Below are 55,931 nucleotides of genomic sequence, written 5' to 3'. Positions count from 1 at the left end.
GCCCTCCCTGATCAATGCCGACGACAAAGTCATGACCATCAGGGAAAACCGTGGGAGGGACAATAGGAGACCGCGAAACCGGAGCGGTCCTACCTGCTCCGGTAAAATTTCCTACGATGCTGGCGTGCTTGCCGTCACTTCAATAGGTGTCTTCCGGCAAACTGGCGATGATCGAGCGGTAGCTGTTCATTCGCTGTTGCGTGACGCTGCCGTCTTCCAGGGCCTTGAGCAGCGCACAGCCAGGCTCGCGGTCATGCTTGCAGTCGCGGAAGCGGCAGTTGCCGATCAGTTCGCGGAATTCGATGAATCCATCCTCGACATCATCACGGCTGACATGGCCCAGGCCGAATTCGCGGATGCCCGGCGAGTCGATCAGGTCACCGCCATTGGGGAAGTGGTAGAGGCGCGCGGTGGTAGTGGTGTGAGTGCCCTGGCCGGACCATTCCGATAGGTCGCCGACACGGGTGCCTGCATCAGGCAGCAGGCTGTTGACCAGCGAGGACTTGCCCACGCCCGACTGTCCGACGAACACGCTGATATGACCATCGAGCGTCTGCTGCAAGCGCTGCATGCCATCGCCCTGGTGCGCCGAGACTTCCAGCAGCGGGTAGCCCAGGCCGCGGTAGACCTCGAGCATGGCATTGAGAGTCGGGGCGTTCTCGTCGTTGATCAGGTCGGCCTTGTTCAGCAGTAGCAGTGGGTGGATGCCGGCATGCTCGGCGGCGACCAGGTACCGGTCGATCAGGTTGGGGTGCGGTTCGGGCGCAGGGGCGAAGACAATGACGATCAGGTCGACGTTGGCTGCCACCGGCTTGAGCTGGCCATGATTGTTTGGCCGGCACAGCTCGGTGCTGCGCGGCATCTGCGCGACGATCACGCCGATGCCCTGGTTGCCCGCGCGCCAGACCACACGGTCGCCGGTGACCAGCGCCGGCAGATTGGCCCGCAGGTGGCAACGGAAGACCTGGCCGGCGGCCTCGCCGTCCTGGGCCTCGACCTCGACCTGCACACCGAAGTGGGCGATCACCAGGCCCAGTTGTTCCGGCCCTAGATCGCCACCCTCCAGTTCCTGCAGCACGTGCTGCTCGCGTTTGGCGGCGCGGGCGGCGCGCTCGCCCTGGATCTTTTCGATGCGCCAGTTCTGGCGGCGATTGAGCTGGCGTTTGGCCATGAGGGTTCCGTGTCGGCGGGGCAGAAAGAAAACGGCGGGCAGTTTAGCACGGCACGCCCACGAGCCGCCCCGCTAGGCTAATATGACGGGCTATTCGAGGAGCCTTTTCATGCAGAACCCACAGAATCTGATCTGGATTGATCTGGAGATGACCGGCCTGGATCCGGACAACGACGTCATCATCGAGATGGCCACCATCGTCACCGACAGCGAGCTGAACACCCTGGCTGAAGGCCCGGTGATCGCCATTCACCACAGTGATGAGGTGTTGGCGCGCATGGACGAGTGGAACACCCGCACCCACGGCGCCTCGGGCCTGACCCAGCGCGTGCGGGAGAGCAAGGTGAGCATGGCCGAGGCCGAGGCGCAGACCATCGCTTTCCTCGAACAGTGGGTGCCGAAGGGCAAGTCGCCGATCTGTGGCAACAGTATCTGCCAGGACCGTCGTTTCCTGTATCGCCACATGCGCGAGTTGGAAAACTACTTCCACTATCGCAACCTCGATGTGTCCACGCTCAAGGAGCTGGCCGCGCGCTGGGCGCCGGAAGTGCGTGACAGCTTCAAGAAGGGCAGCACCCACCTGGCGCTGGACGATATTCGCGAGTCGATTGGCGAGCTGCGCCACTATCGCGAGCACTTCATCAAGGTCTGACCTTGTCGTGCGCCGACGATCGTCGGCGCGCCCCCTTTTGGTGCCCCGCGCGACTGGGTAGACTGCGCGCCTTTCCCGCACGGACCTGCACCATGTTGCTGATGCTCTACCTCATCGCGATCACCGCCGAAGCCATGACCGGCGCCCTGTCCGCCGGCCGCCGCGGCATGGACTGGTTCGGCGTGGTGCTGATCGCCTGCGTCACCGCGCTCGGTGGTGGCTCGGTGCGTGACGTGCTGCTTGGGCACTACCCGCTGACCTGGGTGAAGCACCCGGAGTACCTGGTGCTGACCAGCTTCGCGGCGCTGCTGACGATTTTCATCGCGCCCTTGATGCGTCACCTGCGGTCGCTGTTCCTGGTGCTCGACGCGCTGGGGTTGGTGGCGTTTACCCTGATCGGCTGCATGACCGCGCTGGAGATGGGGCAGGGGTTCCTGGTTGCTTCGATCAGCGGGGTGATTACCGGGGTGTTTGGCGGCATCCTGCGGGATATCTTCTGCAACGATATTCCGCTGGTGTTTCGGCGTGAGCTCTATGCCAGTGTGTCGTTCGCGGCGGCTTGGTTCTACCTGGGGTGCGTTTACTTCAAGGTACCGGCGGAGCAGGCCATGTTGCTGACATTGTTTGGTGGTTTTCTGGTGCGGTTGTTGGCGATTCGGTTTCATTGGGAGATGCCGAAGTTTCATTACAACGATCAACAGTAAACTAGCGCTGCGCTTTGAGGGGTTCAGTTATCCCTGTGGGAGACGGCTAGCCGCCGAGAGCCTATAACTTAGCTACACTGCCAGTGGTCCAATAGTTGGTTCATGTCTGTTGATCTTGATCTTGATCTTGATCTTGCTTCTAAGCGCGCGATAGTTCAGGCAACGCCAATTGCGACTTCAGGAGGCCGAGCGGAGTTCTTGCGGAGGGAGGTGACGGGCATGGATGCCCGTCAAGCGCTGCGCCCCAGGATGGGGCGTTCAGCGCGGTCCTCCCGGGAGCAAGAACGGAGCGATGGAACCCCGGAGCGAAGCGTAGGGGCCGGATGAATGGAGCGAGGATTTTTTGGTGACTTTTTGATCCTTCAAAAAGTTACCCGCCGTAAGGGCGGAAAGGTGACTTCGCGTCACCATCGCGAATGAATGCGCATATAGCTTTCAAAACACATGCTCTAAAAGTCAAAGTCAAAGTCGGTCGGCGCTGGTTTTAATGGTTGTAAGTGCATTCGTTTGCGATGTCGACGCATAGTCACCTTTTCGCCCTTACGGCGAGTTCCTTTTTGAAGGATCAAAAAGGAACCAAAAAATCCTCGCTCCATTCATCCGGCCCTCCGCTTCGCTCCGGGTTCCCTCACTCCGGCCTTGCTCCCGGGAGGACCGCGCTGTACGCCCCATCCTGGGGCGCAGCGCTTGACGGGCATCCATGCCCGTCACCTCCCTCCGCAAGACCTCCGTTCGGCCTCCTGAAGTCGCGAAGTTACGGGCGGCGCCTGGACTGGTGCAGCTGTCGCTAGTGGGCTGCAGGGGTTAATCTTCTGATCGCCAAGGCCGGCAGGCGTCAAAGGGCGTCGTGGCGAGCCAGCGCCCACTCCACGTGCTCGCGTACCAGCTCCGAAGGATCATCCCGCCGCGCGTTGAGCGCCTCCAGCACGGGAATGGTCGATGGCGCATTCCCCAGTCCCACCGCTAGGTTACGCAAAAACCGCTCATACCCCGCCCGCCGCAAGGGCGAGCCCTCGGTGCAACCGAGAAAACGCTTTTCATCCCACAGGAACAGCTCGGCCAGCTCGATATTGTCCAGCCCCCGGCGGGGCATGAAGTCGTCTTCGGTCGTGGTCTTGGCGAAACGGTTCCAAGGGCAGACGATCTGGCAATCGTCGCAGCCGAACACCCGGTTACCGATCAGTGGGCGCAGTTCCAGTGGAATGGCACCGCGTAATTCGATGGTCAGATAGGAGATGCAGCGTCGGGCATCAAGCTGGTAGGCCCCGACGAATGCCTGGGTCGGGCAGATGTCCAGGCACGCCTGGCAGCGCCCGCAATGATCGCTGCCCTGCACGCCGTCGATCGGCAGCGGGAGGTCGACGAACAGCTCGGCCAGGAAGAAATAGCTGCCAGCCTTGCGGTTCAGCAGCAGGGTGTTCTTGCCGATCCAGCCCAGGCCGGCTTCCTGCGCCAGGGCCTTTTCCAGCACCGGGGCGCTGTCGACGAAGGCGCGGTAGCCAAAGGGACCGATGGCCGCCTGGATGCGGTCGGCGAAGTGCTGCACGCGCTTGCGCACCAGCTTGTGATAATCGCGGCCCAAGGCGTAGCGCGAGATATAGGCCTTTTCCGGCTCCGCCAGGCGCTTGGCCATCTGCGTGTCGCCGGGCAGGTAGTCCATGCGCAGCGAAACCACCCGTAGCGTGCCGGGGATCAGCTCGGCCGGGCGCGAGCGCTTGTGGCCATGGTCGCCCATGTACTCCATCTCGCCGTTGTAGCCAGCGGCCAGCCAGCGCTGCAGGTGCTGTTCGTGCTCGCCAAGATCGACGCCGGCGATGCCGACATGGGCAAAACCGAGTTCGCGGCCCCAATCCTTGATCGATTGGGCCAGTGTGGCGATGTCTGGAGTCGTGGCGGGCATGGATGGATAAGGCATTACAGGCACAGGTGCGTATAATTCTGCCAGACATCGGAGCCTTTGACCCCATGCCTCAGACCAAACACCCCCCATTGTTGCTGAGCAGCCTGACCTTGGCCGGGCTGGCACCCCGTGCCGCCGATGCCCACAAGGGCGATTTCGGCCATGTGCTGGTGATCGGCGGTGACCTGGGCACCGGCGGCGCGGTCTTGCTCAGCAGCGAGGCGGCGCTGCGTTGCGGCGCCGGCCTGGTCAGCGTGGCGACCCGTGCCGAGCACGTCGCCGCCGGGCTGGCACGCCTGCCGGAGGTGATGTGGCTGGGCGTGAGCTCGGCCAACCAGTTGCTCGGCCCGCTCGCACGGGCCACGGTGCTGGTGGTCGGCCCCGGGCTGGGCCAGGCGGCCTGGGGCCGCAGCCTGCTGTCGGCGGTGACCCATGCGCATCTGCCGCAGGTATGGGACGCCGATGCTCTCAACCTGCTGGCCGCTGCGCCACTGGCGTTGCCCAGCGGCAGCATCCTCACCCCGCACCCGGGCGAGGCTGCGCGGCTGCTGGGCATCTCCACCGAGGCGGTGCAGGCCGACCGGCCGGGCGCCGCGCGCAAGCTGGCGCGGCGTTACGCCAGCGTCTGCGTGCTCAAGGGCGCGGGCACGCTGGTGGCCGATCCGGCGGGGCAGTTGGCGCAGTGCGGGCGAGGGCATCCGGCCATGGCCGGTGCCGGGCTGGGCGACGTGCTTACCGGCGTGTTGGCGGCGTTGTTGGCCCAGGGGCTGGACGCCTGGCAGGCCGCGTGCCTGGGGGTATGGTTGCATGCCTGCGCGGGCGAGCGCCTAGGTGTCAAAGGTAGAGGGCTGGCGGCCAGCGATCTGGTCCCGGTCATTAGAGCGTTATTGGAGGAGCATTCAGCGTGTCAGGTTTAACCCTGTTTCTGGCCGACGAGCCAGCCACCGTCGCCTTTGGCGCCAAGCTGGCCGAAGTGACCAAAGGTCATGGTGTGATCTTTCTCGAAGGCGACCTGGGCGCCGGCAAGACCACGCTGTCCCGTGGACTGATCCGTGGCCTGGGTCATGAAGGTCCGGTGAAAAGTCCGACATTCACCGTGGTCGAACCCTACGAAATCGGCGACATCCGCGCCTTCCATTTCGACCTCTATCGCCTGGTCGATCCGGAGGAACTGGAGTTCATGGGCATTCGTGACTATTTCGAGGGCGATGCGCTGTGCCTGTTCGAATGGCCCGACAAAGGCGCGGGCGTTTTGCCAAAGCCCGACCTGACCATTACCATAAGCCCGCAAGCGGGCGGACGTTCGCTGAACCTGTCGCCGCAGGGGGCACGCGGCGAAGCCTGGTGTGCCGTTCTGGCCAAAGAATTCAAACAGTAAGTGGGGAAAGGTATGCGCATACGCGCACTGGTCGCCGTCGTTGGGCTGCTGCTGACCGCGGTGACCGTTGACGCGCTGGCCGTCACTCAAGTCAAGAGCATGCGCCTGTGGCGCGCTCCAGACAACACGCGGCTGGTCTTCGACCTGTCCGGGCCTGTGCAGCACAGCGTCTTCACCCTGACCGCACCCGATCGCCTGGTGATCGACATCAACGGCGCCACCCTGGGTGCGCCGCTGAATGTCTCCACCTCGAATACGCCGATCACCAGCGTGCGCTCGGCCCAGCGCACGCCCACCGACCTGCGGGTGGTGGTCGACCTGAAAAAGGCCGTCTCCCCCAAGAGCTTCACCCTGGCGCCAAACGCCCAGTACGGCAACCGCCTGGTGGTCGACCTGTACGATCAGGAGGCCGATGCCATCGCCGCCAGCAACCCGACCCCGCCACCGACGCCGCAGCCCCCGGCCACGACGCCAGCGGTGCCGGTCACCCCGGCGCAACCGGCGATCAAGCTGCCGCCAGCTCCGAGCGGCAAGCGTGACATCGTGGTCGCCATCGACGCCGGTCACGGTGGCGAAGACCCTGGCGCGTCCGGCTCGCGCGGCCAACACGAGAAAGACATCGTGCTGGATATCGCCAAGGAGCTGCAGCGTCAGATCAACGCCGAGAAGGGCTACCGCGCCGAGCTGACCCGTACCGGCGACTACTTCATCCCGTTGCGCAAGCGCACCGAGATCGCCCGCAAGAAGGGCGCCGACCTGTTCGTTTCGATTCACGCCGACGCCGCGCCGTCGAAGGCCGCGTTTGGCGCCTCGGTGTTCGCCCTGTCCGACCGTGGCGCCACCTCCGAGACCGCCCGTTGGCTGGCCGACACGGAAAACCGTTCCGACCTGATCGGCGGTGCCGGCAACGTCAGCCTCGACGACAAGGACCGCATGCTGGCCGGCGTGCTGCTCGACCTGTCGATGACCGCCACCCTCAGCTCCAGCCTCAACGTTGGGCAGAAGGTGCTGGGCAACATGGGACGGGTCACGCCGCTGCACAAGCAGCGTGTGGAGCAGGCCGGGTTCATGGTGCTGAAATCGCCGGACATTCCGTCGATCCTGGTCGAGACCGGGTTCATCTCCAACGCCAACGAGGCCGCCAAGCTGGCGACCCGCAGCCACCAGCAGGCGCTGGCGCGCTCGATCCACACCGGCGTGCGCCAGTTCTTCCAGCAGAACCCGCCACCGGGCACCTACATCGCCTGGCTGCGCGACAGCGGCAAGATCGCCCAGGGGCCGCGTGAGCACACCGTGCGCCCCGGCGAGACACTGGCGATGATCGCGGTGCGCTACCAGGTCAGCGTTGCCAGCCTGCGCAGCAGCAACAGCCTGAAAACCGACGAGCTGAAGGTCGGCCAGCACCTGGACATCCCCACCACCGCCCTGGCGTCCCAGCAATGAGTGGCGGCTCGCGCATACAGCTGCTCAGCCCGCGGCTGGCCAACCAGATCGCCGCCGGCGAGGTGGTCGAGCGCCCCGCGTCGGTGGCCAAGGAACTGCTGGAAAACAGCCTCGACTCCGGTGCCCGGCGCATCGAGGTCGAGGTCGAGCAGGGTGGCGTGAAGCTGCTGCGGGTGCGCGACAACGGCAGCGGCATCGCCCCGGATGACCTGCCGCTGGCCCTGGCGCGTCACGCCACCAGCAAGATCCGCGAACTGGAGGACCTCGAAGGCGTACTCAGCCTCGGCTTTCGCGGAGAAGCCCTGGCCTCGATCAGTTCGGTGGCACGCCTGACCCTGACCTCGCGCACCGTCGACGCCAGCGAAGCCTGGCAGGTGGAAACCGAAGGGCGCGAGATGACGCCTCGGGTGCAGCCCGCCGCGCATCCGGTCGGCACCTCGGTCGAAGTGCGCGACCTATTCTTCAATACCCCGGCCCGGCGCAAGTTCCTCAAGGCCGAGAAGACCGAGTTCGATCACCTGCAGGAAGTGATCCGGCGCCTGGCACTGGCGCGCTTCGACGTCGGCTTCCACCTGCGCCATAACGGCAAGACCATCTTCAGCCTGCACGAAGCCGCCGACGAGATGGCCCGGGCGCGGCGCGTGGGCGCCATCTGCGGCCCGGGCTTCCTCGAGCAGGCGCTGCCGATCGATGTCGAGCGCAATGGCCTGCGCCTGTGGGGCTGGGTCGGCTTGCCGACCTTCTCGCGCAGCCAGGCCGACCTGCAGTACTTCTTCGTCAATGGCCGCGCCGTGCGCGACAAGCTGGTCGCCCACGCGGTGCGCCAGGCCTATCGCGACGTGCTGTTCAATGGCCGCCACCCGACCTTCGTGCTGTTCCTCGAGTGCGACCCGACCGGAGTGGACGTCAACGTGCACCCGACCAAGCACGAAGTGCGCTTCCGCGAAGGGCGCATGGTCCACGACTTCCTTTATGGCACCTTGCACCGCGCCCTGGCCGACGTGCGCCCGGAAGACCAGCTCGCCGCGCCTGCCGCGACCAGCGAGATGCTCCGCCCGAGTGGTCTGCAGGCCGGCGAGTTCGGCCCGCAGGGCGAGATGCGCCTGGCCTCGCCGGTGCTCGAGCAGCCCCAGGGCGAGGCGCGCCCTGCCTTCTCCTCCGGCGGTTCTGGCGCTGGCTATCAGTATCAGTACACCCCGCGCCCCGCGCAGCCGGTCCACGTCGGCGAGGCCCAGGCGGTCTACCGCGAGTTCTACGCGCCGCTGGACAACACCGCCGCCACGTCGAGCGCGCTGCCGGAAAGCCAGGGCGACATTCCGCCGTTGGGCTACGCCCTGGCACAGCTCAAGGGTATCTATATCCTCGCCGAAAACGCTGTCGGCCTGGTGCTGGTGGACATGCACGCCGCCCATGAGCGGATCATGTACGAGCGTCTGAAGGTGGCCATGGCCAGCGAAGGCCTGAGCGGCCAACCGCTGCTGGTGCCCGAGTCGCTGGCGCTGAGCCAGCGCGAGGCCGATTGTGCCGAGGAACACGCTCAGTGGTTCCAGCGTCTGGGCTTCGAGCTGCAGCGCCTGGGCCCGGAAACCCTGGCGATCCGCCAGATCCCGGCGTTGCTCAAGCAGGCCGAGGCCAACCGTCTGGTGCAGGATGTGCTTGCCGACCTTATGGAGTACGGCACCAGCGACCGGATCCAGGCGCACCTGAACGAACTGCTCGGAACCATGGCCTGCCACGGCGCGGTGCGCGCCAACCGACGCCTGGCCATCCCGGAGATGAACGCGCTGCTGCGCGACATGGAAAACACTGAGCGCAGCGGCCAGTGCAACCATGGCCGGCCGACCTGGACCCAGATGGGCCTGGACGACCTGGACAAGCTGTTCCTGCGGGGCCGATGAGATGAGTGCGAAACCCCCGGCGATCTTCCTCATGGGACCGACTGCAGCCGGCAAGACCGATCTTGCCATCGAGCTGACCAAGGTGCTGCCCTGCGAGCTGATCAGCGTCGATTCGGCGCTGGTCTATCGCGGCATGGACATCGGCACCGCGAAGCCCTCCAAGGAGGTGCTGGCCGCCCACCCGCACCGCTTGATCGACATCCTCGATCCCGCCGAAAGCTACTCGGCCAAGCGGTTCTGCACCGATGCCCTCGAGGCCATGGCCGAGATCACCGCGCGCGGCAAGATCCCGCTGCTGGTCGGCGGCACCATGCTCTATTACAAGGCACTGATCGAGGGCCTGGCCGACATGCCGGAGGCTGACCCGGCGGTGCGCGCCGAACTCGAGGCCCAGGCCGCCACGCTGGGCCTGGGCGAGCTGCACCGGCAACTGGCCGAGGTGGATCCCGAATCGGCGGGGCGCATCCACCCGAATGACCCGCAGCGGTTGATCCGTGCGCTCGAAGTGTATCGGGTCAGCGGCAAGACCATGACCGCCCACCGCCAACGTCAATTCGCGGAAAGTAGCGCTGCAGACGCAGGCGCGGGCGGGCATTTGCCCTATACTGTCGCGAGTTTGGCGATTGCTCCTACAGATCGTCACATTTTGCATCAGCGAATTGCGTTACGATTTTCACAGATGCTGGAACAGGGCTTCGTCGACGAGGTCCGAACGCTGCGAGCCAGAAGTGACTTGCACGCGGAACTGCCGTCTATACGGGCAGTGGGCTATCGACAGGTCTGGGATCATCTCGACGGCAAGCTGACTGAGAATGAGATGCGTGAACGCGGTATCATCGCCACACGCCAGCTGGCCAAGCGGCAGTTCACCTGGTTGCGCGGTTGGGAAGGCGTGCACTGGCTGGATAGCCTGGCCTGCGACAATCTGTCCCGCACCTTGAAATACCTGGGGACCGTCTCCATATTGAGCTGAGTCCCTGCCAAATGCCGTCTATCCTTGCGGACGGGCGTCATAATTTATCGATTTTCTTGATTTTCTACTATTGATCCTTACAGGAGTGCGGCATATGTCAAAAGGGCATTCGCTACAAGACCCTTACTTGAACACCTTGAGAAAAGAAAAAGTCCCGGTTTCGATCTATCTGGTCAACGGGATCAAGCTGCAGGGCCAGATCGAATCCTTCGACCAGTTTGTTGTGCTGCTGAAGAACACTGTCAGCCAGATGGTCTACAAGCACGCCATTTCGACTGTCGTACCTGCCCGTCCGGTTCGCCTGCCAAGCCCGTCCGATGCCGATCACGGCGACAGCGAGCAAGGCAACGCTTGAAAAAAGTAGGAGCCTGCATTGTTCTTTGAGCGCCACGGTGGTGGTGAGCGAGCGCTGCTCGTTCACTTGGAAGGTCAGAACCCTGAGGCGCGCGAAGACCCGCAGGAGTTTCAGGAGCTGGCGCTGTCGGCCGGCGCCGATATCGTCTCGCTGGTAACAGTGGCGCGGCATCAGCCCACCGCCAAGTTTCTGATCGGCAGCGGCAAGGTCGACGAATTGCGCGACCTGGTCCAATCAGCCGAAGCCGACCTGGTGATTTTCAATCACACCCTTACGCCCAGCCAGGAACGCAACCTCGAGCGCGTCTTCGAGTGTCGCGTGCTGGACCGCACCGGGCTGATTCTCGACATCTTCGCCCAGCGGGCGCGCACTCATGAAGGCAAGCTGCAGGTCGAACTGGCCCAGCTCGAGCACATGAGCACGCGGCTGGTGCGCGGCTGGACCCACCTTGAGCGGCAGAAAGGCGGTATCGGCCTGCGCGGCCCGGGCGAGACCCAGCTGGAAACCGACCGCCGCCTGCTGCGGGTGCGCCTGCGTCAGATCAAGGCACGCCTGGAGAAGGTGCGCAGTCAGCGCGAGCAGGCCCGTCGCGGGCGCAAGCGCGCGGACATCCCGTCGGTGTCGCTGGTGGGCTACACCAACGCCGGCAAGTCGACCTTGTTCAACGCCCTGACGCAATCCGAGGTGTATGCCGCGGACCAGTTGTTCGCCACCCTCGACCCGACCTTGCGCCGGCTCGAACTGGCCGACCTGGGGCCGATCGTGCTGGCCGACACCGTGGGCTTTATCCGCCACCTGCCGCACAAGCTGGTCGAGGCATTTCGGGCTACGCTCGAAGAGTCGAGCAACTCCGACCTGCTGCTGCACGTGATCGACGCCCATGAGCCCGAGCGCATGGAGCAGATCGAACAGGTGCTGGCGGTGCTGGGCGAGATCGGGGCCGAGAGCTTGCCGATCCTCGAGGTCTATAACAAACTCGACCTGCTTGAAGATGTCGAGCCGCAGATTCAACGCGATGCCGATGGCAAGCCGCAGCGGGTCTGGGTATCGGCACGTGATGGACGCGGCCTGGAGCTGGTTGGCCAGGCGATTGCCGAGCTGCTGGGGGACGATCTGTACGTCGGAACCCTGTGCCTGGAGCAACGGTTTGCCCGCCTGCGCGCGCAATTCTTTGCCCTGGGTGCCGTGCAGAGTGAAGAGCATGATGAAGAAGGGCGCAGCCTGCTGAGCGTGCGACTGCCCAGGGTCGAGTTGAATCGCCTGGTCAGCCGCGAAGGCATGGAGCCGCAAGTGTTTGTCGAGCAACACACTTTGCAATAAATGCCCGTCGAGGTCGGCGGGCAGCGGTGACAGGCATTCTGTAGCATTGGACGGCGCGCCGTGGGCGCGTCTTTGCTTTATCAGATGGAGAGCGCTATGGCTTGGAACGAGCCGGGTGGCAACTCGAACAATCAGGATCCCTGGGGCGGTCGCCGTAACGGCGGTGGCGGTGGTGGCGACAAGAAAGGTCCACCGGATCTCGACGAGGCCTTCCGCAAGCTGCAGGACAGCCTGAACGGCATGTTCGGCAGTGGCAAGAAACGCGGTGGCAGTGGCGACCGCAATATCGGCAAGGGTGGCGGCTATGGGCTGCTGGGCATTGGCCTGGCGGTGCTGGCTGCCATCTGGCTGTACAGCGCCGTATACGTGGTGGACGAGCAGGAGCAGGCCGTGGTGCTGCGCTTCGGCAAGTACTACGAGACCGTCGGTCCCGGCCTGAACATCTACTTCCCGCCGATCGACCGCAAGTACATGGAAAACGTGACTCGCGAGCGGGCCTACACCAAGCAGGGCCAGATGCTCACCGAAGACGAGAACATCGTCGAGGTGCCGCTGACCGTGCAGTACCGCATCAGCAACCTGCAGGACTTCGTGCTCAACGTCGACCAGCCGGAAGTCAGCCTGCAGCATGCCACCGACAGCGCCCTGCGCCACGTGGTGGGTTCCACCTCGATGGACCAGGTGCTGACCGAAGGCCGCGAGCAGATGGCCGTGGATATCCGCGAGCGTCTGCAGCGTTTCCTCGACACCTACCGCACCGGTATCACCGTCACCCAGGTCAACGTGCAGAGCGCGGCAGCCCCGCGTGAAGTGCAGGAAGCCTTCGACGACGTGATCCGCGCCCGGGAAGACGAGCAGCGTGCGCGCAACCAGGCCGAGTCCTACGCCAATGGCGTGGTGCCCGAGGCACGTGGCCAGGCGCAGCGTATCATCGAGGACGCCAATGGCTACCGCGATGAAGTCATTGCCCGCGCCAAGGGTGAGGCCGACCGCTTCAGCAAGATGGTCGTCGAGTACCGCAAGGCGCCGGAGGTCACTCGCCAGCGTCTGTACATCGATACCATGCAGGAGGTGTACAGCAACTCCAGCAAGGTCATGGTGGCCACCAAGGACGGGCAGAGCAACCTGCTCTACCTGCCACTGGACAAGATGGTCGAAGGCAGCCGCAACAGCGCGTCGGCGCCGGTCAGCAGCGTTTCGCCGTCGGTCAACGACGCCGCCGCGCGCGCCGCGCAGGACCTGCAACAACAACCGCCGCTGCGTTCCAGGGAGAGCCGCTGATGAGCAATAAATCGCTGTTCGCCCTGATTGGTGCCGTGGTCGTGGCGATCGCCGCCTGGAACTGCTTCTACATCGTCTCGCAGACCGAGCGCGCGGTATTGCTGCAGTTCGGCCGCGTGGTCAAGGCTGATGTCCAGCCCGGCCTGCACGTGAAGGTGCCGTACGTGAACCAGGTGCGCAAGTTCGACGCCCGCCTGATGACCCTCGACGCCCCGACCCAGCGTTTCCTGACGCTGGAGAAGAAAGCGGTGATGGTCGATGCCTACGCCAAGTGGCGGGTCAAGGATGCCGAGCGCTTCTACACCGCGACCTCGGGCATGAAGCAGATCGCCGACGAGCGCCTGTCGCGGCGTCTGGAAAGCGGCCTGCGTGACCAGTTCGGTAAACGCACCCTGCACGAAGTGGTGTCCGGTGAACGTGATGCGCTGATGGCCGACATCACCGCCTCGCTGAACCGCATGGCCAGCAAGGAACTGGGTATCGAAGTGGTCGACGTTCGCGTCAAGGCCATCGACCTGCCGAAGGAAGTCAACCGCAGCGTGTTCGACCGCATGAGCACCGAGCGTGAGCGTGAGGCCCGCGAGCACCGCGCCAAGGGTAACGAGCTGGCCGAAGGTATTCGTGCCGACGCCGACCGTCAGCGCCGCGTGCTGCTGGCCGAGGCGTATCGTGAAGCTGAAGAGACCCGTGGTGATGGTGACGCCCAGGCGGCTGCCATCTATGCCAAGGCCTACACCCAGGACGCCGATTTCTACGCGTTCTACCGTAGCCTGCAGGCCTACCGCGAGAGCTTCTCCAGCAAGAGCGACGTAATGGTCCTGGATCCGAAGAACGAGTTCTTCCGCTACCTGGACAAGAGCAAGCCCTGAGGTTGCTCTCATGACGGGGCACCCCGTCTGGCAGCTAAAATGCCAGGCGGGGTGCATCCTGAATGAAAAGGGGTGTATGATGCGGCAGCCGGGAAATTCCCGGCTTTTTTGCGTCTGCAAGGTTGATCGGCCCATGGCTTGTTGACGGTTTGGTCAGGACGCAAGGCAATTCGAGGGTATTGGGTACGGTGGTTGCGCTGGGATCAGTGCTGCCCGCTATTGTGCGCCAATGCCTGCTTCACTCACGGCTCGCCTGCGGGCAGGCCGCCCGGACCAGAGGGGAAATGGCGTAATGGCAACGGTAGACCGCTGGCTGCTGCCAGATGGCATCGAGGAAGTACTGCCACCTGAGGCGGCGCGCATCGAGATCGCGCGGCGTCAGGTGTTGGACCTGTTCCAGAGTTGGGGTTACGAACTGGTCGTCACGCCGCATATCGAGTACCTGGAGTCGCTGCTCACCGGCGCCGGCCAGGACCTGGACCAGCGCACCTTCAAGGTCGTCGACCCGCAGTCCGGCCGCCTGATGGGCTTCCGTGCCGATTTCACCCCGCAGGTGGCGCGCATCGACGCCCACACCCTGCGCCGTGAGGGCCCGAGCCGCCTGTGCTACGCCGGCAGCGTGCTGCACGCGCAACCGCGTGCCCTGTCCACCTCGCGCAGCCCGATCCAGCTGGGCGCCGAGCTGTACGGCGATGCCAGCCCTACCAGCGATGTCGAGGTCATCAGCCTGATGCTCGCCACGCTGCAGCTGACCGATGTGCCGGATGTGCACATGGACCTTGGCCATGTCGGTATCTACCGCGGCCTGGCCCGTGCCGCCAACCTGTCCGGTGATGTGGAGCAGCAGCTGTTCGACGCCCTGCAGCGCAAGGCGGTCGACGAAGTGCAGGCGCTCACCGCCGACCTGCCGAAGGACCTGGGCAACATGCTGCGTGCCCTGGTCGAGCTGTGCGGCGGCCGTGAAGTGCTGGCCGAAGCCCGCGTGCGCCTGGGTCGTGCCCCGGCCAGCGTGCTGGCGGCGCTGGACGACCTGCTGGCGATCGCTGATCGCCTGGCGGCACGTTACCCGGATTTGCCGCTGTACTTCGACCTTGGCGAGCTGCGCGGCTACCACTATCACACCGGCGTGGTGTTCGCGGTGTTCGTGCCGGGCGAAGGTCAGTCGATCGCTCAGGGCGGTCGCTACGACGACATCGGCGCCGATTTCGGCCGGGCGCGCCCGGCCACCGGATTCTCCACGGATTTGAAGACCCTGGTCACACTGGGGCGAGCGGAGGTCGTATTGCCTGCTGGTGGCATCTGGATGCCCGACAGCAGCGATGCGGCCCTCTGGCAGCAAGTCTGCCAGTTGCGCAACGAAGGCCAGCGTGTGGTCCAGGCCCTGCCTGGCCAGCCGTTGAGTGCTGCCTTCGAAGCGGATTGTGATCGGCAATTGATTCAGCAAGACGGGCGCTGGCAGGTTCTGCCGCTCACCCATTGAGATTCTTCGCCGGCAGTGGGCCGGCAACCAAGTTGCGTGAATGAGGACAAGTGTTATGGGTAAGAATGTCGTCGTCCTGGGCACCCAGTGGGGTGATGAGGGCAAAGGCAAGATCGTCGATCTGCTGACCGAACATGCTGCCGCCGTAGTGCGCTACCAAGGTGGCCACAACGCGGGCCACACCCTGGTGATCAACGGTGAGAAGACCGTTCTGCACCTGATTCCCTCGGGCATCCTGCGTGAAGGCGTGCAGTGCCTGATCGGCAACGGCGTGGTCGTTGCTCCCGACGCCCTGATGCGTGAAATCACCAAGCTGGAAGAGAAGGGCGTGCCAGTGCGCGAGCGCCTGCGCATCAGCCCGGCCGCCCCGCTGATCCTGTCCTACCACGTGGCCCTCGACCAGGCCCGTGAGAAGGCCCGTGGCGAAGCCAAGATCGGCACCACCGGTCGCGGCATTGGCCCAGCCTACGAAGACAAGGTGGCCCGTCGCGGCCTGCGCGTGGGCGACCTGTTCCACCGCGAGCGTTTCGCCGCCAAGCTCGGTGAGCTGCTGGACTACCACAACTTCCAGCTGGTGAACTACTACAAAGAACCGGCCATCGACTTCCAGCAGACCCTGGACGAGTGCATGGCCTACGCCGAGCAGCTCAAGCCGATGATGCTCGACGTCACCGCCGAACTGCACAACCTGCGCCGCGCCGGCAAGGACATCATGTTCGAAGGCGCCCAGGGCTCGCTGCTGGACATCGACCACGGTACCTACCCGTACGTCACCAGCTCCAACACCACTGCCGGCGGCATCTCCACCGGTTCCGGCGTTGGCCCGATGTACCTGGACTACATCCTGGGCATCACCAAGGCCTACACCACTCGCGTCGGTTCCGGTCCGTTCCCGACCGAACTGTTCGATGAGACCGGTGCCACCCTGGCCAAGCGTGGCCACGAGTTCGGCTCGACCACCGGCCGTGCCCGTCGTTGCGGCTGGTTCGATGCCGTCATCCTGCGTCGTGCCATCGACGTCAACAGCATCTCGGGCATCTGCCTGACCAAGCTGGACGTGCTGGACGGCCTGGAAACCATCAACATCTGCGTTGGCTACAAGAACGAGAACGGTGCCGTTATCGACGCGCCGTCCGATGCCGACAGTTACATCGGCCTGGAGCCGGTGTACGAAGAGATGCCGGGCTGGAGCGAGTCGACCTTGGGCGTGAAAACCCTGGAAGAGCTGCCGCAAGCCGCGCGCAACTACATCAAGCGCATCGAGGAACTGGTCGGCGCGCCGATCGACATCATCTCGACTGGCCCGGACCGCAACGAGACCATCGTGCTGCGTCATCCGTTCGCCTGATCGGCCACTTCGGTAGCTGCTTGAATGCCGCGCTCTCGCAAGGGAGCGCGGCGTTTTCATTTGCGAGCAAGGGTGGCTTTGCACAAATGCCTTACCCCCTTCTACTCATTGGCGTTTATACCTGCTGCCTCAGGCACAACCCTTGCTGTAAGAAGTTTCTGTAGATGCCATCAAAGTAATGGCGCCAGAAACACGAGGGTTACAACGTGTCTGCCATCCTTTCACTGTTACGAAGCCGCCTCTTGCGGCCTGTGTTTGTTGCGCTTGGTATCGCTCTTCTGGTGCAGGTGCTGGTCGCCGTTGCACTGACACGGAGCACGGTCACCGCCCTGGAGGCCGATTTGGGCGCGCGCCTGGGTAACGACAGCCAGAAGCTGGCCGCCGAACTGGAGCAGGCCGGACAGGATGTCCGCGCCGGGCTCGACAGCCTGTCGGCCAGTACCCGCCAGCGCCTCAGCGCCGGCCTCTCCGAGCGTCTGCAGGGCGAACAGCAGCAGCTGCGCGCCACCCTGGAGAAGAATCTCAAGGACTCGGCCAATGACATGGCCGAGCTGCTGGCCTCGGTCGCGCCGCGGGCGATCTGGGACAACGATGTGCCGACGCTGTCGGACTTTGCCCGTCGTGCCCAGCGCAACCCCAATGTGCTGTTCGTGATCTATGACGACGCCCAGGGCCAGCACCTGACCCGCTACCTCAACCGACAGAACCCGATCAACCAGGCGTTGATGGACAAGGGGCAGGGTGAGCGTGCGCTGGACAAGGTACTGGACGCCGCGCGCAAGGATCCGTCGGTGTACTACGTCGAGGCCTCGATCAACCCCAACGGTGCCGAGATCGGCAAGGTGCTGATGGGGGTCTCCACCGTGGGCGTCGAGCAGGAGCTCAAGGCCCTCGACCAGCGCTTCGCCGCCCTGATCGCCAGCGGCGAACAACTGGTCGGCGACAGCCTGGTGGCCGCCGCTGCCGACAGCGGCAAGGCCCTGCGCGCGCGGTTGGAAACGGCGCAGAACAGCGCCACGGCGATGCAGGCCAACACCGCGCAGACCGTGCGCGATGCCGCCGCCGAGCTGCGCTGGCGCATCGGCCTGGGCCTGGTGCTGGTGGGCCTGGGCGTGCTGTTGGTGGTGGCCGTGGTGCTTGGGCGTCGGGTGCTTAGCAAGCTCGGCCTGCTGATCGCCGCGCTGAACGACCTGGCCGCGGGAGAGGGCGACCTGACCAAGCGAGTCAAGCTCGACAGCCGTGACGAGATCGGCGACATGGCCTCGGCGGTCAACCGCTTCGTCGACAAGCTCCAACCCATCGTCCGCGAGGCCGGCGAGGTGGCGCAGCGCACCGGTGTCGAGATCGACAGCATGGCCCAGCGCAACGCGGGGGCCGATGCCGCCGCCGCGCTACAGCGTGATGAGGTGGCGGCCAGCCTGCGCGACCTGTCGAGCATGGCCGACGAGGCCCAGGCAGAGAGCCATGCGATGCAGGCGGCGTTGCAGCAGGTGGTGGACATTCGTCAGGCCACCGACGAGAACAGCCGCGCCTCCACCCAGCTGGCACGGTTGATCGAGAACCTGGCCGGCGAGGTGCAGACCGGCTCCCAGGTGATCGAGCGGCTTGCCAAGCAGAGCGAGCAGATCGAGGTGGTGCTGACGGTGATTCATGGCATCGCCGAGCAGACCAACTTGCTGGCGCTGAACGCCGCCATCGAGGCGGCGCGGGCCGGGGAAACCGGGCGCGGCTTCGCCGTGGTGGCCGACGAGGTGCGGGCGCTGGCGAGCAAGACCCAGAGCTCGACCGGTGATATCCAGTCGCATATTGCCGCCCTGCAGCAGGGGGCCAAGGAGGCGGTGGCGACCATCAGCCAGGCCGGACGCCAGGCCAGCGAGGGTCTGCTGGTGTTGCGTGATAACGAGCGTCGCCAGCAGTCGGTGCAGGCGGCGGTGGAGCAGGTGCATGCGGCGATCGGCCTGGCCACCCGCGCGGCGGAGCAGCAGGCCAATGGCGCCCAGGCCGTGCGCGGTCGGGTGGAGAACATTCATGCCCAGGCCGAGCGCTCGGCCGAGGTGGTGATGCAGACCACGGCCAGCAGCAAGGTACTGGATGACCTGGCGGCGCAGTTGCGCGCCAGCCTGGGGCAGTTCCGGGCCTGACTCGGGCGAGGGCTGAGCCCTCGCATCGCGACACAAGGCCGCTCCCACAGGTTCGGCGCTCGGTGCAGTGCCTGTGGGAGCGGCCTTGTGTCGCGATTGGGCCGCAAAGCGGCCCCAGTGGGTGTCACGCCTTGTTCAGATACATCCGCGTCGTCAGCAGGTACACCGGCAATCCCGACACCACGATCAGCAACGCCGCATAAGGCGCCGCCGCCGCGAACTCGACGTTGGCGGTGTGCGCCCACACCTCGGTGGCCAGGGTGGTCATGCCGGTCGGGCTGAGCAGCAGGGTTGCGGTCAGTTCCTTCATCGCATCCAGGAACACCAGGGCGAACGCCGCCGCCATCGCCGGGAAGATGATCGGCAGGGTGACCCGGCAGAACGCCGCGAAACTGCTCGCACCCAGGGTGCGTGCGGCCTCTTCGAGCGTCGGTGAGGCCTTGTTCAGCGCCGTGCGCACCGGCGACTGCGCCAGTGGCAGGAACAGCAGGGCATAGGCCAGGATCAGCAGCGCCGTTGTCTGGTACAGCACCGGCACATAGTGCAGGGCGAAGAACACCAGGGTCAGGGCGATCACCAGCCCGGGCAGGGCGTGCAGCAGGTATGGCAGGCGCTCGGCCCAGATCGCCAGGCGCCCTTTGTAGCGCACCACCAGGAAACTGATCGGCAGGGCCAGCAGCACGCAGAAGCCGGCGCCGCCCAGGGAGACCGACAGCGAAGTGGCCAGGGCCTTGCCGATGGCCGCAACCGGGAACGCCGCGGACGAACCGACGCTCAGCCAGTAGCCAAGCATGGCCAGCGGAATGCCGCTGCCCAATACCGCCAGGGCCAGGCAGAACAGCTGCCCCAGCGGCATCCAGGCACGCAGGCGCAGCGGTTGCGCGCGGCGCGCCACGCCCTGGCCGATGCGCACATGGCGGGCCTTGCCGCGCACCCGCAGCTCCAGCCAGAGCATCGCCAGGCACAGCACCAGCAGCACCGCCGAGAGCATGGCCGCGTTGGCGTTGCTGAACTCCAGCTCGAACTGCTGGTAGATCGCCGTGGTGAAGGTCTGCAGGCCGAGGATCGACAGGGCGCCGAACTCCACCAGCATATGCAAGGCGATCAGCAGCGCGCCACCGAGCATCGAGGGCCACAGCAGCGGCAGGGTGATCCTGTGGAACACGCCCCAGCGCCCGCAGCCCAGGGTGCGCGCCGACTCCTCCAGCGAGGTGTCGAGGTTGCGCAGGGTGGCGGCCACCGGCAGGAACACCAACGGGTATTTCGACAGTGCCATCACCAGAATGGCCCCGCCCAGGCCCTCGAAGTCAGAACTCAGTGACACCCAGGTGAAGCTGCTGACGAACGACGGCACGGCGAACGGCAGGCACAGCACCACGCCCCACAGGCGCCGCCCCGGCAGGTCGCTACGCTCCAGCAGCCAGGCCAGGGCCACGCCAACCAGCAGGCAAAGCACGGTGACGCCGACCATCAGCAGCAAAGTGTTGCGCAGCAGGCCCCAGACAAACGGGCGCCAGAGCAGGCGCAGGGCTTCGTGCCAGCCGGCTTCCCAGGCCTTGAGTCCGACGTACAGCAACGGCAGCAGGCTCATCGCCACCAGGAACAACACGGGCAACACCACCCAGACGGAGGGTCGCTTGCGCTTCGGTACGAAGCGCGACAAGGCGGGCGAGGGCAGGGCGGCGGTCATCAGAGCAGGCCAACCTCACGTTCGAGTTCGATGGCTTCCTCGGCATTGCCAAGGTCCGCCGGCGAGATCTTCGGCGGGCGCAGATCCTCGAACGGTTTCAGGCCACGGTCCGAGACCATGCCCTTGTGCAGCGGGTACTCGGCGGTGGTCTGGGTGATCACCCGCTGGCCTTCTTCGCTGGCCATCCAGTTGAGCAGGGCCTGGGCTTCCTTGGGGTGCTTGCTGGCCTTGACTACCGCGGCGCCGGAAATGGTGACCAGGTTGCCGGCATCGCCATCAGCCAGGTAGTACAGCTTGGAATCCAGCTTGCCGCGCTCGCGCTCAAGCGCATACCAGTAGTAGTTGTTCACCAGAACCGCGGCGACTTCGCCTTTTTCCACGGCCTTGAGGGCCACCATGTTGTTGGTGTAGGTCTTGCCGAAGGCTTTCAGGCCGGTCAGCCATTCTTCGGTGGCCTCGCGGCCATGCATCTTCAGGATGGCCACGGCCTGTTCCTGGAAGGCGCCGCTGGTGGGGACGTAGCCGACGCGCCCTTCCCACTCGGGGTTGGCAAAGTCCATGACCGTGGTCGGCAGGTCTTTCTCATCGATCTTCTTCGGGTTGAACACCACGATGCGGGTGCGGGCGGTGATGCCCATCCAGGTGCCGTTGGCGCCTACGTATTCCCTGGGCATCATGTTCGCGGTGGCGTCGTCGATCTTCGCCAGCAGGCCCAGCTCGCCCAAGTTGTTCAGGGGCGGGGATTCCTCGGTGTAGATGATGTCGGCCGGCGAGCGTGCGCCTTCCTCGATGATCTGGCTGGCCAGCTGGTTGCTGCTGCCCTTGCGGATATTGATATGGATGCCGGTCTTGGCCTCGTAGGCCTTGGCGATGGCGTCGCCGATTTCCTTGTGCTGGCCGTTGTACATCGTCAACGTGACCGGTTCGTCTGCCAGGGCGGCCGGAGCGCCGATCACCAGGCTCAGAACTGCGGCGGCCAGGGTGCGCATCAGCGGTTGCGGGCGGATCGTCATGCGGGTACTTCCTCGCTTACGGCTACATATTTGGAAACAATGGTAAACGAAATTGTTTCTCAAATGGGCGCATGACGGGAAATTCATGGGTCGACCATGGGATAGGGCTTGCCCCGCGATACAAAATCGCAGGCAAGAAAAAACCCACTAGCAAGCTAGTGGGTTTTTGTATGGTGCCCAGGAGAAGACTCGAACTTCCACGACCGTTAAGTCACTGATACCTGAAACCAGCGCGTCTACCAATTCCGCCACCTGGGCAAAGCTTTGCATCATCTGGTGAAGGCGACTATCGTTCGCTTTCACACAGTAGTAACAGATCCTTGGTCATCTGTTACTTGAAAAATTTGGTGCCCAGGAGAAGACTCGAACTTCCACGGCCGTTAAGCCACTGATACCTGAAACCAGCGCGTCTACCAATTCCGCCACCTGGGCACACATTCGAGATTACAAGATGCTTTACAGCGTCGTTCATCTCTACTACAACTTCGGGGTTGTCCGTCGTTGTGGTGCGCACTATACGGACGCCCCTGATGCCTGTAAACCCCCCGAACGAAAAAAAATTCAAAAAATTCAACTTGTTGATTCCGCAGGCCTATTGCCGCATGACGGACACGCTGCCGGGGCTGTCCAAGGCTGACATTTCCGGTTTCAATACGCCTATGCCAGAATTCCATTCTATATACCCCAAGGTGAACCCTTTCTGATGGCCGATTGGCAATCCCTCGATCCCGAGGCCGCTCGCGAAGCGGAAAAATACGACAACCCCATCCCCAGCCGTGAGCTGATCCTGCAGCGCCTCGCCGACCGTGGCGAACCGGCTGCCCGTGAACAGCTGGCCGAAGAGTTCGGTCTTTATGAAGAAGACCAGATCGAAGCCCTGCGCCGCCGCCTGCGTGCCATGGAGCGCGATGGTCAGCTTATCTATACCCGGCGCGGCACCTATGCCCCGGTGGACAAGCTCGACCTGATCTGCGGCCGCGTATCCGGCCACCGTGATGGTTTCGGCTTCCTGATCCCCGATGACGGCAGCGAGGACCTGTTCCTCAGCCCGGCGCAGATGCGCCTGGTGTTCGACGGCGACCGCGGCCTGGCCCGGGTGTCCGGCGTCGACCGCCGTGGCCGGCGCGAAGGCGTGCTGGTCGAAGTCATCTCCCGCGCCCATGAAAGCGTGGTCGGCCGCTACTTCGAAGAAGGCGGCATCGGCTACGTGACCCCGGACAACCCCAAGATCCAGCAGGAAGTGCTGGTCACCGCCGGGCGCAACGGCGGCGCCAAGATCGGTCAGTTCGTGTCGATCAAGATCACCCACTGGCCAACCCCACGCTTCCAGCCCCAGGGCGACGTGGTCGAGGTGATCGGCAACTACATGGCGCCGGGCATGGAGATCGACATTGCCCTGCGCAGCTATGACATTCCGCATGTCTGGCCGAAGGACGTGATCAAGGAAGCGCGCAAGTTCCGCTCCGAAGTCGAGGAGAAGGACAAGGAGAAGCGCGTCGACCTGCGCCACCTGCCGTTCGTCACCATCGACGGCGAGGATGCCCGCGACTTCGACGACGCCGTCTATTGCGAACCGCTGGGCAAGCTGCGCCTGTTCTCCGGCGGCTGGCGCCTGTACGTGGCGATCGCCGACGTCTCCAGCTATGTGCGCCTGGGCTCGGCCCTGGACGTCGAGGCCCAGCAGCGCGGCAACTCGGTGTACTTCCCCGAGCGCGTGGTGCCGATGCTCCCCGAGGAGCTGTCCAACGGCCTGTGCTCGCTGAACCCGCACGTCGATCGCCTGGCCATGGTCTGCGAAATGACCATGAACAAGGCCGGCCAGATGGTCGACTACCAGTTCTACGAAGGGGTTATCCACTCCCACGCGCGCCTGACCTACAACAAGGTCAGCAGCATGCTCGAGCATGCCCGCACCCGCGAGGGCAAGGCGCTGCGCGAGGAGTACAAGGAAGTCCTGCCGGACCTGAAGAACCTGTACAACCTGTACAAGGTGCTGGTCGATGCCCGTCACACCCGTGGCGCGATCGACTTCGAAACCCAGGAAACCCGGATCATCTTCGGCGAAGACCGCAAGATCGACGAAATTCGTCCGACGGTGCGCAACGATGCTCACAAGCTGATCGAGGAATGCATGCTGGCGGCCAACGTCGCCACCGCCGAATTCCTGCAGAAGCACAACGTGCCTGCGCTGTACCGCGTGCACGACGGTCCGCCGCCGGAACGCCTGGAAAAACTGCGCGCCTTCCTCGGCGAACTGGGCCTGACCCTGCACAAGGGCAAGGATCCATCGCCCAAGGACTACCAGCAACTGCTGGCGAGCATCGCCGGGCGTCCGGACTTCCACCTGATCCAGACCGTCATGCTGCGCTCGCTGAGCCAGGCGGTGTACAGCGTCGAGAACAACGGCCACTTCGGCCTGAACTACGAGGCCTACACCCACTTCACCTCGCCGATCCGCCGCTACCCGGACCTGCTGGTGCACCGCGCCATCCGCAGTGTGATCCGCTCCAAGGTCGACACCCCGCACGTCAAGCGTGCCGGCGCCATGAGCATCCCCAAGGCGCGCATCTACCCGTACGACGAGAACACCCTCGAGCAGATGGGCGAGCAGTGCTCGATGACCGAGCGCCGTGCCGACGAGGCCACCCGCGACGTGGTCAACTGGCTCAAGTGCGAGTACATGCGTGATCGCGTGGGCGAGACCTTCCCCGGCGTGATCACTGCGGTGACCGGTTTCGGCCTGTTCATCGAGTTGACCGACATCTACGTCGAAGGCCTGGTGCATGTCAGCGCCCTGCCGGGTGATTACTACCACTTCGATCCGGTACATCACCGTCTGTCGGGCGAGCGCAGTGGTCGCAGCTTCCGCCTGGGCGATACGGTCGAGGTCAAGGTCATGCGCGTCGATCTCGAGCAGCGCAAGATCGATTTCGAAATGTCCGAGGCCACCGTCAACGCGCCGGTCGGCCGCAAGTCCGCCGCGCCTGTCGGCAAGGCCGCGCCGGAGCCGGCAGCGGCGCCCGAGGCGAAGATCTCGCCCAAGCCGCGCAGCCGCAAGAGCGAAACCGCCGAGGCGTACTTCCCGAAAGACGCGGTGCAGCGCAACGCCGAGGTGCGCAAGAGTCGCGAGATGAAGAGGGCGCTGATGAGCGACGCCAAGCACAGCGCTCACGCCGGTGGCAAGGCGGAGAAGGGCGCCAAGTCGTCGGGCAAGACCAAGCATCGCAAGGGGCCGTCGAAGTCCGGCGCGCCACGTAAGGGCAAGAGCAAGTCATGAGTCAGCTGGAAAAGATCTACGGTGTGCATGCTGTGCAGGCGCTGCTGCAGCACCACCCCAAGCGCGTCAAGCAGATCTGGCTTTCCGAGGGGCGCAGCGAGCCGCGCATCCAGGCCTTGCTCGCCCTGGCCGCGGAAAACCGCGTCCAGGTCGGCCAGGCCGAGCGTCGTGAGCTCGACGCCTGGGTCGAGGGCGTGCACCAAGGCGTGGTCGCCGAGGTGAGCCCGAGCCAGGTCTGGGGCGAACTGATGCTCGAGGAACTGCTCGAGCGCACCGAGACGCCGCCGCTGATCCTGGTCCTGGACGGTGTCACCGACCCGCACAACCTCGGCGCCTGCCTGCGCACCGCCGATGCCGCCGGCGCCACGGCGGTGGTGGTGCCCAAGGACAAGTCGGCGACCCTGACGCCGGTGGTGCGCAAGGTGGCCTGCGGCGCCGCGGAAGTGATTCCGCTGGTGGCCGTGACCAACCTGGCCCGTACCCTGGAAAAACTCCAGCAGCGCGGTCTGTGGGTGGTCGGCACTGCCGGCGAGGCCGAGCAGGAGATTTACCAGCAGGACCTGACCGGCCCGCTGGTGATGATCATGGGCGCCGAAGGCAGGGGCATGCGCCGTCTGACCCGCGAGCACTGCGATTTCCTGGTCAAGCTGCCGATGGCGGGCAGCGTCAGCAGCCTGAACGTCTCGGTGGCGACCGGGGTGTGCCTGTTCGAGGCCGTGAGGCAGCGTCAGGTCAAGCGCTGATTCCTCCCCTGGGGTGGGCTTCCACGAGCCCGCCCTCGCGGGAATCGCTTCGGCGGGCGAATATGTTTCCGACTGTTCAAATATTCGCCAGCCTCCTTGCTTGTCCCTCCAGCCTTCTCTACAATTGCGCCCCTTGCCGAGCTGGCAGGCGCGCATGCGCCTTCTCGCCAGGGCAAGACATACAAGTGTCATTCACTCCTTGTCTGACCAGGTAGCTGGCAGACTACTAACCCGTAAGGAGCATTCATGCGTCATTACGAAATCATCTTCCTGGTTCACCCGGACCAGAGCGAGCAAGTCGGCGGCATGGTTGAGCGTTACACCAAGCTGATCGAAGAAGACGGCGGCAAGATCCACCGTCTGGAAGACTGGGGCCGTCGTCAACTGGCCTACGCAATCAACAATGTTCACAAGGCTCACTACGTGATGCTGAACGTTGAGTGCACCGGCAAGGCCCTGGCCGAGCTGGAAGACAACTTCCGCTACAACGATGCCGTGATCCGTAACCTGGTCATCCGTCGTGACGAAGCCGTTACCGGCCCGTCCGAGATGCTCAAGGCCGAAGAGAACCGCAGCGAGCGCCGTGAGCGTCGCGAACGTCCTGAGCATGCTGATGGCGCCGAAGGCGACGACAGCAATGACAGCGACAACAGCGATAACGCTGACGAGTAATCCACGGACCTTTTGAGGAGCCAATCACATGGCACGTTTCTTCCGTCGTCGTAAATTCTGCCGCTTCACTGCTGAAGACGTGAAAGAGATCGACTTCAAAGATCTCAACACCCTGAAAGCTTACGTATCCGAAACCGGCAAGATCGTTCCAAGCCGCATCACCGGTACCAAAGCTCGTTATCAGCGTCAGCTGGCTACCGCTATCAAGCGCGCCCGCTTCCTGGCCCTGCTGCCCTACACCGACAGCCACGGCCGCTGAGACCGGGTCGTCGACTAAGTAGCAAGGGATAGGCATGCGAGCGTTGGCAAGTTTCATCATGCGCGGTCGTGTGCAGGCCACCCTCGTGGTGGTCATCAGCGCGGTACTGCCGCTGCTGTTCTGGTTGAGTGCCGCCGCCGGGAGCCTGGTGTTCCTGCGGCGCGGTTTCAAGGACGCGTCATCGATCATCGCCTGGGGCCTTTTGCCAGCGATGGTCCTGGCGTACTTCGGCGAACTGAGCACCTTGCTGGTGCTGTTGGGAACGCTGGGTCTGGCCGCCTTGTTGCGGGCCGGACATTCCTGGACCCGGGTGCTGCTGTCCAGTGTCGCATTAGGCTTGCTGTACAGCCTGATCCTGGACGCGGTGATGCGCGAGACCTTCGAGGTGCTGGCCAAGGCGCTTGAAAAAGCCCTGCCGCAGATCGAGGGCCAACCGGTACTACCTGGTGAGCTGATCGGCCCTTTGCTGGTCGCTTCCAGTGCGGTAATGCTGCAGCTGTTCAGCCTGCTGGCTCTGATGCTGGCGCGCTATTGGCAGGCGGCGTTGTACAACCCCGGCGGTTTCGGTCGCGAGTTTCGCGATCTGAGGCTGCCACTGGTGCCAATGCTGGTGCTGGTGTCGTTGATGGTGCTCGGTCCGTTTCTCGGCTCGCCGTTCATCGTCCTCGCCACCGCCTCCAGCCTGGTGCTGCTGCTCGCTGGCATCGCCCTGATTCACGGGCTGGTGGCGCAAGGGCGACTGGCCGGGTTCTGGCTGGTGGGGATGTACGTGACGCTGCCGCTGCTCATGCAGCTGATGTATCCGTTGCTCGTGGTTTTGGCCATTGTCGACAGCCTGATTGATTTTCGCGGTCGCAAGTCCCCTTCACAGGGTGACGACTCCGCGAACGGTGAAGGTTAAAAGTTAAGAGGTTTTACCAAATGGAACTGATCCTGCTGGAAAAAGTCGCCAACCTGGGCAACCTGGGCGACATCGTTAAAGTCAAGTCCGGCTACGGCCGTAACTTCCTGCTGCCGTTCGGCAAGGCCACCGTCGCCAACGCCGCCAACAAGGCCGCGTTCGAAGAGCGCCGCGCCGAGCTGGAAAAAGCCGCCGCAGAGAAGAAAGCTTCGGCTGAAAGCCGCGCTGCCCAACTGGCCGAGCTGGAAGTGACCATCACTGCCACCGCTGGCGACGAAGGCAAGCTGTTCGGTTCGATCGGCACCCACGACATCGCTGACGCCCTGACCGCCTCCGGCGTTGAAGTGGCCAAGGCTGAAGTTCGTCTGCCGAACGGCACCATCCGTCAGGTTGGCGAATACGACGTAGCCGTGCACCTGCACAGCGACGTTGAAGCCACTGTACGTGTGGTCGTCGTAGCTGCCTAAGCTGCGCTGACTGGCTGGCTCCTTGTGGGTCAGACGGTTAACATCGGGCACGGTCCTGTGTTTAACAGGCCGTGCCCTTTGTCTTTTTCATCCCCCAGAATTCTTTCGTGGCCATGAACGAGATCACCACCCCCGAACAGCTCGACCTGCAAACCGCCGCCCTGAAGGTGCCGCCGCATTCCATCGAGGCCGAACAGGCCGTGCTCGGTGGCCTGATGCTGGACAACAACGCCTGGGAGCGGGTACTGGACCAGGTGTCGGACGGCGATTTCTACCGGCATGACCACCGCCTGATCTTCCGCGCCATCCACAAGCTGGTGGACGCGAACCAGCCGTTCGACGTGGTGACCCTGCACGAGCAGCTGGACAAGGAAGGCGTGTCCACCCAGGTCGGCGGCCTGGCGTATCTGGCCGAGCTGGCCAAGAACACCCCGTCGGTGGCCAACATCAAGGCCTACGCCGCGATCATCCGCGAGCGTGCCACGCTGCGTCAGCTGATCAGCATCAGCACCGACATCGCCGACAACGCCTTCAACCCCCAGGGGCGCAACGCCGAGGAGATCCTCGACGACGCCGAACGGCAGATCTTCCAGATCGCCGAGGCGCGGCCGAAGACCGGTGGCCCGGTGGGGGTCAATGAGCTGTTGACCATGGCCATCGACCGCATCGACACGCTGTTCAACTCCGACAGCGACATCACTGGCGTGTCCACCGGCTTCACCGACCTGGATGAGAAGACCAGCGGCCTGCAGGCAGCCGACCTGATCATCGTTGCCGGCCGTCCGTCGATGGGCAAGACCACCTTCGCCATGAACCTGGTGGAAAACGCCGTGTTGCGCAGCGAGAAGGTGGTGCTGGTGTTCTCCCTCGAGATGCCCGGTGAGTCGTTGATCATGCGTATGCTCTCCTCGCTCGGGCGGATCGACCAGACCAAGGTGCGTTCCGGCCAGCTGGACGACGATGATTGGCCGCGGCTGACTTCGGCGGTGAACCTGCTCAACGATCGCAAGCTGTTTATCGACGATACCGCCGGTATCAGCCCCTCGGAGATGCGGGCACGTACCCGCCGGCTGGCGCGCGAGCATGGCGAGATCGCCATGATCATGGTCGACTACCTGCAGCTGATGCAGATTCCGGGTTCGGCCGGTGACAACCGGACCAACGAGATTTCCGAGATCTCCCGCTCGCTCAAGGCGCTGGCTAAGGAATTCAACTGCCCGGTGATCGCCCTGTCGCAGCTCAACCGCTCCCTGGAGCAGCGGCCCAACAAGCGTCCGGTCAACTCCGACCTTCGTGAATCGGGTGCGATCGAGCAGGACGCCGACGTGATCATGTTCGTCTACCGTGACGAGGTGTATCACCCCGAGACCGAGCACAAGGGCGTGGCCGAGATCATCATCGGCAAGCAGCGTAACGGCCCCATCGGCTTCGTGCGCCTGGCGTTCATCGGCAAGTACACCCGCTTCGAGAACCTCGCGCCGGGCATGTACAACTTCGACGACGACGAATAAGCCGCTGGCCTGTTCGCCCGTCCATGAATCCGACCATCACCGTCGGATTTGGTCAAAATTTGTGCTATATTCCGCGCCCGCGATTTTCCTGCACATTAGAACCGGTCACTGACATGCAAGCAGCCAAACCACTCTACGACTATCCCAAGTACTGGGCCGAATGCTTCGGGCCAGCGCCTTTCCTGCCGATGAGCAGGGAGGAGATGGATCAGCTCGGCTGGGATTCCTGCGACATCATCATCGTGACCGGCGACGCCTACGTCGACCATGCGTCGTTCGGCATGGCCATCATCGGCCGTCTGCTGGAAGCCCAGGGTTTCCGCGTGGGCATCATCGCCCAGCCGAACTGGCAGTCGAAGGACGACTTCATGAAGCTCGGCGAGCCGAACCTGTTCTTCGGCGTCGCGGCGGGCAACATGGACTCGATGATCAACCGCTACACCGCGGACAAGAAGATTCGTTCCGATGACGCCTACACCCCCGGCGGCATGGCCGGCAAGCGTCCGGACCGCGCCAGCCTGGTGTACAGCCAGCGCTGCAAGGAAGCCTACAAGCACGTGCCGATCGTGCTCGGCGGCATCGAGGCCTCGCTGCGCCGCATCGCCCACTACGACTACTGGCAGGACAAGGTCCGCCATTCGATCCTGGTCGATGCCAGCGCCGACATCCTGCTGTACGGCAACGCCGAGCGGGCGATCGTCGAGGTCGCCCAGCGCCTGTCCCAGGGTGAACGCATCGAGCACATCACCGATGTGCGCGGCACCGCGTTCATTCGCCGTGACACCCCGCAGGGCTGGTTCGAGATCGACTCCACGCGCATCGACCGTCCGGGCCGGGTCGACAAGATCATCAACCCGTACGTGAACACCCAGGACACCCAGGCCTGTGCCATCGAGCAGGCCAAGGGCGAGCAGGAAGACCCGAACGAAGCCAAGGTCGTGCAGATCCTCGACAGCCCGAGCGTCACCCGCGAGAAGTCGGTGATCCGCCTGCCGTCGTTCGAGAAGGTACGCAACGACCCGGTGCTCTACGCCCACGCCAACCGCGTGCTGCACCTGGAGACCAACCCGGGCAATGCCCGCGCCTTGGTGCAGAAGCATGGCGACGTGGATGTGTGGTTCAACCCGCCACCCATTCCCATGACCACCGAGGAAATGGACTATGTGTTCGGCATGCCCTACGCACGCGTCCCGCACCCGGCCTATGGCAAGGAGCGCATCCCGGCCTACGAGATGATCCGCTTCTCGGTGAACATCATGCGTGGCTGCTTCGGTGGCTGCACCTTCTGCTCGATCACCGAGCACGAAGGCCGGATCATCCAGAACCGCTCCCACGAGTCGATCCTGCACGAGATCGAGGAGATGCGCGACAAGGTGCCGGGCTTCACCGGCGTGGTCTCCGACCTTGGCGGCCCGACCGCCAACATGTACCGCATCGCCTGCAAGAGCCACGACATCGAGAAGCACTGCCGCAAGCCGTCGTGCGTGTTCCCGGGCATCTGCGAGAACCTCAACACCGACCACAGCTCGCTGATCGAGTTGTACCGCAAGGCCCGCGCCTTGCCGGGGGTGAAGAAGATCCTGATCGCCTCGGGCCTGCGCTACGACCTGGCGGTCGAGTCGCCGGAATACGTGCGCGAGCTGGTCACCCACCACGTCGGCGGCTACCTGAAGATCGCCCCGGAGCACACCGAGCGTGGTCCGCTGGACAAGATGATGAAGCCGGGCATCGGCACCTACGACCGCTTCAAGCGCATGTTCGAGAAGTTCTCGAAGGAAGCGGGCAAGGAGCAGTACCTGATCCCGTACTTCATCGCCGCGCACCCGGGCACCACCGACGAAGACATGATGAACCTGGCCCTTTGGCTCAAGGGCAACGGTTTCCGCGCCGACCAGGTGCAGGCGTTCTACCCCTCGCCGATGGCCTCGGCCACGGCCATGTACCACTCGGGCAAGAACCCGCTGCGCAAGGTCACCTACAAGAGCGAAGGGGTGGAGATCGTCAAGAGCGAGGAGCAGCGCAGGTTGCACAAGGCGTTCCTGCGCTACCACGATCCGAAGGGCTGGCCGATGCTGCGTGAAGCGTTGCAGCGCATGGGCCGCGCCGACCTGATCGGCCCGGGCAAGCACCAATTGATCCCGCTGCACCAGCCGCAGACCGACAGCTACCAAAGCGCCCGACGCAAGAACTCGACGCCGGCCGGCAGCCACAAGGTGGGCAAGGACCAGAAGATCCTCACCCAGCACACCGGCCTGCCACCGCGCGCCAGCGACGGCAGCAAGCCGTGGGACAAGCGCGAGAAGGCCAAGGCCGAGGCGTTCGCCCGCAACCAGCAGGCGGCCAAGGAACGCAAGGAAGCGGCCAAGGGCGGCAAGGGCAAGAAGCCGCGCCAGCCGGTCATTCCGCGCTGATCTACCGGCCATGGGGCTGCGTCGCAGCCCTTTCGCGACACAAGGCCGCTCCCACAGAAATACAGCGTACGCTGATCGAAGTGCGTGGGCCTTGTATCGCGAAAGGACCGCAACGCGGTCCCAGGCTCTCAGCTTTCAATCCGGCTGCTTGTCGACCCACTTCGGCAACACCGGCGATTCGAACCGATCCATCCCGTCCAGCAGCTCATCCGGCTGCTGCCCCAGCAACAGCATCGCCCGATGCTGCGGCCGCACGAAGCCCTCTTCGACGATATGGTCGAGGAACCCGCCCAGCTTTTCATAGAACCCGTTCACATCCAGCAGCCCCAGCGGCTTGGCGTGATAGCCCAACTGCCCCCAGGTCCACACCTCGAACAGCTCCTCCAGCGTGCCCAGGCCGCCCGGCAGGGCGATGAACGCATCGCTGAGCTCGGCCATGCGCGCCTTGCGCGCGTGCATGCCGTCCACCACCTCCAGGCGGGACAGTCCCTTGTGGCCGATCTCGGCGTTCATCAGGCTTTGCGGAATGATGCCGATGACTTCGCCACCAGCAGCCAGCGCGGCATCGGCGACGGTGCCCATCAGGCCGACCGCGCCACCGCCGTAAATCAAGGTCAGGCCACGACGTGCGATGGCCTGGCCCAGAGCCACGGCAGCTTCGCGATAGGCGGGGTTGGCACCGATGCTGGCGCCGCAGAAGACACAAACGGAACGTACAGGCATTGCTTATCTCCCTTTACATGCGCGCACAGGGTAAGGCGCATGCCTGTCGCTTCCAAGGGGGATCATTCGGGACGGGCGAACTCGCAGATGGCGCCACTGGCGCCGTGAGCGTAAGCGGCGAGCAGGCTGTTCATGAAGCTGGAAAGGGACATTTCATTCAACTCCTAAATGAGAGGTTGTCCCATCGTCTATCAAGAGGGCATGATGTGCACTTTGATTGGTTGTATACAATCCATTGAACAAATCTACTGCCTGGCCACTTGACACCCCTTGACCCATATCAGGTACGGGCGTCCGATTTTCAGGCAGTCTCGCAATTGATAAAACCCTGCCAAGGAGATTCATGATGTTTGCGAAAGCTGTAGCGGTATCCCTGCTGACCCTCGCCAGCGCCTCTGTCTTCGCTGCTGACAAGTGCTCGGTGACTGTCGACTCGACTGACCAGATGTCCTTCAATACCAAGGAAATCACCGTCGACAAGAGCTGCAAGGAGTTCACCGTAAAACTGACCCACTCCGGCAGCCTGCCGAAGAACGTCATGGGCCATAACCTGGTCATCAGCAAGACCGCCGACATGCAGGCCATCGCCACCGAAGGCATGTCCCAGGGCCTGGACAAGGATTACATCAAGGCCGATAACGCCGCGATCATCGCCCACACCAAGATGATCGGCGCGCCTGAGAAAGAAACCGAAGTGAAGTTCGATGCCACCAAGCTGGAAGCCGGTGGCGACTACAGCTTCTTCTGCACCTTCCCGGGCCACATCGCGATGATGAAGGGCAAGGTCATCGTCAAGTAATCAACGTCTGACGCAGTACCCTGTGGGAGCGGGTCAAGCCCGCTCCCACGTTCAACCTCATGCTATTCAGGGCGCGAACGGCAGCTCGCGCTTGTGCTGGGTCTTGCGGTAGGTGGCGACGATGATGTCGAACGCTGCCTGATCGACCGGCTGCCCATGCAGGAAGGCATCAATCTGCTGGTAGGTCACGCCGTGTGACGCCTCGTCCGGCTTGCCCGGCTCGAGGTCTTCCAGGTCCGCGGTCGGCACCTTCTCCACCAGCGACTCTGGCGCGCCGAAGCTGCGCGCAATGGCTCGTACCTGGTTCTTCACCAGCCCGCTCAGCGGCGCCAGGTCGCACGCCCCGTCACCGAACTTGGTAAAGAACCCCATCACCGCCTCGGCGGCGTGGTCGGTGCCGATCACCAGGCCCGCGCGGGCACCGGCGACGGTGTACTGGGCGACCATGCGCGTGCGCGCCTTGACGTTGCCGACGACGAAGTCCACCAGGGTCGGCGAGCCATTTTTCAGTTCCTGAACTTCCGCCGCCAGGGCCTTCACCGCCGGGGCGATGTCGATGGTGTGCACCTCGTCGGCCTTGATCACCTCCAGGCAGGCCTGGGCGTCGTGCTCGTCGTGCTGCACCTGGTACGGCAGGCGCACGGCGATGAAGGTGTAGGCCTGGTCGCCGGTCTCGCTGCGCAGCTCGTTGATGGCACGCTGGGCGAGCAGGGCGGCGGTCAGCGAGTCGACGCCGCCGCTGATGCCCAGGACCAGGGTCTTGAGCCGGGCATTGGCCAGGCAGTCCTTGATGAAGGCCACGCGCCGGGCGACTTCCCGCTCGAGCGCGGCGGCGTCTGCGAACGGCGGCTGCACCTTGAGCGCCCGGGCAATCTCTTGCTGAACGGCTTGCATGGGTTACTCCTTGCTGGGGACTTTGAATACGTGACGCAGGTAAGTGACGAAGTTCTCGTCGCGGCACTGGGTCTTGGCGGCTTCGTCGGAGATCTTCGCCACCGGCGAGCCGTTGCAGTCGGTCATTTTAAGCACGATGTTCATCGGCGCCACACCGGGGATGTCGCAGGTCAGGTTGGTACCGATACCGAAGCTGACATTGATGCGCCCACGCAGGGCCCGGAAGATCTCCAGCGAGCGGGTCAGGTTCAGGCCGTCGGAGAACACCAGGGTCTTGGTCATCGGGTCGATCCCCAGCTTCTGGTAGTGGGCGATGGCTTTCTCGGCCCAGGCCACCGGCTCGCCCGAGTCGTGGCGCAGGCCGTCGAACAGCTTGGCGAAGTACAGGTCGAAGTCCTGGAGGAACGCGTCCATGGTGATGCAGTCGGTCAGGGCGATGCCGAGCAATCCACGGTATTCGCGGACCCAGCAGTCCAGCGCGGCGATCTGGCTGTCGATCAACCGCGGGCCGAGCTGCTGGTGGGCCATGATCCACTCGTGGGCCATGGTGCCCAGGGGCTTGATATCCAGTTTCCATGCCAGGTCGACGTTGCTGGTGCCGACGAAACGGCCCGGGAACTCATCGCGCAGCACCCGCACTACTTCTTCCTGTACGCGGCTGGAAAAACGCCGGCGGGTGCCGAAGTCGGCCACCTGCAGATGGGCCAGTTCGTCATCGCTGGCGTGGGCGCGCAGCCAGTCGAACTTGCGATGCAGCTGGTCGCGGGCTTCGGCCAGGCGCATGCGCGGATGCAGGTGGCGGTTGCGCACCTCGCTGATGATCGCCAGCAACGGCACCTCGAACAGGATCACATGCAGCCAGGGGCCGCGCAGGCGCAGGAACAGCTGATCGTTTTCGATACCGATGCGCACATAACGCAGGTTGAAGCGGAACAGGCGCAGGAAGCGCAGGAAGTCCGGCTTGAGGAAGCTGATGCGCTCGAGGAACGCCAGTTGGTCGTCATCCAGGGTCAACTCGCTGAGCCGTTCGAGCTGGTTGCGGATCTCGCCCAGGTAGGGCCGCAAGTCCTCGCCATTGCGGCAGCGGAACTCCCATTCGACGTCGGCGTCCGGGTAGTTGTGCAGGACGGCCTGCATCATCGTCAGTTTGTAGAAGTCGGTGTCGAGCAGGTTGTGCACGATGCGCTCGGCGAATGCGCTCTCGCTCATCAGGGGGAAGCTCCAAGGCGGGCAATGGCGACCATTGTGCCAGATCGCGGGGCAAGCCCGCTCCCACGCCGCTCGCGATCCTGGCCTTTGCAGGTAATTTTCCGTGCGCCAGCTAGCCTTCAAACGGTGCTGCCTGTAGCAGTCACGCACCAGCGGTGTGCAGTTCGGTGACGTCCGCTGTTACAGGTCGGTTGCACGTTAACACTCGCAAGGGTTGCAATGATGGCGCTCGGAGGTTGCTCCTTGTCTAGGTGTATCGGTAGCGCTTGCTCCGCAGTAGACGGTTGCACGCTCAATAAAGAAAAGGCCGCCGGTCGCCTCTGTTCACTCCCTGTCGTGTGTTTTCCCGGAAGACAAAACCACTGGCACGGCCCTTGCTCGGAGCACAGGGCTGAGAAGTTGTAGTGCCAACCAAAAAAAATACTCTAGGAGCACCACCTCATGTCGCAGACGTTTTACAAGAAAGGTTTCCTGGCACTGGCCGTAGCCACGGCACTGGGTGTTTCTTCGTATGTTCAGGCCGACATCAAGATCGGCGTCGCGGGTCCCATGACCGGGGCCAACGCAGCGTTTGGCGAGCAGTACATGAAAGGTGCGCAGGCAGCGGCCGATGTGATCAACAAGGCCGGTGGCGTGAACGGCGAGAAGATCGTCCTGGTCAAGGGCGATGACGCCTGCGAGCCGAAGCAGGCCGTGGCCGTGGCGAACCGTCTGGTCGACCAGGACAAGGTGGCTGGTGTAGTGGGGCACTTCTGTTCTTCCAACACCATTCCGGCTTCCGAGGTATATGCAGACGCAGGCGTGATCGCCATCACCCCCGGTTCCACAAACCCGCAAGTAACCGAGCGTGGCCTTGATGCGATGTTCCGCATGTGCGGCCGTGACGACCAGCAGGGCATCGTCGCCGGCAACTACATCGTCGATGTGCTCAAGGGCAAGAAGGTCGTCGTGCTGCACGACAAGGACACCTATGGCCAGGGCCTGGCCGACGCCACCAAGGCGCAGCTGATCAAGCGCGGCGTCACGCCGGTGCTGTACGAAGGCCTGACCCGTGGCGAGAAGGACTTCAGCGCCGTGGTCACCAAGATCCGCGCCGCCGGTGCCGATGTCGTCTACTTCGGCGGCCTGCACCCCGAGGCCGGTCCGCTGGTGCGTCAGCTGCGCGAGCAGGGCCTGAAGGATGTGGCGTTCATGTCCGACGACGGCATCGTCACCGACGAACTGGTGGCCACCGCCGGCGGCGCCCAGTATACCAACGGCGTGTACATGACTTTCGGCGCCGACCCGCGCCTGCTGCCCGACAGCAAGGCGGTGGTGGAGGAGTTCCGCAAGAACGGCACCGAGCCTGAAGGCTACACCCTGTACGCCTACGCTTCGGTCCAGGCCCTGGCCGCCGCCTTCAACGGCGCCAAGTCGAACAAGGGCGAGGATGCCGCCAAGTGGCTGAAGGCCAACCCGGTCAAGACCGTCATGGGCGAGAAGAAGTGGGACAAGAAGGGCGACCTGACCGTCTCCGACTACGTGGTCTACCAGTGGGATGCCAACGGCAAGTACCACCAGCTGGAAAAACAACAATAACAACGGCATCCGGCCCGGGCGCGCCATGCTCCGGGCCGTGGCCCCGCGGTACCTGTCATTGTCAGTAGATCTGCACAGTTCTGCGCTGCGAGGGCCGTTGCATCCGGACCCTGCGTGGTCGGCGCTCGTGCGATCTCAATCAGGTGAGATTGCGTTATGGATGGTATTTTCCTGCAGCAACTGGTCAACGGCCTGACCCTCGGGTCGGTCTACGGCCTGATCGCCATCGGCTACACAATGGTCTATGGCATCATTGGCATGATCAACTTCGCGCACGGCGAGGTGTACATGATCTCCGCGTACCTCGCGGCGATCAGCCTGGCATTGCTGGCCTACTTTGGTATCGAGTCGTTTCCGCTGCTGATGCTGGGCACCCTGTTGTTCACCATCGTCGTCACCGGCGTCTATGGCTTCACCATCGAACGCATCGCCTACAAGCCTCTGCGCAACTCCACCCGCCTGGCTCCGCTGATCAGCGCCATCGGCATCTCGCTGATCCTGCAGAACTACGCGCAGATCAGCCAGGGCGCCCGCCAGCAAGGCGTGCCGACCCTGCTCGAAGGCGCCATGCGCATCGAAGTGGGCACCGGCTTCGTGCAACTGACCTACACCAAGATCTTCATCCTGGTGGCCGCCTTCGTTGGCATGGCGCTGCTCACCTACGTCATCAAGTACACCAAGCTCGGGCGCATGTGCCGAGCGACGCAGCAGGATCGCAAGATGGCTTCGATCCTGGGCATCAACACCGACCGGGTGATCTCCTACGTGTTCGTCATCGGCGCGGTGATGGCCGCGCTGGCCGGCGTGCTGATCACCATGAACTACGGCACCTTCGACTTCTACGCCGGCTTCATCATCGGCATCAAGGCCTTCACCGCCGCTGTGCTCGGCGGTATCGGCTCGCTGCCGGGGGCGATGCTCGGCGGCATTATCCTGGGGATCTCAGAATCGTTGTTCTCCGGCCTGATCAACTCCGACTACAAGGACGTGTTCAGCTTCTCGCTGCTGGTGATGATCCTCATCTTCCGTCCCCAAGGCCTGCTGGGTCGCCCGCTCGTGGCTAAGGTGTGAACATGTCCGCTGCCAATTCTGCCTCTGTTGCCCAAACCAAAGGTTTCGACCTCAAACGCAGCCTGCTGGAGACGATCGTCGCCGGTCTGCTGGCCCTCATCGTCTTCGGTCCGGTCGTCGGCGTGGTACTTGACGGCTACAGCTTCAACGCCGAACCGGCCCGCGTGGCCTGGCTGGTCGGCGGTGTGATGGCCGGGCGTTTCATCCTCAGCTTATTCCTGCAGACACCGACCGGCCAGCGCATGCTCCAGGGCTTCGATAGCGGTGGTTCGGGCGTGCATGTACTGGCGCCGGACTACAAGTCGCGGCTGCGCTACATCATCCCGGCGCTGATCGTCATCGCCATCGTGTTCCCGGTGTTCGCCAACAAGTACTTGCTGACCGTGGTCATCCTCGGCCTGATATACGTGCTGCTGGGCCTGGGCCTTAACATCGTGGTGGGCCTGGCGGGCCTGCTCGACCTGGGCTACGTGGCGTTCTACGCCATCGGCGCCTATGGCCTGGCCCTCGGCTACCAGTACCTGGGCCTGGGCTTCTGGAGCGTGCTGCCGCTGGCGGCGATCGCCGCGGCGCTGGCGGGGTGCATCCTCGGGTTCCCGGTGTTGCGCATGCACGGCGATTACCTGGCCATTGTCACCCTGGGCTTCGGCGAGATCATTCGCCTGGTGCTGAACAACTGGCTGTCGTTCACCGGCGGCCCGAATGGCATGCCGGCGCCGTCGCCGACCTTCCTGGGGCTGGAGTTCGGCCGCCGGGCCAAGGATGGCGGAGTGCCGATCCATGAGTTCTTTGGCTTCGATTACAACCCCAACCTGAAGTTCGTGTTCATCTACGCCGTGCTGTTCCTGGTGGTGCTGGCGGTGCTGTACATCAAGCACCGGCTGACTCGCATGCCGGTGGGCCGCGCCTGGGAAGCCCTGCGCGAGGACGAGATCGCCTGCCGTTCCATGGGCCTGAATCACGTGCTGGTCAAGCTCTCGGCGTTCACCCTGGGCGCCTCCACCGCTGGTTTGGCCGGGGTGTTCTTCGCCACCTACCAGGGCTTCGTCAACCCATCGTCGTTCACCTTCTTCGAGTCGGCACTGATCCTCGCCATCGTCGTGCTCGGCGGCATGGGCTCGACCGTGGGCGTGGTGATCGCCGCGTTCGTGCTGACCGTGGCCCCGGAGCTGCTGCGCAGTTTCTCCGAGTACCGGGTGCTGCTGTTCGGCGTGCTGATGGTGCTGATGATGATCTGGCGACCGCGGGGGCTGATCCGCATCAGCCGTACCGGTGTGGTCCCGCGTAAAGGAGTGGCGCCATGAGCGACGAAATCATTCTGTCGGTCGACAACCTGATGATGCAGTTCGGCGGGATCAAGGCGCTCAGCGATGTCAGCCTGAAGGTCAAGCGCAACCAGATCTTCGCCCTGATCGGCCCCAACGGCGCCGGCAAGACCACCGTGTTCAACTGCCTCACCGGCTTCTACAAGGCCAGCGGCGGACGTATCGAGCTGAACGTGCGCGGCAGCCACACCAACGTCATCCAACTGCTCGGCGAGCGCTTCCAGGCGGCGGACTTCGTCTCGCCGGCGCGCTTCGCCAACCGCCTGTACTACAAGATGTTCGGCGGTACCCACCTGGTCAACCGCGCAGGTCTTGCACGGACCTTCCAGAACATTCGCCTGTTCAAGGAAATGTCGGTGGTGGAAAACCTGCTGGTGGCCCAGCACATGTGGGTCAACCGCAACCTGCTGGCCGGCGTGCTCAATACCCCGGGTTACCGCAAGGCCGAGAGCGACGCGCTGGACCATGCGTTCTACTGGCTGGAGGTGGTCGACCTGGTCGATTGCGCCAACCGCCTGGCTGGCGAGCTGTCATACGGCCAGCAGCGCCGCCTGGAAATCGCCCGGGCCATGTGCACGCGGCCGAAGATCATCTGCTTGGACGAGCCGGCCGCCGGCCTCAACCCGCAGGAGACCGAGGCCCTGAGCCGCATGATCCGCGTGCTGCGCGATGAGCACGACATCACCGTGGTGCTGATCGAGCACGACATGGGCATGGTCATGAGCATCTCCGATCATATCGTCGTGCTCGACCACGGCAACGTGATCGCCGAAGGCACGCCGCAGGACATCCGCCACAACCCGACGGTGATCGCCGCCTACCTGGGTGCAGATGAAGAGGAGCTGATATGAGTGCGCCCATTCTTGAGCTTAAGGACCTGGATGTGTTCTACGGGCCGATCCAGGCCCTGAAGAAAGTCTCCATGCATATCAACGAGGGCGAGACGGTGAGCCTGATCGGCGCCAATGGCGCGGGCAAGTCGACACTGCTGATGTCGATCTTCGGCCAGCCGCGGGCGGCCTCCGGGCAGATCGTCTATCGCGGCACCGACATCACCCGCAAGTCGTCGCACTACATTGCCTCCAACGGTATCGCCCAGTCTCCGGAGGGGCGGCGGGTGTTCCCCGACATGACCGTTGAGGAGAACCTCATGATGGGCACCATTCCGATTGGCGACAAACATGCCGGTGAGGACATGCAGCGCATGTTCGAGCTGTTCCCACGGCTCAAGGAGCGGCGCAACCAGCGTGCCATGACCATGTCCGGCGGCGAGCAGCAGATGCTCGCCATCGCCCGGGCGCTGATGAGCCGGCCCAAGCTGCTGCTGCTCGATGAGCCCTCGCTGGGGCTGGCACCGATCGTGGTCAAGCAGATCTTCTCCACCCTGCGCGAGCTGGCGCAGACCGGCATGACCATCTTCCTTGTGGAGCAGAACGCCAACCATGCGCTGAAGCTGTCGGACCGGGCCTATGTGATGGTCAACGGGCAGATCCGCATGACCGGGACCGGGCAGGAGCTGTTGGTCAACGAGGAGGTGCGTAACGCCTATCTGGGCGGGCACTGAGTTACATTCCACAGATCGCGGGGCAAACCCGCTCCCACAAGCGCCTCATTTGGGCCTGTGGGAGCGGGCTTGCCCCGCGATGCGTTTTATGCCGGACGGCAGATGTGGACAACTTGTCGCATATCTTTCTTGAAACACGCCACAACCCCACTGCAAACCCTTGTTTCCACAAGTGGAAAACTTTCCACGGATTATGTGGAACCGCCTGTGGAAAACATGGTGGCACCTCGCTCCAGCCCAGATAAATCAGCGCGTTCGAGCATTTGGTCGTTTTTTGATCAATAACGGTTTGTGCATGATTTTGCATGTGTTTTGCGCAGCCCATGGATTTACCCACAGCGGGGAAATTTCTGTGGATAACGCTGTGGGAAAACCTTGGACAGACCGCCAGAGACGGCATGGTTGAAAGCCTTGCGCCATCATCCACGGATGTCCACACCGCGCAGAGGTTCCCTTGACCCGACGAGTTGCCCCCAATCCATGGGGAAAGCCTTGTGGATAAGGTGCGCATAGCCCGGTGCAGCCCTTCTACCACGGGCCTCAGCGAGGTTAGTACATTTTTTGACCAGCGGTGATGACGGTTGTGGTCGAGCCCTGCGCCGGGCATGCTGCGAGGCCTGTCGACGACAATCCAACGCTAAGGAGAAGAGCATGACATCCACCGTATTCATCACTGGCGCGACGTCCGGTTTTGGCGAGGCCACCGCCCGCCGTTTCGCCGACGCCGGCTGGAAGCTGGTACTCACCGGTCGGCGCAAGGAGCGCCTGGATGCGTTGTGCCAGGAACTGTCGGCCAAGACCGAGGTGCACGGCCTGGTGGTCGATGTGCGTGACCGTCAGGCGATGGAAGCCGCCATCGCCAGCCTGCCGCCGAGCTTCGACAAGCTGCAGGGCCTGGTCAACAACGCCGGCCTGGCGCTGGGTGTGGACGCGGCGCAGAATTGCAGCCTGGACGACTGGGAAACCATGGTCGACACCAACATCAAGGGGCTGATGTACACCACTCGCCTGCTGCTGCCTCGATTGATTGCCCATGGGCGTGGCGCGTCGATCCTCAACGTCGGTTCGGTGGCGGGCAACTACCCGTACCCGGGCGCGAATGTGTATGGCGGCACCAAGGCCTTCGTCGGCCAGTTTTCCCTGAGCCTGCGCTGCGACCTGCGAGGAACGGGCGTGCGGGTGAGCAATATCGAGCCGGGGCTGTGCGAGAGCGAGTTCTCGCTGGTGCGCTTCGGCGGTGACCAAGCCAAGTATGACGCCACCTATGCCGGCGCCGAGCCAATCCAGCCGCAGGACATCGCCGAGACCATCTTCTGGATTCTCAACCAGCCGGCACATATCAACATCAACAGCCTTGAGCTGATGCCAGTGAGCCAGGACTGGGCAGGGTTCTCGATCGACCGGTCGGCCAAGGGCTGATACGCCAATGATCGCGGGGCAAGCCCGCTCCCACGATGGCGTGGGAGCGGCTTGCCCCGCGATTGTGTCAGATCAGGCGCTGCAAGCCTTCCAGGCAGGTCGCCAGGTGATACGGCGTAGTCGATGGCATGTCGTGGCGGCTGACCGCGCCATTACCATCACGGCACTCATGCCAGCCACCGTCATGCAGGAATCGCGACTCCAGCGCCTGTAGCTGCGCCAGCAACCTCGCCTCGCTTCCTGGCCGCAAGGCCAGCGCCCGCAGGTACTCGGCCTGGGCCCAGATCCGTTGGGTCGCATCGATGACCTTGCCGTCCACATCGAGCATCGCCAGCACCGCCGTATCTTTCACACCGTACTGCTCGGCGTAGTCGAAGGCGCGGGTGATGGAAGCGTGCAGCGCAGTCCCGCGCAGCAGCGGCGAGGTGTCCAGCAAGTAGAACCATTCGAACTGGTGCCCCGGCTCGAACCAGTTATCCACAGCCCCGCGTGGTTTCTCCAGCATCAGGCCGTGGCGCTGTTCGATGAATTGCACCTGCAGCGCGTCGCACAACTGCAGCAGCGACTGGCGAACCTCGTCGTCCTCGCGCACGGCCAGTACCTGAAGGAAAGCCTCGGCCAGGTGCATCTGCGGGTTCTGCAGCGAGCCGCTGCCCAGGTCCGACCAGTCCTCAGCGAGGCTGGCCTCGTACAGGCCATCGTCACGGGCGAACTGCTCGGCAACGACTTCGAGGGCACCGTTGAGCGTGGCTTCCACCAGGCCTTCTCCGACCTTGCCCCAGTAATGGGCACAGGCGAACACGATGAAGGCGTGGGTGTAGAGGTCCTTGCGTCGGTCCAACGGCTTGCCCTGCGCGTCGATGCTGTAGAACCAGCCGCCGTGCTCGGCGTCGTGGAAGTGCTTCTGCAGCGAACGGAACAGCGCGGCGGCGCGTTCGGCGGCGCCCGGTTGACCGATGCGGCTGCTGAACAGGTACAGCTGGCGGGCGCAGGCCATGGCCCGGTAGCGTTGCACCGGCAGTGGCCGGTGCTGGGTGTCCAGGGCTTCGTACGGCAGGGCCATGTCGGCGTTCCAGCCAGGGCCCTGCCACAGCGGCACGATGCGCTCGGCGAAGTGCTGTTGGAAACGGGTCAATGCGGGGCGGGGGTCGGACATGGTCGCGCTCGTGACGGTCGGGCAGGGCGCCATGGTAGCAGATGTAACAAGTGCTTCGTGGGCGCGTCAGCCGGGATTGCCCAGCCCCTGCCAGTGCCGCGCGCCCACGAAGATGAAGCGCAGTTGCTGGGTGATCTTCTCCTGGGGCGTCAGCGCCTGTGGATGACCCGACTCAGGGCTGTCGATCAGTTCCGGCAGGGTGGCGAACACGGTCTTGACCACCAGGTCGGCCATCACCGCCAAGGCGGCGCCGTCCAGATGCTGCCAACGCGGCATGCGTGCCAGGTCTGTGGCCAGGTCGTTGCTGATGTCCTGGCGCAGGCGGGCGATGGCCTGGCGCACTGGCTGCGAGCCGCCGTATTGCTCGCGGGCGAGGAACAGGAACTGCGCCCGGTGGGCGACGACCACGTCGAGGAAGATGCGCACCGAGGCGTCGGTGATGCCGCCCAGCTCGAATTCGTTGTGGCGTACCAGGCGGATGGTCTGGCGGAAAGTGGTGTCCACCTCGGCAACCAGGGCCAGGCCCAGCGCATCCATGTCGGGGAAGTGGCGGTAGAAGCCGGTGGGCACGATGCCCGCGGCCTTGGCCACCTCGCGCAGGCTGATGCTGCCGAAGCCACGGCCGCTCTCCATGAGCAGGCAGGCGGCATCCAGCAGGGCCTGGCGGGTCTGTAGCTTCTGTTCGGCGCGCGGCAGCATGGGGCAGGATTCTATGACGGTACGGCTGGGCATTCTGGATAAAAAAACAAAGCCCGGTCAATGGACCGGGCTTGGAGGGTAGCAGGCGCAGTGGGGCGGGTTGTTGTTCTCGGCCATGGCGATCAGCTCACACGGCTGAGTTCGACCAGACGATCCGAGCCACCTTCGGCGATACGGTTGTTGCGTTCGTTGAGGCGATCGGCGCCACCCTCGGCGACACGGTCATTGCGTTGGATCAGACGATCCGAGCCACCCTCGGCAACCCGGTCATTGCGTTGAATCAAGCGATCGGAGCCACCTTCGGCAACGCGGTCATTGCGTTGGATCAAGCGATCGGAGCCACCTTCGGCGACGCGGTTGTTACGTTCGAGCAGACGCTCGGAGCCGCCTTCGGCCACACGGCCTGCGCGCTCCTGCAGGCGCTCGGCGCCACCTTCTGCCAAGGTGTTCAGCGGTTGGCTGACGGTGGCGGCGCTGGAGCGCGATTCGGCGCTCAGGTGCTGGTCTTCGGCTGGCAGGGCGAAGGCGTTGGCGGCAAGTACGGACAGGGTCAGGCTCAGCAGCAGATGGCGTTTCATGGTTCGGTGCTCCTCGGGGGGGGGCTGGAAAGTGGGTACGAAGCCAATGCTACGCCTGGTAACTCCAGAGAAAAGTTCATCAGGATAATGGTAACAATCGACAGGATTGATACTGTGCGTGGAGGGCTCTGGATCAGTGTTTTCAGGTGTTTATCAAACACTGAGGCACGCTTGATCCCCGGTAACACTGCCGCTGTCCGTGGACGAAAAGCTGAGAAAGGCGTCAGGAAAATCCTGGTTATCATGGCGCACGGATTAAACCCGGCGGTTTTTCATCAGTCCGACATAATGAGTGCCATGCAGTCAGGAGAACCATGCAATGACGCGCCCTGCCAGAATCCTCATCTGGACCTTCGCCACCCTTGCCACCCTGCTGGCGATCCTGGTGGTGGTGATCGCCACCTTTGACTGGAACCGCGTCAAGCCGCTGCTAAACGAGAAAGTCTCCGAAGCACTGCAGCGGCCCTTCGCGATCAACGGCAACCTCGCCGTGCATTGGCGCACCGAACCCGAGGAAGGCGGCTGGCGGGCCTTCGTGCCCTGGCCGCACTTCAGCGCCGAGGACCTCACCCTGGGCAACCCCGACTGGCTCAAGGCGCCGCGCATGGTCGCCCTCGAGCGAGTGGACTTTCGCCTGGCGCCCTTGCCGCTGATCGTCCAGCGCATCAGCATCCCGCGCATCGACCTGGTCAAGCCCAGCGCCAGCCTTACCCGGCTGGCCGATGGCCGGGCCAACTGGGTGTTCGATTTCGGGCCCAAGGATGAGAACGAGGCACCGTCAAAGTGGGAGCTGGACATCGGCGCCATCGGCTTCGACCAGGGCAACGTCAGCTTTGACGACCAGACGCTGAAGACCAGCATGAAGGTGCAGGTCGATCCGCTGGGCAAGCCGATCCCGTTCAGCGACATCGTCGGCAAGGCCCGCGCCGAGAAGGCCGGCAATGCCCAGGACTATGCCTTCGGCTTCAAGGCCCAGGGCCGCTACAAGGGCCTGGCGGTGGCCGGCACCGGCAAGATCGGCGGCCTGCTGGCGCTGCAGGACGCCAGCCAGCCGTTTCCGCTGCAGGCCGATGTGCGTATCGGCGATACCCAGGTCGCGCTGGCCGGGACCCTGACCGATCCACGCAACCTCGGCGCCCTCGACCTGCGCCTGAAGCTTTCCGGCAACAGCCTGGGCAACCTCTACCCGCTGACCGGCGTGACCTTGCCCGATACGCCGCCGTATGCCACCGATGGTCATCTGACCGCCAACTTGCACGCCGCCGGCGGCGCGCAGTTCCGTTACGAGGGCTTCAACGGCAAGATCGGCGACAGCGACATTCACGGCGACCTGGTCTTTGTCGCCAGCCAGCCCCGGCCGAAGCTCTCCGGCAACCTGGTCTCCAACCAATTGCTGTTCAAGGACCTGGCGCCACTGATCGGCGCCGATTCCAACAGCGAGCAGAAGGCCCGCGGCGGTGCCAGCAAGCAGCCGGCCGGCAAGGTGCTGCCGGTCGAAGAATTCCGCACCGAGCGCTGGCGGGCCATGGACGCCGACGTGACCTTCGCCGGCAAGCGCATCGTGCACAGCGAGACGCTGCCGTTCAACGACCTGTCCGCCCATGTGATCCTCGAGGACGGCCTGCTGCGCCTGGAGCCGCTGCGCTTCGGCGTGGCCGGCGGCAACCTCGATTCCAACATCCGCCTGGACGGGCGCAGCGCGCCGTTGCAGGGCCGTGCACGGCTGACCGCGCGTGGCTTCAAGCTCAAGCAGCTGTTCCCCAGCTTCGCGCCGATGCAGACCAGCTTCGGCGAACTCAACGGCGATGCCGACATCAGTGGCCGGGGCAACTCGGTGGCCGCGCTGCTGGGCACTTCCAACGGGGATCTACGCCTGCTGATCAACGATGGCGCCATCAGCCGCAGCCTGATGGAAATCGCTGGGCTGAACGTGGGCAACTACGTGATCGGCAAGTTGTTTGGCGACGAAGATGTGAAGATCAATTGTGCCGCAGCGGATGTCGGGATCAAGGATGGCCTGGCCACCAGCCGCTTGTTCGTTTTCGATACCGAGAACGCGATCATCTACATCAACGGTACGGCCAACTTCGCCAGCGAGCAGTTGGACCTGAAGATCACCCCGGAGTCCAAGGGCCTGCGTCTGTTCTCGCTGCGTTCGCCATTGTATGTGCGCGGACCGTTCGCCAAGCCGAGTGCCGGCGTGCAGGCGGTGCCGCTGGCGCTGCGTGGCGCGGGAATGGTGGCGCTTGGCGTGGTGGCCGGGCCGGCGGCGGGGCTGCTGGCGCTGATCGCGCCGAGCAGCGGGGATGAACCCAACCAGTGCACGCCGTTGTTGCAGCAGATGCGCGCTGGCAAGGCGCCGGCGGCGGTGAAGGGCAAGAAATAGGGCCGCTTTGCGGCCCTTTCGCGACGCAAGGCCGCTCCCACAGGCAAAGCGTCGATCTTGAGTCATATGCTTGACCTGTGGGAGCGGCTTTGCGAAAGGGGCGCACAGCGCCCCCAGGTATCACAGCCCCTGCAACAGGTCCGACATATCGTCCGCGTGCTCTTCCTCCTGGGCCAGGATGTCCTCGAAGATGCGCCGGGTGGTCGGGTCCTTGTCGCCGATGTACTGGATGATCTCGCGGTAGCTGTCGATGGCGATGCGCTCGGCCACCAGGTCCTCCAGCACCATCTCCTTCAACGAATTGCCTGCCACGTACTGCGCGTGGGAGTTTTTGGTCAGGTTGTCCGGATTGAAGTCCGGCTCGCCGCCCAGCTGCACGATGCGCTCGGCCAGCTTGTCGGCGTGCTCGGCTTCCTGGTTGGCATGCTCGAGGAACTCCGCGGCGGCAACGCTGGCCTTGATGCCGCTGGCCATGAAGTAGTGACGCTTGTAGCGCAGGACGCAGACCAGCTCGGTGGCCAGCGACTCGTTCAGCAGGCGCAGGATCTTTTCACGATCGGCGTGGTAACCCTCGGTCACCGCACCTTGCTCGACATGCTGGCGGGCACGTTCGCGCAGGGTCTTCACATCGGTCAGTTCAACGCTCATGTTCATCTCCGAAAGCATCAGGGTAGTCATGGTGTGTCATGCGCCGTGTACGGCGTCGCTGTCTTGTTGGCGTTGCTTGCAGGTCTTGAAGCCCTTGGCGTCGACATGGCCGGTGGCGTCGAAACGCACGTAGTAGGGCTGCTGGTGGCCATCACGGTTGAGGATGTAGTCATTGCAGGTGCCGCCGTGGGGCAGGTCGATGACGTTGGACGGGCTGCCGCCGATGGCAATGACCTTCTGCATGGTCATGCCGTGCTCAACCTGCTTGACCAGCGGTTCGTCGCGGTAGGTGACATAGTCCACCGGGTTTTCCGGGCGGCTGCCGCAGGCGGCGAGGGTGGCGCTTGCCAGAAGGATGGCCAGGGTTCGCTTGTACATGGTCCCGCTCCTTGCTCAGGGTCTGTTCTGCTTGGAACCGCGCGGCGCGCCGGGAGTTCGATTGCACTTGTCGTCGATCGCGCTGTAGGGTGGACCGGTCTGTTCACGGATGAGGGCAAGGGGGATGAGTCAGGAGCTGGCCACGCGTTATCCACTGGTGCTGGTGCCGGGCATGCTCGGGTTCGTGCGGGCGCTGGTGTATCCCTACTGGTTCGGCATCGTGCCGGCATTGCGCCGGGGCGGCGCGCAGGTATTCCCGGTGCAGGTGTCGCCGCTGCATTCCAGCGAAGTGCGGGGTGAGCAGCTGCTCGGCATCATCGAGGACATCTGTCAGCGCACGGGGGCCGACAAGGTCAACCTGATCGGTCACAGCCAGGGCGCCCTCAGTGCCCGCTATGCGGCGGCGAAGCGGCCTGACCGGGTGGCTTCGGTGACGTCGGTGGCCGGCCCCAACCATGGCTCGGAGCTGGCCGACCATCTCGAACGCACGGCACCTGGTGACTCTGTGCGGGGGCGCTTCCTGAAGGCCGTGCTGCATGGCTTCGCTGTGCTGTTGGGTTGGCTGGAGACCGGATGGCGCCGCGATCCGCTGCCGATCGATGTGCACGCCTCCCATCAGTCGCTGACCAGTGCCGGGGTGGCGCTGTTCAACCAGGCTTATCCACAGGGGCTGCCCGAGGTCTGGGGCGGCGAAGGGCCGGCTGAGGTGAACGGTGTTCGCTACTACTCCTGGTCCGGCACCCTGCAGCCAGGGCGCACCGACCAAGGCTTGAACCGGTTTGACGGCAGCAACCGATTTTGCCGGCTGTTCGCCCGCAGTTTCGTCCGAGAGAAGGGGCAGTGCGATGGCATGGTCGGGCGCTTCAGCTCGCACTTGGGTCTGGTGATCGGGGACGACTATCCGCTCGATCACCTGGATATCGTCAATCAGTCGCTGGGCGCGGTGGGCAAGGGTGCCGAGCCGGTGAGGCTGTTCACCGAGCATGCCGCACGGCTCAAGGCTGCGGGGCTGTGAGAAGCCTGGGGCTGCTTCGCAGCCCTATCGCGACACAAGGCCGCTCCAGGGGATTGCGTTCGTCTGTGGGAGCGGCCTTGCGTCGCGAAAGGAGCGCGCAGCGCTCCCCGCGTACTAACGCCGTACCGGAGTGGTCCAACGCTCGGCCAGCAGCACGCCAACCAGCGTTAGCACACCGCCAACCAGGTGATAACTGGCCAACTGCTCATCTAGCACTACCGCCGCGATCACCGCCGTGACCACCGGCAGCAGGTTGAAGAACAGCGTGGTCCGGCTTGGCCCCAGACGGTGCACCGCCTGCATCCACACCCGTGGCGCGACCATCGAGGCCAGCAGGCCGGCATACAGCACCAGGCCAATGTTGTGGCCGTTCAACCCGGTCTTGGGTGACAGCAGGAACAGCGGCAGCAACACCAGGATCGCCACCAGCACCTGCAGGTACAGCAACTGCAGCGGCGGCAGGCGCAGCTGCCATTTTTTCAACAGGAAGCTGTACAGCGCATAGGCGAAAGTGGCCACCAGCATCATCAGGTCGCCGGCGTTCAACCCCTGGTGCAGCAGCACGCCGGGTTGCCCGGCCGAGACCACCTCCAGTACGCCGAAGAACGACACCAGCGCGCCCAGCAGCGCGCCATAGGTCAGGCGCTGACCGAGCCAGGCAATGGACAGGGCCAGCGACATCAGCGGCATCAACGAGAGGATGATGCCCATGTTGGTGGCGCTGGTGATGGCGGCGGCGAAGTAGGCCAGGCTCTGGTAGATGGCCATGCCCAGCACGCCCAGCACGAAGATCTTGCCCAGGTGCGGGCGGATGGCCGTGCGGTTGCGCCAGAGCTGTGGCAGCAGGAAAGGGGTGAACAGCAGGCCGGCCAGCAGCCAGCGGTAGAAGCCGATCTCGGCGGGGAAGATGGCCCCGGCGGACATCTTGGTGACCACGGTGTTGCCGGCCCAGATGAGGATGGCGATGAGGGGGAAGAGGTAGTTCATGATGATTCTCGAGTTGCGGTTGACCCGTGGGAGCGGGCTTGCCCCGCGATTGCGCCAGGCCAGGAAATGATGTTGGCCGGGCGGGTGCAATCGCGGGGCAAGCCCGCTCCCACGTGGCGGCCATTATCGCTTGTCTGTCCAAATGCCTATACTTCCATCCAGACAACCCGTCCCGCGAAGCAGACAGCATGACCCGCAAGTTCCTCGACATCCCACGGTTAGACCGGCTCCCCGCACCGGTCTACTTCCGCTACGACGAATTCGGCGCCGACACCCACAGCCCGCCGCACCGTCACCCCTGGGGCCAGCTCAACTATGCCTCCCATGGCCTGATGCACCTGGACGTCGAGGGCCAGCGCTTCATCTCGCCCCCGCACTACGCTGTCTGGGTGCCGCCGGAGACGGAGCATGGCTGCTACAACCCCCAGGCCATCATCTACCGTTCGGTCTATCTGGAGCGCAGCTTGTGCGCTGAACTGCCGGCGCAGCCCTGCAGCCTGGTGATCAGCGACATCCTCAAGGCGATCCTTGGCGACTTCGCCCGCCGCGACCTGCACATCGCCCAGGACGAGCGCGACCAGCGCCTGGTCCAGGTACTGATCGACCAACTGCGCCTGGCGCCGACGCAGACCTGTTATTTGCCGTTCGCCCGCAGCGACAGCCTGCGCCAGGTGCTCAAGGCGTTGCACGCGGGGCCTGGCGACAACCGGCCGCTCGCCCATTGGGCCGGGCAGGTGCATGTCAGCGAGCGTACCCTGGCCCGGCAGTTTCTGCGGGAGCTGGGGATGAGCTTCGGCGAATGGCGCTTGCGACTGCGCTTTCTGCGGGCTATCGAGGCGCTCGAGGCGGGCACGCCGATCCAGGCCATCGCCTTCGACCTCGGCTATAGCAGCGCTTCGGCCTTCATCGCCATGTTCCAGCGCCAGGCCAATTGCACCCCGGAGCAGTACCGGCGGCGGGCACGGACAGAGATGTAAGAATTCTTGTCTACACTCAGCTGCGACGAGCGCGCATCCGGCGCGCAGGCAAGGAGACCACTCCATGAAGCTGCTGCACGTACCCCTGCTGGTGTTGGGCCTGTTGATCGCGGGCCAAGGGTTCGCCGCCACCGCGCAACAGGAAAAGATGAAGACCTGCAACGCCGACGCCACCGCCAAGGCGCTCAAGGGCGATGAACGCAAGGCGTTCATGAGTACCTGCCTGAAAAAGGCCGAGCCGGCCAAAGCCGCCACCCAGCAGGAGAAGATGAAGACCTGCAACGCCGACGCCACCACCAAGGCGCTCAAGGGCGATGAACGCAAGACCTTCATGAGTGACTGCCTGAAGAAGAAATGACCTGCGCCTATGCCTCTGCCGTGAAGGCTGGCAGACTGCGGGACTTTCCGCTGTCTGCCGTTGAGGCTGTATGACTTTCACTCCCCGCCAGGTCACCCTGGCCAGCTGGATCATCGTCATGGCGGGCCTGTTGCTGGCGCTGCCGCTGAAGCTGCTGCCGAGCCTGCTGGCCGGCCTGCTGGTCTACGAGCTGGTCAACATGCTCACCCCGCGCCTGCAACCGCTGATCGCCGGGCAGCGCGCACGCTGGTTGGCGGTGGCGCTGCTCGGCACCCTGGTGGTGAGCACGCTGACGTTGCTGATCGCCGGCGCCTTCAGTTTCCTGCTGCACGAGGCCGAGAACCCCGGCGCCTCGCTGGACAAGTTCATGGGCCTGGTCGAGCGCGCGCGGGGCCAGCTGCCGCCGTTCATCGAAGCCTACCTGCCGGCCAGCGCCGCCGAGTTCAAGGTGGCCATCGGCGACTGGATCAAGAGCCACCTCAGCGACCTGCAACTGGTGGGCAAGGGCATGGCGCACATGTTCGTGACCCTGCTGATCGGCATGATCCTCGGCGCCATCGTCGCCCTGCAGCGCATCCCCGACATCTCCCGGCGCAAGCCCCTGGCGGCGGCGCTGTTCGAGCGCCTGAGCCTGCTGGTGCAGGCGTTTCGCAACATCGTCTTCGCGCAGATCAAGATCTCGCTGCTCAACACCTTCTTTACCGGCATCTTCCTGGCCGTGGTGCTACCACTGTTCGGCGTGCACCTGCCGTTGACCAAGACGCTGATCGTGCTGACCTTCCTGCTCGGGCTGCTGCCGGTGATCGGCAACCTGATGTCCAACACCCTGATCACCATCGTCGGCTTGTCGCTGTCGATCTGGGTGGCGATGGCGGCGCTGGGGTATCTGATTGTTATCCACAAGGTCGAGTACTTCCTCAACGCGCGGATCGTTGGCGGGCAGATCAGTGCCAAGGCCTGGGAGCTGTTGCTGGCGATGCTGGTGTTCGAGGCGGCATTCGGCTTGCCGGGGGTGGTGGCGGGGCCGATCTATTACGCTTACCTGAAGAGTGAGTTGAAGCGGGCGGAGTTGGTCTGAAGGATTGCCGGGGCCGCCACGCGGCCCCGGGATGGCTCAGGCGGCGCCGTAACGCTTGCGTGCCTCGATCGCCAGCCCACTGCCAATGCTGCCGAAGATATTGCCTTCCACATGCCGCGCATTGGGCAGCATTGCCGCCACGCTGTTGCGCAGCGCCGGAATCCCGCTGGAACCACCGGTGAAGAACACCGTGTCCACCTGCCCTTCGCTCACGCCGGCCTTGGCCAGCAGCTCGGTCACGCTGCCGCGCACCCGCTCCAGCAACCCGCCGATGGCGTCTTCGAACAGCGCCCGGGTCAGCTCGGCCGACAGTTCAGGCTCGATCCGGCCGAAGTCGATGCGACGGCTGTCGCGCTCGGTCAGTTCGATCTTGCTGGCTTCCACTTCCATCGCCAGCCAGTGCCCGGCGCGCTGCTCGATCAGGTTGAACAGGCGGTCGATGCCTAGCGTGTCCTCGATGTCATAGCGCATGCTGCCCAGGGCCAGTTGCGACTTCTGCGAGTACAGGGCGTTGATGGTGTGCCAGGTGGCCAGGTTGAGGTGGTAGCTGGTGGGCATCAGCGCGCCGCTCTTCATCCGGCTGCCGTAGCCGAACAGCGGCATCACGCCCTGTAGGCTCAGTTGCTTGTCGAAGTCGGTACCGCCGATGTGCACGCCGCCGGTGGCGAGAATATCGCTCTGGCGCTCGGCCACCAGGTGACGCTCGGGCGACAGGCGGATCAGGGTAAAGTCCGAGGTACCACCGCCGATATCGACAATCAGGACCAGCTCTTCACGGCTAATGCCCGACTCGTAGTCGAACGCCGCGGCGATCGGTTCGTACTGGAACGACACGTCCTTGAAGCCGATCTTGCGCGCCACCTCCGCCAGGGTGTCCTCGGCCTCCTGGTCGGCGGCCGGGTCTTCGTCGACGAAGAACACCGGGCGGCCCAGCACCACTTGGTCGAATTCGCGGCCGGCATCGGCTTCGGCACGCTTTTTCAGTTCGCCGATGAACATGCCCAGCAGGTCCTTGAACGGCAGGGCGCTGCCCAGCACGCTGGTGTCGTGCTTGATCAGCTTGGAGCCCAGCAGGCTCTTGAGCGAGCGCATCAGGCGGCCTTCGTAGCCCTCCAGGTACTCGTGCAGGGCCAGGCGGCCGTACACCGGGCGACGCTCCTCGATGTTGAAGAAGACCACCGACGGCAGGGTGATCTTGCCGTCTTCCAGGGCGATCAGCGATTCGACGCCCGGGCGGTGCCAGCCGACCGTGGAGTTGGAGGTGCCGAAGTCGATGCCGAGGGCACGGGCCGGGGATACGTCAGACATGAAGGAGAGCTTCCGGAGGCAAAACGGCCGCGCAGTTTATGCCAGTCTGCGACTAAATCAAGACCGGTCGTCTGCGATAGCGCAACCCCGAATGAACCTTGAAAGGCTATGCTTGACCCCAATCTTCAATAGCAATACGTACATTCACATCGGTGATCCATAGATGGACTTCAAAGACTATTACAAGATACTCGGCGTCGAGGCGAGCGCGGACGAGAAGGCGATCAAGGCCGCGTACCGCAAGCTCGCGCGCAAGTATCACCCCGACGTCAGCAAGGAGCGTGACGCCGAGGACAAGTTCAAGGAGGCCAACGAGGCCTACGAAGTGCTTGGCGACAAGGACAAGCGTGCCGAGTACGACGAAATCCGCAAGTACGGCGGCCAGCATGGCCGGCCGTTCCAGGCGCCGCCTGGCTGGGAGTCCCGCGGCGGTGGTGGCGGTGGCTTCGAGGGTGGCGATTTTTCCGATTTCTTCAGCTCGATCTTCGGCGCCCGGGGCGGCAACCCCTTTGGTGGCGGCGGTGGCCGGCAGCAACGCAGTGCCGGCAGGCGAGGGCAGGACGTGGAACTGGAACTGGCGGTCTTCCTCGAAGAGACCCTGAACAAGGAATCCAAGCAGATCAGCTTCCAGGTGCCGCAGACCAACGGTGCCGGGCAGCGTACCGGGTTCACCACGAAAACGCTGAACGTGAAGATCCCCGCCGGGGTGACCGACGGCGAGCGTATCCGCCTCAAGGGCCAGGGCGCACCCGGCGTGGGCGGTGGCGCCAACGGCGACCTGTTCCTGACCATCCGCATGGCTCCGCACCCGCTGTTCGATGTCGAAGGCCATGACCTGATCATCACCGTGCCGCTGGCACCGTGGGAAGCGGCGCTCGGCGCCAAGGTGGCCGTGCCGACCCTGACCGGCAAGATCAACCTGACCATCCGCCCGGACAGCCAGAGCGGCCAGCGCCTGCGGGTCAAGGGCATGGGCCTGTTGAACAAGCAGGGCGAGCGCGGCGACCTCTACGCCCAGCTCAAGGTGGTCATGCCCGCCCAGTCCGACGCTGCCGCGCGCGAACTGTGGACCCAGCTCTCCGAGAAAGCCGCGTTCAATCCGAGGACTCAATGGAGTAAGTGATCATGAGCAGCACCCTGATCGTTCAACTGGACATGCGTACCCTGTGCCAGGAGGCCAATGTATCGGCCGACTGGGTGATCGAGATCGTCGAGCACGGCATTGTCGAACCGTCAGGGCGAACGCCCGAGGAGTGGGTGTTCGATGACCGCGCGCCGGTGACGCTGAAGCGCGCGGTGAAGCTGCATCAGGAGCTGGAGTTGGAGTGGGAAGGGGTGGCGCTGGCGCTGGAACTGTTGGAAGAGGTGCAGCAGTTGCGTAGCGAGAACAGCATGTTGAAGCAGCGGTTGGGCAGGTTTACCCAGATATAAGAGTAAAAGCATCGCGGGGCAAGCCCGCTCCCACGCCAGGCATCGAGGTGCTTCGTGGGAGCGGACTTGCCCCGCGATTGCATCAACGCCGTTCTGAAGCCGGCGCCAGGACCTTGAAATACAACGCTGTTGCCCGGTACACCCCTTCCGGTCCGCAGGCATAATCCGGAATCTCCCCCGCCTTGCTGTACCCCTGCGCCCGATAGAACGCCTCGGCCCCAGACCCCGCCTCGGTATCGAGAAACAGCATCCCCCGCCCGATCCGCCGCGTCTCGGCCTCCAGGGCCCCCATCAACTGCTGCCCCAGCCCACGCCGCCGAGCATCGCTGTGCACCAGCAACTTCTGCACCTCGGCCCGGTTCAGCCCATTGGGCTTCAGGCACAACCCCAACTGCACGCTGCCCAGCACTTCCTGCCCCTGGGCAATGACCCAGAGCAGTTGCTCGCCACCGGCCATTTTTGCCTTCACCTCATCGAAGTAGGCCTTGGCCTG

51 protein-coding genes, 2 tRNA genes and 1 pseudogene (1 of these 54 only partly in view) are annotated in these 55,931 nt (G+C 64.0%); 37 read left to right on the top strand and 17 right to left on the bottom strand.

Annotated features, from left to right (window positions below):
- Positions 1 to 139 precede the first annotated feature (139 nt).
- Entirely contained in the window at positions 140 to 1,171 is a 1,032-nt protein-coding gene (rsgA, locus tag AC25MA_RS03525) for a small ribosomal subunit biogenesis GTPase RsgA (RefSeq protein WP_028688269.1), read from the bottom strand.
- Between the two features lie 109 nt (positions 1,172 to 1,280).
- Here rsgA and orn point away from each other — a divergent pair, with 109 nt between their 5' ends.
- Entirely contained in the window at positions 1,281 to 1,823 is a 543-nt protein-coding gene (gene orn / locus AC25MA_RS03520; RefSeq protein WP_028688268.1) for an oligoribonuclease, read from the top strand.
- Positions 1,824 to 1,915: 92 nt separating this feature from the next.
- Complete coding sequence (locus AC25MA_RS03515) at positions 1,916 to 2,527, top strand: trimeric intracellular cation channel family protein (RefSeq protein WP_023630647.1); 612 nt, start codon at positions 1,916 to 1,918, stop codon at positions 2,525 to 2,527.
- A gap of 835 nt (positions 2,528 to 3,362) precedes the next feature.
- Here the strand turns inward: AC25MA_RS03515 and queG are convergent.
- Positions 3,363 to 4,427, bottom strand: coding sequence for a tRNA epoxyqueuosine(34) reductase QueG (queG, locus tag AC25MA_RS03510; protein ID WP_241411188.1), 1,065 nt, complete (start codon positions 4,425 to 4,427; stop codon positions 3,363 to 3,365).
- 65 nt (positions 4,428 to 4,492) lie between these two features.
- Here queG and AC25MA_RS03505 point away from each other — a divergent pair, with 65 nt between their 5' ends.
- The 13 genes and pseudogenes from AC25MA_RS03505 to AC25MA_RS03445 all read left to right on the top strand — a co-directional run bounded on the left by AC25MA_RS03505 (position 4,493) and on the right by AC25MA_RS03445 (position 18,913).
- Entirely contained in the window at positions 4,493 to 5,344 is an 852-nt protein-coding gene (locus tag AC25MA_RS03505) for an NAD(P)H-hydrate dehydratase (protein WP_279153212.1), read from the top strand.
- A gap of 8 nt (positions 5,345 to 5,352) precedes the next feature.
- Complete coding sequence (gene tsaE, locus AC25MA_RS03500; RefSeq protein ID WP_371349750.1) at positions 5,353 to 5,805, top strand: tRNA (adenosine(37)-N6)-threonylcarbamoyltransferase complex ATPase subunit type 1 TsaE; 453 nt, start codon at positions 5,353 to 5,355, stop codon at positions 5,803 to 5,805.
- A gap of 12 nt (positions 5,806 to 5,817) precedes the next feature.
- Positions 5,818 to 7,248: an N-acetylmuramoyl-L-alanine amidase gene (locus AC25MA_RS03495; protein WP_028688264.1), complete on the top strand. Its 1,431-nt coding sequence runs from the start codon at positions 5,818 to 5,820 to the stop codon at positions 7,246 to 7,248.
- Positions 7,245 to 9,146 (top strand): DNA mismatch repair endonuclease MutL, encoded by a 1,902-nt coding sequence (gene mutL, locus AC25MA_RS03490; RefSeq protein WP_182321822.1) that lies wholly within the window; start codon positions 7,245 to 7,247, stop codon positions 9,144 to 9,146. Before AC25MA_RS03495 ends, mutL begins: the two co-directional genes overlap by 4 nt.
- 1 nt (position 9,147) lies before the next feature.
- Positions 9,148 to 10,119 carry a tRNA (adenosine(37)-N6)-dimethylallyltransferase MiaA gene (gene miaA, locus AC25MA_RS03485; protein ID WP_486971788.1) on the top strand — a complete coding sequence of 324 codons (972 nt, stop codon included), beginning with the start codon at positions 9,148 to 9,150 and terminating at the stop codon, positions 10,117 to 10,119.
- Positions 10,120 to 10,213: 94 nt separating this feature from the next.
- Positions 10,214 to 10,474: an RNA chaperone Hfq gene (gene hfq / locus AC25MA_RS03480; RefSeq protein ID WP_028688261.1), complete on the top strand. Its 261-nt coding sequence runs from the start codon at positions 10,214 to 10,216 to the stop codon at positions 10,472 to 10,474.
- Between the two features lie 18 nt (positions 10,475 to 10,492).
- Complete coding sequence (gene hflX / locus AC25MA_RS03475) at positions 10,493 to 11,794, top strand: ribosome rescue GTPase HflX (protein ID WP_028688260.1); 1,302 nt, start codon at positions 10,493 to 10,495, stop codon at positions 11,792 to 11,794.
- 96 nt (positions 11,795 to 11,890) lie between these two features.
- Positions 11,891 to 13,075: an FtsH protease activity modulator HflK gene (gene hflK / locus AC25MA_RS03470; RefSeq protein ID WP_486971787.1), complete on the top strand. Its 1,185-nt coding sequence runs from the start codon at positions 11,891 to 11,893 to the stop codon at positions 13,073 to 13,075.
- On the top strand, positions 13,075 to 13,944 hold the full coding sequence (hflC, locus tag AC25MA_RS03465) for a protease modulator HflC (RefSeq protein WP_028688258.1): 870 nt from the start codon (positions 13,075 to 13,077) through the stop codon (positions 13,942 to 13,944). Before hflK ends, hflC begins: the two co-directional genes overlap by 1 nt.
- A gap of 292 nt (positions 13,945 to 14,236) precedes the next feature.
- Positions 14,237 to 15,424 carry an ATP phosphoribosyltransferase regulatory subunit gene (locus AC25MA_RS03460; RefSeq protein WP_062360852.1) on the top strand — a complete coding sequence of 396 codons (1,188 nt, stop codon included), beginning with the start codon at positions 14,237 to 14,239 and terminating at the stop codon, positions 15,422 to 15,424.
- A 55-nt stretch (positions 15,425 to 15,479) separates the two neighbouring features.
- A complete protein-coding gene (locus tag AC25MA_RS03455) occupies positions 15,480 to 16,772 on the top strand; it encodes an adenylosuccinate synthase (RefSeq protein ID WP_028688256.1) in 1,293 nt (430 codons plus the stop codon).
- A 542-nt stretch (positions 16,773 to 17,314) separates the two neighbouring features.
- A pseudogene (locus tag AC25MA_RS03450) lies at positions 17,315 to 18,007 on the top strand (methyl-accepting chemotaxis protein); the annotation flags it as partial.
- 21 nt (positions 18,008 to 18,028) lie between these two features.
- Positions 18,029 to 18,913 (top strand): methyl-accepting chemotaxis protein, encoded by an 885-nt coding sequence (locus AC25MA_RS03445; protein WP_373875683.1) that lies wholly within the window; start codon positions 18,029 to 18,031, stop codon positions 18,911 to 18,913.
- A gap of 124 nt (positions 18,914 to 19,037) precedes the next feature.
- Here the strand turns inward: AC25MA_RS03445 and AC25MA_RS03440 are convergent, their stop codons facing one another.
- The 4 genes from AC25MA_RS03440 to AC25MA_RS03425 all read right to left on the bottom strand — a co-directional run bounded on the left by AC25MA_RS03440 (position 19,038) and on the right by AC25MA_RS03425 (position 22,048).
- Positions 19,038 to 20,603 carry an ABC transporter permease gene (locus AC25MA_RS03440; RefSeq protein ID WP_028688254.1) on the bottom strand — a complete coding sequence of 522 codons (1,566 nt, stop codon included), beginning with the start codon at positions 20,601 to 20,603 and terminating at the stop codon, positions 19,038 to 19,040.
- Positions 20,603 to 21,616 carry an extracellular solute-binding protein gene (locus AC25MA_RS03435; protein ID WP_028688253.1) on the bottom strand — a complete coding sequence of 338 codons (1,014 nt, stop codon included), beginning with the start codon at positions 21,614 to 21,616 and terminating at the stop codon, positions 20,603 to 20,605. The genes AC25MA_RS03440 and AC25MA_RS03435 overlap by 1 nt, the downstream gene beginning before the upstream one ends.
- A gap of 171 nt (positions 21,617 to 21,787) precedes the next feature.
- Positions 21,788 to 21,874, bottom strand: a tRNA-Leu gene (locus AC25MA_RS03430).
- Positions 21,875 to 21,961: 87 nt separating this feature from the next.
- Positions 21,962 to 22,048, bottom strand: a tRNA-Leu gene (locus AC25MA_RS03425).
- A 271-nt stretch (positions 22,049 to 22,319) separates the two neighbouring features.
- Here AC25MA_RS03425 and rnr point away from each other — a divergent pair.
- From rnr to AC25MA_RS03385, 8 genes are all read left to right on the top strand, one after another.
- Positions 22,320 to 24,893: a ribonuclease R gene (gene rnr, locus AC25MA_RS03420; protein WP_486971786.1), complete on the top strand. Its 2,574-nt coding sequence runs from the start codon at positions 22,320 to 22,322 to the stop codon at positions 24,891 to 24,893.
- A complete protein-coding gene (rlmB, locus tag AC25MA_RS03415; RefSeq protein WP_028688251.1) occupies positions 24,890 to 25,636 on the top strand; it encodes a 23S rRNA (guanosine(2251)-2'-O)-methyltransferase RlmB in 747 nt (248 codons plus the stop codon). Before rnr ends, rlmB begins: the two co-directional genes overlap by 4 nt.
- A gap of 246 nt (positions 25,637 to 25,882) precedes the next feature.
- Positions 25,883 to 26,308: a 30S ribosomal protein S6 gene (gene rpsF, locus AC25MA_RS03410; protein WP_011535936.1), complete on the top strand. Its 426-nt coding sequence runs from the start codon at positions 25,883 to 25,885 to the stop codon at positions 26,306 to 26,308.
- 28 nt (positions 26,309 to 26,336) lie between these two features.
- Positions 26,337 to 26,567, top strand: coding sequence for a 30S ribosomal protein S18 (gene rpsR, locus AC25MA_RS03405; protein WP_003249563.1), 231 nt, complete (start codon positions 26,337 to 26,339; stop codon positions 26,565 to 26,567).
- A gap of 34 nt (positions 26,568 to 26,601) precedes the next feature.
- Positions 26,602 to 27,468 (top strand): YybS family protein, encoded by an 867-nt coding sequence (locus AC25MA_RS03400; protein ID WP_069016483.1) that lies wholly within the window; start codon positions 26,602 to 26,604, stop codon positions 27,466 to 27,468.
- A 20-nt stretch (positions 27,469 to 27,488) separates the two neighbouring features.
- Positions 27,489 to 27,935, top strand: coding sequence for a 50S ribosomal protein L9 (gene rplI / locus AC25MA_RS03395; protein ID WP_028688249.1), 447 nt, complete (start codon positions 27,489 to 27,491; stop codon positions 27,933 to 27,935).
- A gap of 113 nt (positions 27,936 to 28,048) precedes the next feature.
- Entirely contained in the window at positions 28,049 to 29,446 is a 1,398-nt protein-coding gene (gene dnaB / locus AC25MA_RS03390; RefSeq protein ID WP_486971785.1) for a replicative DNA helicase, read from the top strand.
- Positions 29,447 to 29,559: 113 nt separating this feature from the next.
- Complete coding sequence (locus AC25MA_RS03385) at positions 29,560 to 31,857, top strand: YgiQ family radical SAM protein (protein ID WP_062572683.1); 2,298 nt, start codon at positions 29,560 to 29,562, stop codon at positions 31,855 to 31,857.
- Between the two features lie 135 nt (positions 31,858 to 31,992).
- Here AC25MA_RS03385 and AC25MA_RS03380 read toward each other — a convergent pair whose 3' ends face one another.
- Positions 31,993 to 32,580, bottom strand: a complete 588-nt coding sequence (locus AC25MA_RS03380) for a cytokinin riboside 5'-monophosphate phosphoribohydrolase (RefSeq protein WP_069016481.1) — start codon at positions 32,578 to 32,580, stop codon at positions 31,993 to 31,995.
- Between the two features lie 346 nt (positions 32,581 to 32,926).
- On the opposite strand from AC25MA_RS03380, the gene azu reads away from it, so the two are divergent.
- Positions 32,927 to 33,379: an azurin gene (azu, locus tag AC25MA_RS03375; RefSeq protein ID WP_028688246.1), complete on the top strand. Its 453-nt coding sequence runs from the start codon at positions 32,927 to 32,929 to the stop codon at positions 33,377 to 33,379.
- Between the two features lie 66 nt (positions 33,380 to 33,445).
- On the opposite strand, the gene nadE is transcribed toward azu, so the two are convergent.
- On the bottom strand, positions 33,446 to 34,273 hold the full coding sequence (nadE, locus tag AC25MA_RS03370; protein ID WP_028688245.1) for an ammonia-dependent NAD(+) synthetase: 828 nt from the start codon (positions 34,271 to 34,273) through the stop codon (positions 33,446 to 33,448).
- A gap of 3 nt (positions 34,274 to 34,276) precedes the next feature.
- Positions 34,277 to 35,482, bottom strand: a complete 1,206-nt coding sequence (gene pncB / locus AC25MA_RS03365) for a nicotinate phosphoribosyltransferase (protein ID WP_028688244.1) — start codon at positions 35,480 to 35,482, stop codon at positions 34,277 to 34,279.
- A gap of 441 nt (positions 35,483 to 35,923) precedes the next feature.
- Here pncB and AC25MA_RS03360 point away from each other — a divergent pair, with 441 nt between their 5' ends.
- The 6 genes from AC25MA_RS03360 to AC25MA_RS03335 all read left to right on the top strand — a co-directional run bounded on the left by AC25MA_RS03360 (position 35,924) and on the right by AC25MA_RS03335 (position 42,439).
- Positions 35,924 to 37,060 (top strand): branched-chain amino acid ABC transporter substrate-binding protein, encoded by a 1,137-nt coding sequence (locus tag AC25MA_RS03360; protein WP_088852049.1) that lies wholly within the window; start codon positions 35,924 to 35,926, stop codon positions 37,058 to 37,060.
- 156 nt (positions 37,061 to 37,216) lie between these two features.
- A complete protein-coding gene (locus AC25MA_RS03355; RefSeq protein ID WP_028688242.1) occupies positions 37,217 to 38,131 on the top strand; it encodes an ABC transporter permease subunit in 915 nt (304 codons plus the stop codon).
- A gap of 2 nt (positions 38,132 to 38,133) precedes the next feature.
- Entirely contained in the window at positions 38,134 to 39,435 is a 1,302-nt protein-coding gene (gene livM, locus AC25MA_RS03350; protein WP_028688241.1) for a high-affinity branched-chain amino acid ABC transporter permease LivM, read from the top strand.
- Positions 39,432 to 40,307, top strand: a complete 876-nt coding sequence (locus AC25MA_RS03345) for an ATP-binding cassette domain-containing protein (RefSeq protein WP_050707124.1) — start codon at positions 39,432 to 39,434, stop codon at positions 40,305 to 40,307. The genes livM and AC25MA_RS03345 overlap by 4 nt, the downstream gene beginning before the upstream one ends.
- A complete protein-coding gene (locus tag AC25MA_RS03340; RefSeq protein WP_028688239.1) occupies positions 40,304 to 41,020 on the top strand; it encodes an ABC transporter ATP-binding protein in 717 nt (238 codons plus the stop codon). The genes AC25MA_RS03345 and AC25MA_RS03340 overlap by 4 nt, the downstream gene beginning before the upstream one ends.
- Before the next feature lie 651 nt (positions 41,021 to 41,671).
- On the top strand, positions 41,672 to 42,439 hold the full coding sequence (locus AC25MA_RS03335; protein ID WP_023629361.1) for an SDR family oxidoreductase: 768 nt from the start codon (positions 41,672 to 41,674) through the stop codon (positions 42,437 to 42,439).
- 67 nt (positions 42,440 to 42,506) lie between these two features.
- Here the strand turns inward: AC25MA_RS03335 and AC25MA_RS03330 are convergent, their stop codons facing one another.
- From AC25MA_RS03330 to AC25MA_RS03320, 3 genes are all read right to left on the bottom strand, one after another.
- Positions 42,507 to 43,595, bottom strand: coding sequence for an AGE family epimerase/isomerase (locus AC25MA_RS03330; protein ID WP_241411178.1), 1,089 nt, complete (start codon positions 43,593 to 43,595; stop codon positions 42,507 to 42,509).
- A 66-nt stretch (positions 43,596 to 43,661) separates the two neighbouring features.
- On the bottom strand, positions 43,662 to 44,294 hold the full coding sequence (locus tag AC25MA_RS03325) for a TetR family transcriptional regulator (protein ID WP_028688237.1): 633 nt from the start codon (positions 44,292 to 44,294) through the stop codon (positions 43,662 to 43,664).
- Positions 44,295 to 44,416: 122 nt separating this feature from the next.
- Complete coding sequence (locus tag AC25MA_RS03320) at positions 44,417 to 44,872, bottom strand: hypothetical protein (RefSeq protein WP_062360867.1); 456 nt, start codon at positions 44,870 to 44,872, stop codon at positions 44,417 to 44,419.
- 319 nt (positions 44,873 to 45,191) lie between these two features.
- Between AC25MA_RS03320 and AC25MA_RS03315 the strand changes: the two genes are divergently transcribed.
- Entirely contained in the window at positions 45,192 to 47,258 is a 2,067-nt protein-coding gene (locus AC25MA_RS03315) for an AsmA family protein (protein ID WP_028688235.1), read from the top strand.
- Between the two features lie 120 nt (positions 47,259 to 47,378).
- On the opposite strand, the gene AC25MA_RS03310 is transcribed toward AC25MA_RS03315, so the two are convergent.
- Together AC25MA_RS03310 and osmE are read right to left on the bottom strand one after the other, a co-directional pair.
- Positions 47,379 to 47,906 carry a ferritin-like domain-containing protein gene (locus AC25MA_RS03310; protein ID WP_036985638.1) on the bottom strand — a complete coding sequence of 176 codons (528 nt, stop codon included), beginning with the start codon at positions 47,904 to 47,906 and terminating at the stop codon, positions 47,379 to 47,381.
- 36 nt (positions 47,907 to 47,942) lie between these two features.
- Positions 47,943 to 48,284: an osmotically-inducible lipoprotein OsmE gene (osmE, locus tag AC25MA_RS03305; RefSeq protein ID WP_028688233.1), complete on the bottom strand. Its 342-nt coding sequence runs from the start codon at positions 48,282 to 48,284 to the stop codon at positions 47,943 to 47,945.
- 124 nt (positions 48,285 to 48,408) lie between these two features.
- Between osmE and AC25MA_RS03300 the strand changes: the two genes are divergently transcribed.
- Entirely contained in the window at positions 48,409 to 49,299 is an 891-nt protein-coding gene (locus AC25MA_RS03300) for a lipase family alpha/beta hydrolase (protein WP_247283953.1), read from the top strand.
- A 114-nt stretch (positions 49,300 to 49,413) separates the two neighbouring features.
- Here AC25MA_RS03300 and AC25MA_RS03295 read toward each other — a convergent pair whose 3' ends face one another.
- Complete coding sequence (locus AC25MA_RS03295) at positions 49,414 to 50,286, bottom strand: DMT family transporter (protein ID WP_028688231.1); 873 nt, start codon at positions 50,284 to 50,286, stop codon at positions 49,414 to 49,416.
- 188 nt (positions 50,287 to 50,474) lie between these two features.
- Here AC25MA_RS03295 and AC25MA_RS03290 point away from each other — a divergent pair, with 188 nt between their 5' ends.
- The 3 genes from AC25MA_RS03290 to AC25MA_RS03280 all read left to right on the top strand — a co-directional run bounded on the left by AC25MA_RS03290 (position 50,475) and on the right by AC25MA_RS03280 (position 52,699).
- Positions 50,475 to 51,263, top strand: a complete 789-nt coding sequence (locus tag AC25MA_RS03290; protein ID WP_486971784.1) for an AraC family transcriptional regulator — start codon at positions 50,475 to 50,477, stop codon at positions 51,261 to 51,263.
- 64 nt (positions 51,264 to 51,327) lie between these two features.
- Entirely contained in the window at positions 51,328 to 51,621 is a 294-nt protein-coding gene (locus AC25MA_RS03285; protein ID WP_062360875.1) for a PsiF family protein, read from the top strand.
- Positions 51,622 to 51,691: 70 nt separating this feature from the next.
- Positions 51,692 to 52,699 carry an AI-2E family transporter gene (locus AC25MA_RS03280; protein WP_062360876.1) on the top strand — a complete coding sequence of 336 codons (1,008 nt, stop codon included), beginning with the start codon at positions 51,692 to 51,694 and terminating at the stop codon, positions 52,697 to 52,699.
- Between the two features lie 36 nt (positions 52,700 to 52,735).
- Here the strand turns inward: AC25MA_RS03280 and AC25MA_RS03275 are convergent, their stop codons facing one another.
- A complete protein-coding gene (locus tag AC25MA_RS03275; RefSeq protein ID WP_062360878.1) occupies positions 52,736 to 54,007 on the bottom strand; it encodes an Hsp70 family protein in 1,272 nt (423 codons plus the stop codon).
- Positions 54,008 to 54,170: 163 nt separating this feature from the next.
- Here AC25MA_RS03275 and cbpA point away from each other — a divergent pair, with 163 nt between their 5' ends.
- Positions 54,171 to 55,130 (top strand): curved DNA-binding protein, encoded by a 960-nt coding sequence (cbpA, locus tag AC25MA_RS03270; protein ID WP_028688226.1) that lies wholly within the window; start codon positions 54,171 to 54,173, stop codon positions 55,128 to 55,130.
- A gap of 2 nt (positions 55,131 to 55,132) precedes the next feature.
- Positions 55,133 to 55,438, top strand: a complete 306-nt coding sequence (locus AC25MA_RS03265) for a chaperone modulator CbpM (RefSeq protein WP_028688225.1) — start codon at positions 55,133 to 55,135, stop codon at positions 55,436 to 55,438.
- 82 nt (positions 55,439 to 55,520) lie between these two features.
- On the opposite strand, the gene AC25MA_RS03260 is transcribed toward AC25MA_RS03265, so the two are convergent.
- Positions 55,521 to 55,931 carry the 3' portion of a GNAT family N-acetyltransferase gene (locus AC25MA_RS03260; protein WP_028691304.1) on the bottom strand. The gene runs 132 nt beyond the window's last position, so only the last 411 of its 543 coding nucleotides appear in the window; its start codon lies beyond the right edge, outside the window; the stop codon is at positions 55,521 to 55,523.

This window comes from Pseudomonas sp. P65(2024) (genome assembly GCF_057480955.1).
Note: the sequence above shows the minus strand (reverse complement) of the source record. Positions and strands in the feature narration are given on the sequence as shown.

Coding starts and splice junctions, on each gene's coding strand:
- rsgA (WP_028688269.1), bottom strand. CDS start 1,171: ATGGCCAAACGCCAGCTCAATCGCCGCCAGAACTGGCGCATCGAAAAG.
- orn (WP_028688268.1), top strand. CDS start 1,281: ATGCAGAACCCACAGAATCTGATCTGGATTGATCTGGAGATGACCGGC.
- AC25MA_RS03515 (WP_023630647.1), top strand. CDS start 1,916: ATGTTGCTGATGCTCTACCTCATCGCGATCACCGCCGAAGCCATGACC.
- queG (WP_241411188.1), bottom strand. CDS start 4,427: ATGCCCGCCACGACTCCAGACATCGCCACACTGGCCCAATCGATCAAG.
- AC25MA_RS03505 (WP_279153212.1), top strand. CDS start 4,493: ATGCCTCAGACCAAACACCCCCCATTGTTGCTGAGCAGCCTGACCTTG.
- AC25MA_RS03495 (WP_028688264.1), top strand. CDS start 5,818: ATGCGCATACGCGCACTGGTCGCCGTCGTTGGGCTGCTGCTGACCGCG.
- mutL (WP_182321822.1), top strand. CDS start 7,245: ATGAGTGGCGGCTCGCGCATACAGCTGCTCAGCCCGCGGCTGGCCAAC.
- miaA (WP_486971788.1), top strand. CDS start 9,148: ATGAGTGCGAAACCCCCGGCGATCTTCCTCATGGGACCGACTGCAGCC.
- hfq (WP_028688261.1), top strand. CDS start 10,214: ATGTCAAAAGGGCATTCGCTACAAGACCCTTACTTGAACACCTTGAGA.
- hflK (WP_486971787.1), top strand. CDS start 11,891: ATGGCTTGGAACGAGCCGGGTGGCAACTCGAACAATCAGGATCCCTGG.
- hflC (WP_028688258.1), top strand. CDS start 13,075: ATGAGCAATAAATCGCTGTTCGCCCTGATTGGTGCCGTGGTCGTGGCG.
- AC25MA_RS03460 (WP_062360852.1), top strand. CDS start 14,237: ATGGCAACGGTAGACCGCTGGCTGCTGCCAGATGGCATCGAGGAAGTA.
- AC25MA_RS03455 (WP_028688256.1), top strand. CDS start 15,480: ATGGGTAAGAATGTCGTCGTCCTGGGCACCCAGTGGGGTGATGAGGGC.
- AC25MA_RS03445 (WP_373875683.1), top strand. CDS start 18,029: ATGGCCTCGGCGGTCAACCGCTTCGTCGACAAGCTCCAACCCATCGTC.
- AC25MA_RS03440 (WP_028688254.1), bottom strand. CDS start 20,603: ATGACCGCCGCCCTGCCCTCGCCCGCCTTGTCGCGCTTCGTACCGAAG.
- AC25MA_RS03435 (WP_028688253.1), bottom strand. CDS start 21,616: ATGACGATCCGCCCGCAACCGCTGATGCGCACCCTGGCCGCCGCAGTT.
- rnr (WP_486971786.1), top strand. CDS start 22,320: ATGGCCGATTGGCAATCCCTCGATCCCGAGGCCGCTCGCGAAGCGGAA.
- rlmB (WP_028688251.1), top strand. CDS start 24,890: ATGAGTCAGCTGGAAAAGATCTACGGTGTGCATGCTGTGCAGGCGCTG.
- rpsF (WP_011535936.1), top strand. CDS start 25,883: ATGCGTCATTACGAAATCATCTTCCTGGTTCACCCGGACCAGAGCGAG.
- rpsR (WP_003249563.1), top strand. CDS start 26,337: ATGGCACGTTTCTTCCGTCGTCGTAAATTCTGCCGCTTCACTGCTGAA.
- AC25MA_RS03400 (WP_069016483.1), top strand. CDS start 26,602: ATGCGAGCGTTGGCAAGTTTCATCATGCGCGGTCGTGTGCAGGCCACC.
- rplI (WP_028688249.1), top strand. CDS start 27,489: ATGGAACTGATCCTGCTGGAAAAAGTCGCCAACCTGGGCAACCTGGGC.
- dnaB (WP_486971785.1), top strand. CDS start 28,049: ATGAACGAGATCACCACCCCCGAACAGCTCGACCTGCAAACCGCCGCC.
- AC25MA_RS03385 (WP_062572683.1), top strand. CDS start 29,560: ATGCAAGCAGCCAAACCACTCTACGACTATCCCAAGTACTGGGCCGAA.
- AC25MA_RS03380 (WP_069016481.1), bottom strand. CDS start 32,580: ATGCCTGTACGTTCCGTTTGTGTCTTCTGCGGCGCCAGCATCGGTGCC.
- azu (WP_028688246.1), top strand. CDS start 32,927: ATGTTTGCGAAAGCTGTAGCGGTATCCCTGCTGACCCTCGCCAGCGCC.
- nadE (WP_028688245.1), bottom strand. CDS start 34,273: ATGCAAGCCGTTCAGCAAGAGATTGCCCGGGCGCTCAAGGTGCAGCCG.
- pncB (WP_028688244.1), bottom strand. CDS start 35,482: ATGAGCGAGAGCGCATTCGCCGAGCGCATCGTGCACAACCTGCTCGAC.
- AC25MA_RS03360 (WP_088852049.1), top strand. CDS start 35,924: ATGTCGCAGACGTTTTACAAGAAAGGTTTCCTGGCACTGGCCGTAGCC.
- AC25MA_RS03355 (WP_028688242.1), top strand. CDS start 37,217: ATGGATGGTATTTTCCTGCAGCAACTGGTCAACGGCCTGACCCTCGGG.
- livM (WP_028688241.1), top strand. CDS start 38,134: ATGTCCGCTGCCAATTCTGCCTCTGTTGCCCAAACCAAAGGTTTCGAC.
- AC25MA_RS03345 (WP_050707124.1), top strand. CDS start 39,432: ATGAGCGACGAAATCATTCTGTCGGTCGACAACCTGATGATGCAGTTC.
- AC25MA_RS03340 (WP_028688239.1), top strand. CDS start 40,304: ATGAGTGCGCCCATTCTTGAGCTTAAGGACCTGGATGTGTTCTACGGG.
- AC25MA_RS03335 (WP_023629361.1), top strand. CDS start 41,672: ATGACATCCACCGTATTCATCACTGGCGCGACGTCCGGTTTTGGCGAG.
- AC25MA_RS03330 (WP_241411178.1), bottom strand. CDS start 43,595: ATGTCCGACCCCCGCCCCGCATTGACCCGTTTCCAACAGCACTTCGCC.
- AC25MA_RS03325 (WP_028688237.1), bottom strand. CDS start 44,294: ATGCTGCCGCGCGCCGAACAGAAGCTACAGACCCGCCAGGCCCTGCTG.
- AC25MA_RS03320 (WP_062360867.1), bottom strand. CDS start 44,872: ATGAAACGCCATCTGCTGCTGAGCCTGACCCTGTCCGTACTTGCCGCC.
- AC25MA_RS03315 (WP_028688235.1), top strand. CDS start 45,192: ATGACGCGCCCTGCCAGAATCCTCATCTGGACCTTCGCCACCCTTGCC.
- AC25MA_RS03310 (WP_036985638.1), bottom strand. CDS start 47,906: ATGAGCGTTGAACTGACCGATGTGAAGACCCTGCGCGAACGTGCCCGC.
- osmE (WP_028688233.1), bottom strand. CDS start 48,284: ATGTACAAGCGAACCCTGGCCATCCTTCTGGCAAGCGCCACCCTCGCC.
- AC25MA_RS03300 (WP_247283953.1), top strand. CDS start 48,409: ATGAGTCAGGAGCTGGCCACGCGTTATCCACTGGTGCTGGTGCCGGGC.
- AC25MA_RS03295 (WP_028688231.1), bottom strand. CDS start 50,286: ATGAACTACCTCTTCCCCCTCATCGCCATCCTCATCTGGGCCGGCAAC.
- AC25MA_RS03290 (WP_486971784.1), top strand. CDS start 50,475: ATGACCCGCAAGTTCCTCGACATCCCACGGTTAGACCGGCTCCCCGCA.
- AC25MA_RS03285 (WP_062360875.1), top strand. CDS start 51,328: ATGAAGCTGCTGCACGTACCCCTGCTGGTGTTGGGCCTGTTGATCGCG.
- AC25MA_RS03280 (WP_062360876.1), top strand. CDS start 51,692: ATGACTTTCACTCCCCGCCAGGTCACCCTGGCCAGCTGGATCATCGTC.
- AC25MA_RS03275 (WP_062360878.1), bottom strand. CDS start 54,007: ATGTCTGACGTATCCCCGGCCCGTGCCCTCGGCATCGACTTCGGCACC.
- cbpA (WP_028688226.1), top strand. CDS start 54,171: ATGGACTTCAAAGACTATTACAAGATACTCGGCGTCGAGGCGAGCGCG.
- AC25MA_RS03265 (WP_028688225.1), top strand. CDS start 55,133: ATGAGCAGCACCCTGATCGTTCAACTGGACATGCGTACCCTGTGCCAG.